Origin of the sequence: Bradyrhizobium yuanmingense, from assembly GCF_029167105.1 — a bacterium.
GTDB lineage: Bacteria > Pseudomonadota > Alphaproteobacteria > Rhizobiales > Xanthobacteraceae > Bradyrhizobium > Bradyrhizobium yuanmingense_A.
This window is the reverse complement of sequence record NZ_JARFML010000002.1, coordinates 226,390-284,060: the sequence shown is the minus strand read 5'-3', so window position 1 is coordinate 284,060 and position 57,671 is coordinate 226,390. Positions and strand designations below refer to the sequence as shown.

Here is a 57,671-nt window from a genome sequence, read left to right as displayed (position 1 = left end):
ACGCCGCAGGCGGCCTGTAACTACACGACCTACAAGAATCCCGACTTCGACAAGATCCTCGATGAGGCCGGCCAGACGGACGACATGGCCAAGCGCATCCAGTTGCTGCAGAAGGCCAATGCGCTGCTCTACGAGGAGGCCCCGGTCTGGTTCTTCAACTACAACAAGGCGGTCATGGCGGTGCAGCCCTGGCTCAAGGGAATTCAGCTCAACGCGACGGAGCTGACCCACCAGAACGTCGAGGACCTCTGGGTCGACGAGACCTCGCCCGCGAAGTGACACGCGCGCTCCCTCCGGCGCGACGGGCGAGGGAGGGAGCGGGGAAAAGTTTGAGATGCTCGCGTTCCTGATCCGCCGCGTCCTGCAGACCATTCCGACCGTGCTCGCCGTGGTGCTGCTGGTGTTCGTGCTGTTCAGCGTCGTTCCCGGCAGCATCGTCTCGAGCATGAGCGACGACAGCGATCCGCAGGTCGAGCTGCGCATGAAGAAGCAGCTCGGCCTCGATCAGCCCGTCTATATGCGTTTCGGCACCTACATCGCCGGGCTCGCGACCGGCGATTTCGGAACCTCGTTCCGGACCCGTGAGCCTGTCACGACCATGATCGCCAAGCGGGCCTGGCCGACGCTGCAGCTGATCTTCGCCTCCATGGCGTTTGCGATCCTGCTCGGCGTGCCGCTCGGCTTCGTCGCGGCCTTGCGGCCGGGCAGCCTCGTCGACACCGTCTCGATGATGCTGGCGGTGTCGGGCCTGTCGCTGGCCAAGTTCTGGCTCGGGCTGCTCTTGATGTACCTGTTTGCACTCAAGCTCGGCTGGCTGCCGAGTTTCGGCTACGGTGACGGCAGCCTCAAATACCTGATCCTGCCCGCCGTGACGCTCGGCGTCTCGCCGATGGCGCTGCTGGCGCGGACGACGCGCGCCGCGGTGCTCGAGATCATGACCGCGGATTTCGTCCGCACCGCGCGCTCGAAGGGCATGAGCGAGACCAGGGTCGTCAAGTGGCACGTGATGCGCAATGCGCTCGTCCTCATCCTGACGACCATGGGCCTGCAGTTCGGCGCGCTGATGGGGCAGGCGGTCGTGGTCGAGAAATTGTTCTCCTGGCCGGGCATCGGCTCGCTGCTGGTCGACAGCGTGCTCCAGCGCGACATTCCCGCCGTCCAGGGCTCCATCCTCGTCGTGGTGATGTTCTTTCTCGCGATCAATCTGTTGATCGACATGCTCTACGGCGTGATCGATCCCAGGATCAGATACGCATGAAGCTGCGCGCCAATCTCGTCATCGGCGGAGCGTTGTTCGCGCTGGCGATCGTGGTCGGTCTGCTCGCGCCGTGGCTGGCGCACACCGATCCCGTGATGGACGCCAACCTCATGAATGCGGAGGAGCCGCCGAGCTGGACCTGGTGGTTCGGCACCGACGCGCAGGGCCGCGACATCTATTCCCGCGTCCTCTACGGCGCGCGCGTCTCGCTGACGGTCGGCATCGTCTCGCAGCTCATCAACAGCGTCATCGGCGTGGCGCTCGGCCTGAGCGCCGGCTATTTCGGCGGCTGGTGGGACGATGTCGTCAACGCCCTGACCAATCTCATGCTCGCGATCCCCTCGCTGATCTTCGCGCTCGCCATCATGGCGGTGCTCGGTCCCGGCCTGACCAGCCTCCTGATCGCGCTCGGACTAACCAATTGGTCGTTCACCTGCCGCCTCGCACGGGCCTCGGCACTGTCGCTGCGGAGCCAGGGCTATGTGCAGGCGGCCACCGTGCTCGGCTACGGTGATATCCGCATCATGATCACGCAGCTCTTGCCGAACATGCTGGGGCCGATCGTCGTCATCGGCACGCTGGGCATGGGCAGCGCGGTCCTGTCGGAGGCCGCATTGTCGTTCCTGGGCCTCGGCGTCCGCCCGCCCTTTCCGAGCTGGGGCAGCATGCTGTCGGAAGCGCGGGAGCAGATCACGACGGCGCCGTGGCTTTCGATCTTCCCGGGCCTTGCCATCTTCCTCACCGTGCTCGGCCTCAATCTGCTCGGCGATGGTCTGCGCGACATCCTCGATCCGCAATCGCGGAGCCGGCGCACATGACAGGCAGCCCGCTGCTCGAGGTCGAGGATCTCCGCATCGATCTCGATGACGGAGCGAGGCGCGTTGCGGCGGCCGAAGGCATTTCATTCCGCATCGATGGCGGCGAGACGTTCGGCCTCGTCGGCGAGTCCGGTTGCGGCAAGAGTATCACGGCGCTCGCCTTGATCGGCCTGCTGCGGCCACCCTTGTCGATCGCCGGCGGCGTCATCCGGTTCCAGGGCCAGGAGATCCAGCACCTGTCCGCCGCCCGGCAACGGCAGCTGCGCGGCAATCGCATCGCCATGATCTTCCAGGAGCCGATGACGGCGCTGAACCCGGTCTCGCCGGTGGGGCGGCAGATCGCCGAGATGTTCGTGCTGCACAAGGGCAAGAGCTGGCGGGAGGCCAACCAGCTGGCTGTCGAGGCGCTCGCGAGCGTCCGCGTCCCCGCACCGGAGCGGCGCGTGAAGGACTATCCGCACCAGCTGTCCGGCGGCATGCGCCAGCGCGTGATGATTGCCATTGCGCTGGCCTGCGGTCCGGACCTGCTGATCGCCGACGAGCCGACGACGGCGCTCGACGTCACCGTGCAGGCGGAGATCATCGAGCTGATGCGCAATCTGTGCGCCGAGCGCGGAACGGCGATCCTGATGATCAGTCACGATCTTGGCCTGGTCGCCAATGTGTGCCGCCGCGTCGCCGTCATGTATGCCGGCCGCATCGTCGAGGAGCGCGGCTCGGCGGACATCTTCCGAGTGCCCTCCCATCCCTATACGCAGGGCCTCGTCGATTCCCTGCCGCGTCTCGGCAGCCGTGCTGCGCTCGGCCGCACCAGGCTGAAGGAGATCGCGGGCGTCGTGCCGGCGATTACGCGCTTCCCCGATGGCTGCCGGTTCAATCCGCGTTGCGCGCAGGCGACGGATATTTGCCGAACCACCGCGCCGCAGACGGATGGGCTGGAGGCGGGCGGTTTCGTCCGGTGTCACCATCATGCATGAACCGCAGGCGAGAGCGGACGACGATGTGATCCTCAGCGTGGAGGATCTCGCCGTTCACTTTCCGCTCGGCGGCGGCCTGCTGGGCCGTGGCCGTCGGCTGCTCCGCGCCGTCGACGGCGTCGACCTCAGGCTGAAGCGCGGCGAATGCCTCGGCCTCGTCGGCGAATCCGGCTCCGGCAAGTCGACGGTCGCATTGTCCATTCTGGGCCTGCTGACGCCGACGCGCGGCCGCATCGTGCTGGACGGGCAGGCCGTCACGAACCGGCAATCCGGAGACCGGAAAGCGCTCGCCCGCATCGTGCAGATCGTGTTTCAGGATCCCTACGCCTCGCTCAATCCGCGCCAGACCGTTCGCCGCACGTTAGAGGATCCCCTGCGCGTGCACGGCGTGACCGCGAAAAGCGAGATTGAGGACCGCGTCGCGACCATGCTGAGGCATGTCGGCCTGCGCCCCGAGCAGGCCGACCGTTACCCGCATGAATTCTCCGGCGGCCAGCGCCAACGCATCGGCATCGCCCGGGCGCTGATCCTCAACCCGAAGATCGTCATCTGCGACGAGCCGGTCTCGGCGCTCGACGTCTCGATCCGCGCCCAGATCATCAATCTGCTGCTGGAGCTGAAGGACACGCTCGGCCTGTCCTACATCATGATCAGCCATGACCTCGGCGTCGTCGAGCATATGAGCGACCGCGTCGCCGTGATGTATCTCGGCCGCATCGTCGAGAACGGCGACTGGCGCGAGATTTTTGAGCGGCCGGCGCATCCCTATACGCAGGCCCTGATCGCCGCCATCCCCGATCCGCTGCGCCACGCTCCGCTGGCAACGACGGGCGGCGACTTGCCCAATCCGCTCAACCCGCCGAATGGCTGCGCCTTCAGCCCGCGCTGCCGTCATGCGGAAGTGGTGTGCCGGAGCGAGCCGGGGCCAACGCTCGAGACGCGCGCAGATGGGCATTCTGTGAGGTGCTGGCGCAGCGAGGAGATTGCGGGGCGGACGGCGTTAGTCTCGACAGAGGGCTGATGCGCCGAAGGGGGAAAGCGCTTCTATTCCACTGGCGCGTGTACCCATGAGGCAATGCCAGCTGCAGGGCTCAGAGCATTGCCGCACGCAACCCCAAACAGACGTCCAATCGGCAATAGCTGTGTTAGGATCTGCTTGTTGTCAGCGGGGCAGAGCATGCGGCGGCGAGAGTTCATGGCACTCCTGGGCCGTGCAACGGCCGCTACGGCATGGCCTGTCGTCGTGGACGCGCAGGAGCCGGCAAGGGTTCGGCGGGTCGGGTATATTGCCGGCGCCGATGACGCTACGATGGGACATATCTTCGCGGCATTCCGGCAGCGGCTTACCGAACTGGGGTACGTCGAGGGTCGATCGATCGCGCTTGAGGTGCGCTGGGCCGAGGGACGTGTCGAGCGGCTTCCCGAGTTGGTGTCCGAGCTTATCCGTCTCAAATCGGATGTGCTGGTGGCAGGCAACAGCGTCGCTGCGATAGCGGCCAAGAAGGCTACTCAAACAATCCCCATTGTTATGGTTGCGGCCGATCCGGTTGGACTTAGTCTCGTGGAAAGTTTGGCGCGACCCGGAGAAAACGTGACGGGGCTGAGCTATTTCAATGAGGCAATGATTGCAAAACGCCTGCAATTGCTGAAGGAGATGGTACCAGGCTTGGTCCGGGTAGCGGTGATGAAGAACGCGGCAGTTGCCATCCACGCCATCTTCTGGCGGACCGCCGAGGCGGCGGCACGCACTCTGGGCGTAGAGCTGCAGCCTCTCGAAGTGGGAAAGCCGGAGGATTTTGATGCGGCGTTCGCCGCAGCCATGGGAGGCAACGCCCAAGCTCTCATCGTCTTCGATGACGTTCTGACCATTGTGCATAGACCCCGCATCATTGTTCTCGCTGCCGCTCACCGACTTCCGGCCGTGTACGGACTTCGCGAGTTTCCGAAGGATGGAGGCCTGATGTCGTTCGGTGCGAGCTTCGTCGTCTTGTTCCGACGCGCCGCCACCTACGTGGACAAGATCCTGAAGGGTGCCAAGCCTGCCGATCTTCCCGTCGAGCAACCAACCACGTTCGAGCTTGTCATTAATCGCAGGACTGCGAACGCCCTTGGCCTTACCGTGCCGCCCACCTTGCTCGCCCAAGCTGACGAGGTGATCGAATGATGTCGCTGTTGGCCCAACTTTGACGTCCCGCGAGGGCGGCTTCTGCGCGGCTATCAGGAGCATCGTGGACCGCAGCAGCGCTCGGCGCGGGTTTAGGGCACGCGGAATCTTGTGATCAATCAGATCATTATCGCACGTGACCCGGAGCGGACGCCTTGCGCACTAGCTGGCGACTACGCAGCCCCATTTGTGCCGAACATGCTATAGCGCCGTCTGCGGTTAGCTGACCGGATGTTTTCGTGCCACAGTTCGTCGTCTTTTGCGAAGAGCTGACGGAAACCAGTTGGCCTTTGACCGAGATCAAGCTACTCGTAGCTCATGAGGAAGGACAAGACTTTTCGGCTTGTTCTGATCAAGCCGTCACATTACGACGACGATGGCTATGTCATTCGATGGTGGCGCGGCGGCCTGCCTTCGAATTCGCTAGCCTGTCTTTACGGCATAGCGCTCGATTGTCGCGAACGCGGGGTTCTCGGGCCCGATTGCAACATCGAGATCGACGCCATCGATGAGACCAACTGGAAGGTGCGCGTCGCGGATCTGGCGCGCGCGATCAAGGCCGCGGATGCCGGCATGGTGATGCTGGTCGGGGTCCAGTCCAACCAGTTTCCCCGATCGCTCGATCTGGCGAGACAGTTTCGCAAGCTCGGCATCCACGTTGCGATCGGCGGCTTCCATGTGTCCGGCACCCTCTCGATGTTGCCGGAGCGCGATCCCGGCGTTCAGGAGATGATGGACCTCGGTGTTTCGGTCTTCGCAGGCGAAGCCGAGGGACGGCTCGAGGAGCTGTTGCAGGATGCGGTCGCCGGGCGATTGCAGCCTCTCTACAACTACATCGACGATCTGCCACACCTGGAGAGCCAGCCTTTGCCGATCATTCCCCGCCAGCAGATCGGACGGGTCATCGGCCACACCACGAGCTTCGACGCGGGGCGCGGCTGCCCGTTCCAGTGCTCGTTCTGTACCATCATTAACGTGCAGGGCCGCAAGTCGCGACGCCGCAGCGCCGACGATATCGAGGCCGTGATCCGCGCCAACGTCGCTCAGGGCATCTTCGCCTTCTTTCTCACCGACGACAATTTTGCGCGCAACAAGGATTGGGAAATTTTACTCGACCGCATCATCGCGTTGCGCGAGAAGGAGGGCTGGGACCTCCGTTTCACGATCCAGGTCGACACGCTCTGCCACAAGCTGCCTAACTTCATCGAGAAATGCGCCAAGGCCGGCGTCCGGCGATGCTTCATCGGCCTCGAAAACATCAACCCGGACAGTCTGCTCGGCGCCAAGAAGCGGCAGAACAAGATCACCGACTATCGCGAGATGATGATGGCCTGGAAGAAGGCCAGGATCATGACCGTCGGCGGCTACATTGTTGGCTTTCCCAACGACACACCGGAATCGGTCGTCCGCGACATCGAGATCATCAAGCATGAGCTGCCGATCGACATGCTGGAGTTCTTCTACCTGACGCCGCTGCCGGGCTCGGAAGACCACAAGACGCTCTACTTGAAGGGCGTCGCGATGGATTCGGATCTCAACAAATACGACCTGGACCACGTCACGACGGACCACCCCGCCATGTCCAAGGCGGACTGGGAGCGCGCCGTCGAGCTCGCCTGGAACACCTATTACAGCTGGGAGCACATCGAGACGCTGATGCGGCGTGCCGCGGCGATGGGCAATAATGTCGGCAAGATCGGCACCTACGCGCTCTATTTCAAAGGCTACCATCCCATTGAGCGCGTCCATCCGCTCGAAGGGGGTGTGCTGCGGCTGAAGAGCCGCGACGAGCGCCGTCCGCATCTGCCGGTCGAGCCGGCCTGGTCGTTTTATCCCCGCTATGCCGCCGACACCGTCGTAAAGGCCGTACAATGGGCTTCGCTCGCTCTGCGCCTCCAGCGGCTGGCGCGCAAGGTCAAGTCGGATCCGCACCGGCTCGCCTATGTCGATGCGGCGATCACACTGCAGGCCGACGAGACCGAGAATCTGGATTTGTACAAGACGCGGTCCAGCCAGGCGTTTCTCGATCAGCGGCGGCATATCGAAGAGGCACAGAAACACAAGTTAGCCGGGGGGTAGGATGCCTCGAGTTGAACGGCAGCCATGGGCCTCGGCCCGCAACCTTTGGCCCCGTCAACTCCCGACACCGCCAACCAGGCGCGGGCGGCGATTTGCGAGCGGTTTCGCCGCGGGCAGGGCGCGCAGCCACGCGCGAAAACTAACGATCTCCGGACAATCCGCCGTGCCTTCTGGCGCAACCAGCCAATCACCTGCGCCCGATCCGTCATCGATCCGCTCGCAGCGATAGCCCGGATGGCGGCTCACGCCGCGGGCGATCAAGAGGTCGACCTTGCCCTCGACGAGCTCGTGCAGGCCGGCGGGCTGCAGCACGCTCAAACCGATCTCCGCATGTTCGCTGCGAAACCCCGCAAGTTCGAGCCGGCGAAGGTCGTAACTGCCGTGGACGCCCAATTGCAGCAGCACGGCACCTGACGGCTTCAACTGCGAGGTTGCCTCGGCAATGTGGCGGAAACCTTCGGAGATCCCGGGCAGATAGGCCTGGCCGGCCTCGGTCAGGATGAGCTGCTTGTGCAGCCGCTCGAACAGCTGCACGCCGAGGCGTGCCTCCAACGCTTTCACCTGCTGCCCTACGGCCGCGGGCGTGACGTGCAATTCGTGCGCGGCCAGCTTGAAGCTGAGGTGTCGGGCGGCGGCTTCGAAGGCGCGGAGCGCGTTGAGCGGGGGAAGGGCGTAGGTCATCGAGTGCACTTTGACACCGACAGGCCGTGCCCTTGCAATAGATTTTCTTGCGCTGAACCGCAGCAATGATGCTTTGCGCAAGGGTGATGCCGCCGGATACGCTTGGCCCGCAAATCCGGAGAAACGCCATGCCCCCAGCTCACATCGTCAGCCACAATCCCGCAACGGTTCACCCGCCCGCCGGCGGCTACTGCATGGGACTCGAGCTGAAGCAGCACAGCCGCCTGCTGTTCATCAGCGGCCAGGTGCCTGAAAAGTCCGACGGCACCGTGCCTGATGGCTTCGAGGCGCAATGCGAGCAGGCCTGGCGCAATGTCAGGGAAGTGCTCGCCGCGGCAGGTCTTGGCATCGAGCACCTGGTCAAGGTCACCACCTTCCTGACCGACCGCAGTCAAGTCGTCGCCAATCGCGCCATTCGCCGCGCCATGCTCGGGGAGCACCAGCCGGCGCTGACCGTCGTGGTGGTCGAGACCGTCGACAGCAAATGGCTGCTCGAGATCGAGGCGATCGCCGCCGACTGAGGCGGCGTCGTCGATGTTGCAATGAGCCAATCATATCGGGTGTCCAATGGCTGAGATCCATCCGTTCTACCAGACGCATCGGCAAGCGATGGAGGCCGCCATGCGCGAGCGACTAGACCTTGCCGAAGCGATGCTCCGCGAGCGCCCGCATCTCTCCGACATCGACGCAATCAGGCAGGAGGTGATGGACGAATTTCAGATCGTCCTCACCCAGATGCCCTATGTCGGCGGCGCGGCAAGCCGCATGAGCGATTTCTTCATGCGCCTGACCGGCTTCATGGCCGTCAGTCGGGTGCTGCGGCGCCACGGCGTTCCGGTGCCGGTCATCGGCGAGATCGAGCGGGAAACCTACAAGGCGCAGCTGCTGTCGATTCCCGAAGCCGAGCGTCTCGCCGCGGGGCGTCAGTTCATGTCACGTGAGAACCAAGCCTTGATGCGCGAGCAGGCGGCAAGGAGCGTCACAGAGGCTCACCAAGCGGAGTTTCCGGAAGATTTCGTCTACGATTTCGTCGAGCCGGGTCCGCAGGATACTTTCGAATTCGGCATCGACTACAAGGCCTGCGGCTTCTGCAAGCTCGCGGCGCGCCGCGGCGACACGGAAATCCTGCCGAACATCTGCGGCCTCGACTTCGTCGCCTACGCCACGCGAGGCATCCGCCTGGAGCGGACCCAGACGCTGGCCGGCGGCGCCAGCCACTGCAATTTCCGCTTCTCGCGGTTAGACCGCACCCGCTGACCTGCGACAGGTGATCCCTACGTCGTCATTGCGAGCGTAGCGAAGCAATCCAGACTGTTTCCTCGGAAAGACTCTGGATTGCTTCGCTGCGCTCGCAAATGACGGGGGCACCGGCCTTTCGACGCCGGCTTCCGATGATGACAATCTACCCCTGTTTTGCCCGACGCCTCGCAGTTTTTTTTCGTGCGGTCACGCTCACACCATAGCGGGTTCGTCAGGCGCTCGAATTTCCCAACAGTTTCTACTGTGCATGGGGTTGTTTTCGAACTTTTTGTTTAAGCGGCCGTCTACTCCGCCGCTTTCTCCCTCAAGCGCTGCGCATAGACGTTGATGACCAGCGCCGCCAGGAGGATCAGGCCGCGGATCAGGATCTTCAGGAAGCTGTCGATGTTGACGTGGTCGAGGCCGTTGTTGAGCACGCCGAGCACGAAAAGCCCGACGATGGTGTTGCCGATGCCGCCGCGGCCGCCGAACAGGCTGGTGCCGCCGACCACGACGGCGGCGATGGAATCGAGCAGGTAGGTGTCGAACTCGTTCTGCTGCGCGCTGCCGAAATGGGCAACGCCGAGCATGCCGCCGAGGCCCGAGCACACCGCCGAGATCACCATGACCGCGCCGAGGATCAGCTTGACGTTGAGGCCCGAATATTCGGCCGCTTCGCGATTGCCGCCGACCATGTAGACGTAGCGGCCGAAGCGCGTGTAGGTCAGCACCAGATGGCCGCTGAGCAGCATGATGGCGGCGACGATGACGATCCAGGGGATGCCGCCGATCGAGCCCGAGCCGAGCGTCGTGATCAGGCTCGGCACCTTGTAGGCGATCTGGCCGCGTACCAGCAGCGCGGAGATGCCGGCGGCGATCTGCATCATCGCGAGCGTCATGATGAAGGAGGGGATGCCGATCACGGTCAGCCCCAGCGCGTTGACGAGACCGAGCAGGGCGCAGAGCAGGAGCGACAGGATGATCGCGACCGCGCCGGGCAGGGGAATGTTGGCGATGTTGACGTAGGATTCCTGCAGCGTGAAGTAGGCGACCGCAATGCCCGTGACGTTGGCAATGCTGGCGACCGACAGGTCGATCTCGGCGCAGAGGATCACGAAGGTGAGGCCGACGGCGATGATGCCCGTCACCGACACCTGGGTCAGGATGTTGCCGAGATTGTCGAGCGTTGCGAATGAGGGGCTGGCGAAGGCGAAGAAGGCGGTGAGGAAGATCAGCGTCAGGAACGGGGCGATGTTGCGCATCTGCGAGCGCAGGAAGGGCGCAAGGCCCCGTGCCCGTTGTCCTGTCGCCAAAGCCGTCTCGCTGCTCATGTGCTTCTCCGTCACGCCGCTTCCAGCAGGCGGTCCTTGCTGACCGGCTCGTTCTTGAATTCCCGCACCAATGCGCCGCGCTTGAGCACGAGGATGCGGTCGGCCAGCGACAGCACCGTTTCCGGCTCGGTCGACAGCACGATGATCGCGAGCCCCCTTGTTCTGAGGTCGCGCACGATGTTGATGACGTCGTTCTTGGCGCCGACATCCATGCCGCGGGTCGGCTCGCACAGCACCAGCAGCTTGGGCGGATAGGTCAGCCATTTCGCCAGCGCGACCTTCTGCTGGTTGCCGCCCGAGAGCATGCCGAGATCGAGGCCGACCACCGGCGGCCTGATCTGCAGCTGCTCGACCTGGCGTTTGGCGATGTCGCGCTCCTGCGCCGGCTTGAGCAGCAGCGAGGAGATGCGGTCGAGAATGCTGATCGAAATGTTCTTGTAGACCGGCTCCTGGTGGAACAGCATGTCGCGCCGGCTCTCCGGCACCAGCGCCACGCCGGCGCGCCGCGCCGCCGCCGTGCTGGCGAAGGTTTTCGGCACGCCTTCGACTGCAAGCGTGCCACCGTCCGGCTTCAGCTTGCCGAACAGGATGCGCGACAGCTCCTGCTGGCCGCAGCCCATGAAGCCGTAGATGCCGAGCACCTCGCCGGCGCGGGCCTCGAACGAGACGTCCTGAAGGCTGCGGGACAGCGACAGCTGGTCGACCTTGAGAACAACGTTGCTGTCGCTCGGCTGCGGCAGCATCAGGTCGTCGGTGTAGCTGTGCTCGAGCGCCTCGCCGCCGCGGCCGATCATAGCCTCGATCAGCGCGCCCTTGCTGGTCGCGGCGCTCGCCGTCTCCGCAACCTTGCGGCCGTTGCGGAACACGGTCACCGTGTCGGACACCAGCAGGATGTCCTCGATGAAATGCGAGATGAAGACAATGGCAGTGCCTTGTTCGCGCAGCCGCCGGAGCGTTGCGAACAGGCGCTCGACCTCGGGCGGGGAGAGGGCGGAGGTCGGCTCGTCCAGGATGACGATGCGCGCGCCGGAGAACAGCACGCGCGCGATCTCGATCAGCTGCTGCAGCCCGATCGGGAGGTCGCCGAGCCGCGCCATCGGATCGACGTCGATGCCGAAGCGGGCGAGCTGCTCACCCGCTTCGCGCGCCATCCGCCGCCATTGCACGAGGCCGAAGGCGTTGGTCGGCTGGTTTCCGAGGAAGACGTTCTCCGCAACCGTCAGATCGGGCGCGACGCTGAGCTCCTGGTGCACCATGGCGATGCCGGCGGCGTGCGCATCGCGCGCCGAGCGGAAATGCATCTCCTGGCCGTCGACCAGGAAGCGGCCGGAGAACTCGGTGTGCACGCCGGCGATGATCTTCATCAGCGTGCTCTTGCCGGCGCCGTTCTCGCCGACGAGACCGTGGATCTCGCCGGGATAAAGCGCGAAGTCGACACCACGAAGCGCTTCGACGCCGCCGAAGCTCTTCGTGATGCCCTGCAGTTCCAGGATGGGCTGTTGTCCCACGCTCATGAAAGATCTGGAGGCTCAGATCAGGAAGTGATCCTGCATCCACTGCATTCCGGCGGCGTTGGCCTTGGTCACGACCGGGCCGTCGGTGACGACGTTCTTCGGGATGCCCTGTCCGCTCTTCTCGCCGCCGATCACGGCGGAGACACCCGCGACGATCGCGCCGCCATGGATGCGGCAGGACGGATTGCGGACGGTCGCGAACATTCGGCCTTCGCTGACCGCCTGGATCGCCGGCGGCATGGCATCGACCCCGCCGATCAGGATGTTGGTGCGATTGCGCGCCTTCATGATGTTGGCGGCGGCCAGCGCCATGTCGTCATTGTGGAAGAAGGCCGCATCGATCTGCGGGTACTTGGTCAGATAGGTCTCCCAGAGACGGGCGGTCTTCGAAACGTCCCAATCGGCCGGCTGGGTGTCCAGCACTTCGATGCCCGGGAATTGCTTGACGACCGAGTTGAAGCCCTTGGCGCGGCCCTGCGCACCGGTGTGGCCGAGCGCGCCCTGCGTCATGATGATCTTGCCCTTGCCGCCCATGGCGTTGCACAGCGCCTGCGTCACCGAAGCGCCCATGAACTCGTTGTCGGGAGCGAGGAAGGAATGGACGTTGATCTGATCGAGGGGCGCGATCAGCGTGTCCATGTCGATCACGGGCGTGCCGGCGTCGATCATCTTCTGCACCGGCTGGGTGAGGGTGCCGATGCCGAAGGCCTGGATCGCGACGAAGTCCCATTTCTGCGAGGCCATGTTGTCGATCGCCGCGCGCTGCTTCACCGCATCGAGCTGCCCGTCGAACCAGGTCACCTCGACATTGAACAGCTTGCCCCAGAATTCCGCCGCCTGCTTGCCTTGCGCGCACCAGGTGGCCTGGAGGCCGGCGTTGGAGAACGCCGCCTTCAACGGCTTCTCGCTGCGTCCGACTGCGGCCAGTGCGGGGCTTATGCCCATGCTGCCGAGGATGGCAGCTCCGGCGCCGGCGGTCGCAGCCGCCTGAAGAAGATCGCGCCTCGTCGTCGAGAAATCTTTCGTCCCGGACATCGCTCGCTCCCATATATTTTGTCGTCGGCGCGTCATTGGTAGCGCTACCGATCTCCGAAAGTCTCTCACAAGAGTTGTTCGCACTCAATCTGCATTCAGCCGCAGCGTCGTCGCAGCCCGCGCGTTGGTGCAGCGCAAAGCATCAGGTGGCCGCGGCGGCGAATGCGTCGATCTCGGCGAGCAATGTATCCCAGGCCTGCGCGATCTCGGGCGTCCATTCATCGCCGAGCAGATCGCGGAGCGCATCCCTGATGACGACGAAGAACGCGATGAACAGCTCGCGCGGCGTGCCATAGGCATCGTGCGAGGCGACCTCGCACGCGATCAGCCGGAAATGCCCGCGGCGCTCGCCGGCGAAGTCGAGAATCGCCTCGATCGTCAGCGCCAGCATCGACCCTTTCACGAGATCAGCGCCGTCCGTGCGGAACATCGCCTGCGTTTCCGGATGCTGATCAAACAGACGTCGATAGACGAACGGCGTGAGATCGGCGCAGCGCGAGGCTGCACGTTCGAAGCTGTCTTGGATGGGATCAGAGGCCGCGTTCATCGGCAGTTCAGCCGCGCGGGCAAAAAAAGAGCGGGGCCCTGGCCCCGCTCAAAAATTGTGTCGACCCTATTATCCCCGATCTTAAGATTTGATCTTGATTGACGGGGCGACGCTGCGTTTTGCGCGCCAGGGGCTCCTCCCGAGACTTGGACCACCAGGCCTCGACCTCGCGGTCAGTGCCTGAGCAAGAGGGATGCTAGATCAACTTTTCTCACTTGTCATCATTTTCGGCAACGAATGTTCAAAATAGGAGCAGCTGACGAAACGATCGGGCTTTCGCTCCCCTAAATATATGACAGATATAAGAAATTTGTGGATGGTCGGGCGGGTTTCCCTGCCTCGGATACCGGCCGGGCTCGGGCGTAGGGCGGTCGGGCCACAGCTTTCGAGCAATTTGTGCGGGACCACGCGGGCGGCGGAACTGGCCTCGACTCGGCCCCGCCCGAGTGATTAGTTAGCGCACGAACGAATGGTCCGGCGGATGCGCGCACGCCTGCAAAAATTCCTGCCTCTGGTCCTGCTCGCCCTTGTGATGCAGGTGCTGGCGCCGATCGCCGCATGTCTCGCGGCCGGCCAGGCTGCGGCCGATCCGTTCTCTGCAGGCGCCATCTGCCACAGCGCAGGGGAGCAGGACGGCCCGGTCGACGAGACCGGGACACCGGCCGCGAAAGCCGGTGCATGTGCGCTTTGTTGCCTCGTGCACGCTGACGCTTCGCTTGACGCGCCGCCCCATGCGGCGTTCTCAACTCCCGTCCGCCCCATCGCCCGCATCGTCTGGCACATGGCGAACGCGCCCGTCCTCGCCGCCGACGATGGTTCGATCGCCCGGGCACGCGCTCCGCCTCGCATTTCCTGATCCGCGAAACCTTCAGCTCCGCGCCGGCTTCGGCCGTGCCGGGATCGCTATGCACCGGCTCTCTGCCGGCATCAGGAATGACCTCATGCCTCGTTCAGGCTTCTTTCGACTGCTTTCCGCACGTAAGATTCTGCTTGCCTCAGCTTCTGCCCTCGTTGTGCCGTCCAATGCAATCGCGCAGGAAAACCGACGCGAGCTTCCTCCCGTTACGGTCGACGCGCCGCGGGAGAAACGGGCCTCACCAGCCCGCGCACAGCGAACGCCCGCACGATTGACGCGGGCCCGCGCGCCTGCAACTGCGCCTGCCCGACCGACGGCAGCTTCCGAAGGGGCTCCTGGCCCTGGTTCCCTGACGGTTCTTACCGCCCAGCAGGCGCTGAACGAGATCAACCAGACGCCGGGCGGCGTAGCGCTGGTCACAGCGGAGGCTTACCGGAATTCGACACCCGCCAGCACGATCAAGGATGTCCTGGACTACGTGCCCGGCGTGTTTGTGCAGCCGAAATGGGGCGACGACACCCGGCTTTCGATCCGCGGATCCGGCCTGTCGCGCAATTTCCATCTGCGCGGCGTGCAGCTTTACATGGACGGCATCCCGATCAACACGGCGGACGGCTATGGCGATTTCCAGGAGATCGACCCGACCGCCTACAAATATGTCGAGGTGTACAAGGGCGCGAACGCGCTGCAGTTCGGAGCCAATTCGCTGGGAGGCGCCGTCAACTTCGTGACGCCATCGGGACGCGACGGATTTCCGAATGGCGTCTCGCTCGACGTGGGAGCCTTCGGCCTCAGGCGACTGCAGGCCAATGCAGGAGGCGCCAACGGGCCGTGGGATGGTTTCGTCACCGCATCGACGCAGGCCACGGACGGCTTCCGCGATCACAGCTTCGGCTCGGGCAACCGCGTGAGCGGCAATGTTGGCTACCAGTTCTCGCCGGATTTCGAGACGCGATTCTATCTCAACGCCAACGAGGTGCGGCAACGCATTCCAGGAACCGTCACCAAGGCGCCTGCCTTGACCAATCCGGAGGCCGCGGCTCCGGCGAACGTTGCGCTGGACCAGCAGCGCAACATCGACACGGTCAGGCTGGCAAACAAGACGACGATCCGATTCGACGACACCAGGCTGGAGTTCGGCGCTTTCGGCGTCGACCGGCACCTCATGCATCCGATCTTCCAGTGGCTCGATTATCGCTACAAGGATTATGGCGGCTTCGCGAAGGTTACGGACGACCGCATTATCGGCGGTTATCGCAACAGGCTGGTCGCGGGCGTCAACCTGTTGAATGGCAGCATCGACAACCAGCAGTTCGCCAACATTGCCGGACAGAAGGGGGCATTGCTGTCGTCGTCGTACGATCGCTCGGAGAACACCTCGGTTTACGTGGAGGACAGCTTCTATTTTCTGCCGAACGTCGCCGCGATTGCCGGCACGCAATTTCTGCATGCGACCCGCAATCGGCGGGACCGGTTTCTTAGCGACGGCGATCAGTCGGGAGCAACCCGCTTTGATCTTTGGTCGCCGAAGGCGGGCCTGCTGTGGCAGATCGACCCGACGTGGCAGGCCTTCGCCAATGTTTCGCGGAGCGCCGAAGTGCCGAGCTTCGGCGAGAGCGCGCGCGGTCCTGGCATTCCGACGATTCCGTTCACCAGCATCCGCCCGCAGATTGCGACGACCTACGAGATCGGGACGCGCATGAGACTGCCCGACTACACCTGGGAGCTGACCGCCTATCGCGCCGATATCCGCGATGAGCTGCTGTGCCTCTACAGCGCCTTCGGCAATTGCAACGTGACCAATGCCGACCGAACCGTCCATCAGGGCGTCGAGGCTGGGGCAGGGGCAGCAATCTTCCGCGACATCTTCGGGACAGTCGGCGCGCCCGACAAGGTGTGGCTCAACTTCGCCTATACTTACAGCGATTTTCGCTTCGATAGCGCCCCGACATTCGGCAACAACCAGCTGCCCGGTGCGCCGCGTCACTATTTGCGCGCCGAATTGCTCTACAAGCATCCGACCGGGTTCTATGCCGGTTCGAACGTCGAATGGGTGCCGCAAGCCTATTTTGTCGACAGCGTGAACACGTTGGCGACGGAGCCGTATGCACTGCTCGGATTGAAAGCGGGCTTCGACAATGGCGGGCCGTTCTCCGCCTATATCGAGGGTCGAAACCTCACCAACAGAACCTACATTGCAAGCGCCAGTATCATCGATCGCGCCAGCGCGACGTCGGCGTTGTTCGAACCAGGCACCGGCCGGGCGGTCTACAGCGGAATGAGGTATCGATGGTAAGCGCACTGAGGCTGCCGAGACCACCACGACCGACCGTGCTCGATCAGAATGAAAACAGAGGGAACCTAATGAACAGGATCATGCCATCACTGCTCGCCGTCGCCATGCTGCTCGGCACCAGCGCGGGAGTCGCAGCCGAGGACGTCAAGACCGGCGATCTCGTCATCTCGCAGGCCTGGAGCCGGGCGACGCCGGGCGGCGCCAAGGTCGCCGGCGGCTACCTGACCATCGAAAACAAGGGGAGCGCCGCCGACAGGCTGGTCAGCGTGTCCGCCGATATCGCAGGCAAGGCCGAGATTCACGAGATGGCGATGGATAATGGCGTGATGAAGATGCGCGCGCTCGACAAGGGATTGGCGATCGAGCCCGGCAAGACCGTGAAGCTCGCGCCCGGCGGCAATCATTTGATGCTTCAGGAGCTGAAGGGGCCATTCAAGCAAGGCGACAAGGTGCCGGTGACGCTTCAGTTCGAGAAGGCAGGAAAGGTCACTGTCGCCCTCGCCGTCCAGGGCGTCGGCGCGCAGGCGCCGGGCGATGGCGGACACTCGGGCCACATGGACATGAAGAAAATGCCGGATCATTCGGGAATGAAGATGAAATGAGACTGTTCTGGACTCTCGGGAGACCGAATATGTCGAAGCGATCCTGCCTGATCCTGATTGCCGCGCTCGCCGCATCACCAGTGGCGGCGCATGTCTCGCTCGAGACCAAGCAAGCCACAATTGGTGCGTCCTACAAGGCGGTCTTCACCGTGCCGCATGGCTGCGCGGGCTCACCGACGGTGAAGCTCCGCGTGCAGATTCCGGAAGGGGTCATCGCGGTGAAGCCGATGCCGAAGGCCGGCTGGACCATCGATATCGTGGAGGGCAAATATGCCGGGGAATACGACTATCACGGCAACAAGCTCTCGTCCGGCGTCAAGGAGGTGGCGTGGTCCGGCGGCAAGCTGCAGGACAAGAACTATGACGAGTTCATCATGCAGACGGTGCTGACCGACAAGCTCAAGGCGAACACGACCTTGTACTTCCCAGTGGTTCAGGAATGCGAGACCGGCGTTCGTCGCTGGATCGAGATCCCAACCGAGGGGGCAAGCCATTCGCATGAGGGCAAGTCGCCGGCGCCTGGCGTCAAGCTCCTGCCGAAACCCTGATGCGCCTCCTCGCCGCGTTCGCAACGCTGCTCTTCGCTGCCAGCTTCGCGAGCGGTGCGCTCGCGCATGCGGCGCTGATCTCGGTCGAGCCGGCGAGCGGCAGCACGCTCGCGACCGCGCCGAAGGTGGTGGAGCTGCGGTTCAACGAACCGGTAACGCCGGGCGCGATCCGGCTGATCGACGGGACGGGCAGGGCGCGGGACGATCCGCGTGTCGGCGCGTCGGGCGACACGATTTCGATCCTGATGCCAGCGGATCTGCCTGAGGGGACCGCGGTCGTCAGCTATCGCGTGGTCTCGCAGGATGGCCATCCGATCGTGGGATCAGTGATGTTTTCAGTCGGCATGCCGTCGGAGACGAAGCCGTCCGCGAGTACGGACCATTGGTTGGCCGCGCTGATCTGGCTGGCGCGCGTTGGCCTCTATCTCGGTCTGTTCGTAGGCGTCGGCGGTGTGTGGTTTGCGCGCTGGATATCATGGTCTCTGGCCGGCATGACCGTGCCGCGCGTGGCGCTCGCGGTCGGCCTTTCGAGCGCGGTGGTGTCGCTAGGTGCGCTGGGTCTCGATCTCCTTGGCCTGCCGCCGGCGGCGCTCGCGACGGCCGCACCTTGGAAGGTCGCGGTGGCAACCAGTGCCGGCCGCGCGTTTTTAGTTGCTGCCGCCGCGATGCTGTTCGCTCTGCTGGCGCTGCGCAGCGCATGGTCCTCGCGGGCTCTTGCGATCATTGCCATGGTCGGCGTGGGCCTGTCGCTCGCCATGAGCGGGCATGCCGCAACGGCGCCGCCTCGAATGATGATGCGCCCGGCGATGTTTCTTCACGGCCTGTGCGTTGCGCTGTGGATCGGCGCTCTTGCTCCGCTGGCGGCATTGCTGTCGAAGCCGACGCCAGCAGCACTCGCCGTCGTGAAGCGCTTCTCGGGCATCGCCATGCCGGCGGTCGGCGTGCTGGCATTGACGGGCCTCGCCCTTGCGATTGTTCAGCTCGAAAAAGTTTCGGCGTTGGTCGAGACCCGCTATGGCTTCATCCTCTCGATCAAGCTCGGCCTGGTTCTCATGCTGCTCGCCCTTGCGGCGCTCAACCGCTTCCGCCTCACTCCGGCACTCGCCCGCGATCGTGGAGCCCAAGCCATCCTCAAGCGCTCGATCCTCCTCGAATGCGTGATCGCCCTCGCCATCTTCGCCGTCGTCGCCGGCTGGCGCTTCACGCCGCCGCCGCGAACGATCATTCCGGAGATCCCTTTGGCGATCCACATCCACGGCGACAAGGCGATGTTCCAGGTGCTGGTGTCGCCCGGAAAGGTCGGCAAGGACGATTTCGTGCTCCAGCTCATGACCGGCGATGGGACGCCCTTGGCGGCCAAAGAGGTGACGTTGACGCTCAGCCTGCCCGAGCGCGGCATCGAGCCGATGGAACGGGACGCCTTGCTCGGGCCGGATGGCTACTGGCACGTGCGCAAGGTCGAGCTGCCCTTCGCCGGCCGCTGGCGTGTGCGCATCGAGGCGCTCGTGAGCGATTTCGAGATGATCACGCTCGCGGATGAATTCGAGGTGCCGCCACCCTAGGCTCACCGGCTTTGCTGAGCACGGTGCTCCTGAAGTCAAACCTGAAGGCAACGGAAAAATGACAGGTATTTCGCCGCGTTAGCGGCTTTTCCTCATTCCCGTCTTGTGTTTTCGCTCCCAATCCGGTTTCACTGCAGGCGATCACTGATTCCCAGAGTATTACCATGCGGTTGTCGCGGTTCTTTCTGCCCATCCTGAAGGAAAATCCGAAAGAGGCGGAGATCGTCTCGCATCGGCTGATGCTGCGTGCCGGCATGATCAGGCAGGAGGCGGCCGGCATCTATGCCTGGCTGCCGCTCGGCTTCCGCGTGCTGAAGAAGATCGAGCAGATTGTGCGCGAGGAGCAGAATCGCTCCGGCGCGATCGAGGTCTTGATGCCGACGCTCCAGCTCGCCGACCTCTGGCGCGAGAGCGGCCGCTACGACGCCTACGGCCCGGAGATGCTGCGCATCGCCGACCGCCACAAGCGCGAGCTGCTGTACGGGCCGACCAACGAGGAAATGATCACCGAGATCTTCCGCGCCTATGTGAAGTCCTACAAGAACCTGCCGCTCAATCTCTATCATATCCAATGGAAATTCCGCGACGAGCAGCGTCCGCGCTTCGGCGTGATGCGCGGCCGCGAGTTCCTGATGAAGGACGCCTATTCCTTCGACCTCAACGAGGCCGCGGCGCGCGTCGCCTACAACAAGATGTTCGTCGCATACTTGCGCACCTTCGCACGGATGGGGCTGAAGGCGATCCCGATGCGTGCCGAGACCGGCCCGATCGGCGGCGATCTCAGCCACGAGTTCATCGTGCTCGCCGAGACCGGCGAATCCGGCGTGTTCATCAATCGCGACGTGCTGGACCTGCCGGTGCCGGGCGAGGACGTCGACTATGAGAGCGACCTGACGCCGATCATCAAGCAATGGACCTCGCTCTATGCGGCGACCGAGGACGTCCACGACGCCTCGCGCTTCGAGCAGGAAGTGCCGGTCGATAAGCGAGTCAACACCCGCGGCATCGAGGTTGGCCAGATCTTCTATTTCGGCACCAAATATTCCGAGCCGATGAAGGCGCTCGTGGCGGGGCCTGATGGTGTCGACGTGCCGATCCATGGCGGCTCGTACGGCGTCGGCGTCTCGCGCCTGCTAGGTGCCATCATCGAGGCTTGCCATGACGATGCCGGCATCAAATGGCCGGAGGCGGTGGCACCGTTCCGCGTCTCGATCCTCAACCTGAAGCAGGGCGATGCGGCCGTCGATGCGGCCTGCGAGAAGCTCTATGCCGAGCTCACGGCCAAGGGCGTCGACGTGCTCTATGACGACACCGATCAGCGCGCTGGCGCCAAATTCGCCGCCGCCGACCTGATCGGCATCCCCTGGCAGATCATGATCGGGCCGAAGGGGCTCGCCGACGGCAAGGTCGAGATCAAGCGGCGCAGCGACGGCGCGCGCGAGACCATGTCGCCTGCGGACGCGGTCGCAAGACTTGTGGGCTGATAAGGCTGGTCAGCTGAATATTGTTCATCGCGCGATATCGCGGCCGCCAATCCGGCCACAATTGACCCCGAATCATGGGATTATCGAGCGATGGATGAGACCATGACCGAAACCGTGCAAACCGCGCCTTTCGCGCCATTCGAGTGGATGCTGTCGGCGCGCTATTTGCGGGCGCGCCGGAAGGAGGGATTCATCTCGGTCATTGCCGGGTTCTCCTTCCTCGGCATCATGCTCGGCGTCGCGACGCTGATCATCGTCATGGCCGTGATGAACGGTTTCCGTAAAGAACTGCTCGACAAGATCCTGGGCCTCAACGGCCACATCCTGGTCCAGCCGCTGGAATCGCCGCTGACCGACTGGAAGGACGTTGCCGACCGCCTCAGCCAGGTCGAGGGCATCCGGCTTGCGGCGCCGGTGGTTGACGGTCAGGCGCTGGCGTCATCGCCTTGGAACGCCTCGGGCGTCCTGGTGCGCGGTATCCGCTCCGACGATCTCAACAACCTCACCTCGATCGCCAAGAACATCAAGCAGGGCTCGCTCGAGGGGTTTGACGAAGGGCAGGGCGTTGCGATCGGCCGGCGCCTCGCCGACCAGCTTTCGCTGCATGCCGGCGACAGCATCACGCTGGTGGCGCCGAAGGGCGCGGTCACGCCGATGGGCACGACGCCGCGCATAAAACCGTACAAGATCGTCGCGGTGTTCGAGATCGGCATGTCCGAGTACGATCTCGGCTTCGTGTTCATGCCGCTCGCCGAAGCGCAGGCCTATTTCAACCGCAGCAACGACGTCACCTCGATCGAGGTGTTCACCACCAACCCCGACAGGATCGACGCCTTCCGCAAGGCGGTGACGGAGGCGGCGGGCCGGCCGATCTTTCTGGTGGACTGGCGGCAGCGCAACTCGACCTTCTTCAACGCGCTCCAGGTCGAGCGCAACGTGATGTTCCTCATCCTGACCATGATCGTGCTGGTCGCCGCGCTCAACATCGTCTCCGGCCTGATCATGCTGGTGAAGGACAAGGGCAGCGACATCGCGATCCTGCGCACCATGGGCGCTTCGCAAGGATCGATCATGCGGATCTTCCTGATCACGGGCGCCTCCATCGGCGTGGTCGGCACGCTGGTCGGCTTCTGCGTCGGCCTCGTGATCTGCGTCAACATCGAATCGATCCGGCAATTCCTGTCCTGGCTGACTTCGACCGAGCTGTTCTCGCCGGAGCTCTACTTCCTGTCGAAGCTGCCTGCCGAGATCGACGTCGGCGAGACCACGGCCGTCGTCATCATGGCGCTGACGCTGTCGTTCCTGGCGACGCTCTATCCGTCGTGGCGCGCCGCGCGCCTCGATCCCGTCGAAGCGCTCCGGTACGAGTGAGGGACTGATGGAGCAGCAGCAGGGGGCAGAAGATGTACCGGTCATTTATCTCCACGAGATAAAGCGGCAGTACTTGCAGGGCGAGGTGCCGCTGACGATCCTCGACGGCGCCAAGCTGGCGCTGTGGGCCGGCCAGTCCGTCGCCCTGGTGGCGCCATCGGGCTCGGGCAAGTCGACGCTGCTGCACATCGCGGGGCTGCTGGAAGCCCCCGATTCCGGCGAGGTCTATGTCTCGGGCGCGCCGACCTCGCAGCTGCCCGACATCGAGCGCACCCAGTTGCGCCGCACCGATATCGGCTTCGTCTACCAGTCGCACCGGCTGCTGCCGGAGTTCTCGGCGCTCGAGAACGTCATGCTGCCGCAGATGATCCGCGGCCTGAAGAAGTCCGAGACCGTCAAGCGCGCCAAGGAGATCCTCGGCTATCTCGGCCTCGGCGACCGCATCACCCACCGCCCCGCCGAGCTGTCCGGCGGCGAGCAGCAGCGTGTCGCCATCGCCCGTGCGGTGGCCAACGCGCCGCGCGTGCTGTTTGCGGACGAGCCCACCGGCAATCTCGACCCCGGCACCGCCGAGCACGTGTTCCAGGCGCTGATGCAGCTGGTCAAGGCGACGCACGTGTCGATGCTGATCGCGACCCACAATATGGAGCTCGCCGGCCGCATGGACCGGCGCGTGTCGCTGTCGCACGGCCAGGTGGTCGAGCTCGACTAAACGCGCGAAAACAACCCCACGCACAGTAGCCAAGTGCTTGGTGGAACTTCCGAAAAATCGGCGACGGCGCTCTGCCGCCCTCGCAGCGCTCAGGGCCTGATCACCGTCAGTTTGAACGGCCCTCCGTTGGCCGCGGCATGCGCCACGGCTTCGTTGGCGTGGTCGAGGTCGAAGGCGGTGGTCTCGTACGCGTCGAGCCGCAGCAATCCGGCGCGGACCAGCGCGATCAGGCGGGTCGCCGCATCCGGCGGATACATCCAGACGCCGTGGATGTTGATGCAGTTGCGCATGATCCAGGGGTAGGGCAGCTCGAGGCCCGGCCCGCCCGCCATGCCGACGCCACCCATCAGCACGACGCGTCCGTAGGCGCGCACCGTCATGACGGCGGCCCGCACCACAATCGGGCTCACCGATGGCGGCATGATGTCGAACACGCAGTCGATCGGCCCAGGCGCGGCGCGCTTCATCGCTTCGCGGTCGTCGTCCTCATGGCCGGTGAGCCTGACCGGCTTCACGCGGCCGCCAAAGCGGCGGACAAGGTCGGAGAGGATCTTCTCGTTGCGGCCCGGCGCGACCACGCAGGCTGCACCCATCGCCAGCGCGACAGAGACGGCGGCGCTGCCGAAATTGCCGGTGGCGCCGCTCACCAGCACGGTCTCGCCCGGGCGAAGGTTTGCCGCGAGGAAGCCGCCATAGGGCACCAGCAGCGTGCCCAGCGCGCACCATTGCGTTGCCTGCTCGGACGTGATCGGGCCGAGGGGTTTGACGTTCTCGGTCGGCACCCGCATCCGCTCGGCGAAAGAGCCGTGGCGAAAGTGCCGTTGCAGGCGCATGCCGCCGGGCCCCGCGGCGGTCAGGCCCTGCAGGGCGATGTCAGGCGCCACGGCATCATCGCGCGAGCGCACCGTCGGATCGCAGAACACCCAGTCGCCGACGGCAAGCTTGGTCGCGTCCGGGCCGATCGCGCGCACGCGGCCGATGCCGCCCGGGCCCGGGACGATCGGCAGGTCGAGCGCATAATTGCGCGTCCCGTCGAAGACCTCGTTCATGTAGGACAGCACGCGCGTCGCGACGACGTCGACGATGACCTCGCCGGTGCCGAGCACCGGTTCGGGGACAGCCTCGATCGCCAGCGGCGAGCCGAAGGATTTGAGCACGGCAGCTTTCATGATGTTCACCTCGAAGTCGGGTGAGGTCGGTATGCGCCGCCTTGGCCGGAGGCAGGAAGGCCTGGTATTATCCTAGTATTCTATAGGCCCTCCATCGCAGGGACATCCGTCATGGCCGATCCACGCCGCGTCGAATTCGGGGACTTCCTGAGGTCTCGTCGCGAAAAGCTGTCGCCGAAGGCGGTCGGGCTTCCGGCGGGCAGGCGCCGGCGCACCGCGGGGCTGCGCCGCGAGGAGGTCGCGCAGCTCGCCGGCATCGGCGTCGACTGGTACATCCGCCTCGAACAGGGCCGCACGGTGAGCCCGTCCGTCACCACCGTGGATGCCCTGGCCCGGGCGCTCCGTCTCAGCAAGGCCGAGCATGCACACCTCAGGGCGCTGGCGCGCGACCGCGCAAGAAGCCCGTTCACCCGCGAGATCGTGCCGCCGCCCATTCGTCGGATGATCGAGAGCCTGCACCAGCCGGCCTACATCACCGGCCGGCGCTGGGACGTGCTGGCCTGGAACGATGCGGCTGAGGAGGTCTTCGGCTTCGGGCGCTTGCCGGAGCAGGATCGCAACACGCTGCTCCTGATGATGACCAACAAGCAGACACGAAAATCCTACGGCGCCGGCTGGGCGGACGTTGCCAAGGCGATGGTGGCGATGTTTCGCGCCACCCACGATGTCTGGGCCGGCGATCCCGCCTTCGTGGAGCTGCTGACACGACTGCGCGAGGGCAGTCCGGAATTCGTCGAATGGTGGGAGGCGCACGACATCCGCAGCACCATCTCGGGCCGCAAGACCATGAACCATCCGACCAAGGGCGTGCTGCACTTCGAACACACCAGTTTCCAGGCCAACGACGATCCCGCGCTGAAGCTCGTGATCTATACGCCGGTCTAAACCCGCTTTGGGGGAGCACGCCTCCCGCCGTATTACGCCGAGCAGGACCGCGAGGTGCTGCCTCGCGCCGGGAACCTAAGGCTCCCCCTTCGGTTACTGTTTCATCGGTGTGCAGGTGGAGCGAGGGACGTGTTCGGGGTTGACCGATGACGACAGCGACCGGGGGACCCTCGGCCGACCGCAACGCCGTCTTAGCCGCCCTCGGCGACCATATTCGGGAGATCGGTGACCCCGACGATCTCGCCTATTCGGCGGCGGAGCTGCTGGGCCGCAGCCTCAATGTCAGCCGGGCAGGTTACGGCACCGTCGATACCTCTGCCGAGACCATCACCATCGCACGCGACTGGAACGCTCCGGGGATCTCGAGCCTGGCCGGCGTGCTGCGCTTTCGCGACTATGGCAGCTATATCGAAGACTTGAAGCGGGGTGAGACGGTCGTCTGCGCCGACGCTGAAAAGGACCCTCGCGTCGGCGACCGCGCCCGAGCTCTCGAGGCGATCTCGGCCCGCGCATTGGTCAACATGCCGATCTCCGAGCCCGATGGGGTCGTGGCGCTGCTCTACCTCAACAATGCCACGCCGCGTGAATGGAGCCCGGCGGAGCTGGAGCTCATCCGCGAGGTTGCCGAACGCACCCGCACCGCCGTCGAACGTCGCCGTGCCGAGAGCGCGGTGCGCGAGAACGAAGCGCGGCTGCTCTTCCTGGACGCTCTCAACAAGGAAACGGCCAAGACGCGCGATGCCGACGGCGTCATGGCAGTGACGACGAAAATGGTCGGCGAGTATCTCGGCGTCTCAAACTGCGCCTATGCCGACATGGATCCGGATCAGGACGGCTTCACCATCCGCGGGGATTGGGCGGCCCCCGGTGCGATGCACATAGTGGGGCACTACAGCCTTGCCGACTTCGGCGAGAAGGCGGTGCGAGAGCTGGGCGCCGGGCGGCCCCTCATCATCAACGACAATCTGAAGGAGATCGCCCCCGAGGAAGCCGCCACTTTCCAGCGCATCGGGATCGGTTCGACGATCTGCATGCCCTTGGTGAAGGAAGGGCGCCTGACCGCCTTGATGGCGATTCATCACCGCGGCCCGCATCTGTGGACGCCGCGCGAACTTGCCTTGCTCACCGAGGTAACGGAGCGATCGTGGGCCCACATCGAGCGCGTCCGATCGGAGCAGGCGGCGCGCGACGCCGCCGAGCGACTGGTCCTCGCCAACAAGGCTGCCGGAATCGGCACCTGGGACTACGATCCGGTCAACGACATTCTTCGATGGGATGGCCGCTGCAAGGAGGTGTTCGGTCTCTCATGGGATGCCGAGGTCAGCTATGAGGGCTCATTCCTGAAGGGCATCCATCCCGATGACAGGCAGCGCGCCCATCAGGCCGTCTCGAGCGCGTTACAGCCCAATTCTCCAGGAAGCTACAACATCGAATACCGGACCGTCGGCATCGAGGATGGCGTCGAGCGCTGGATCGCCGCAACGGGTCACACGATCTTTTCCAACGGCCAGGCCACCCGCTTTATCGGGACCGTGCTGGATATCTCCGCGCAAAAGAAGACTGAACGTCATCTGAGGATACTCAACGACACGGGAGCATCGGTTGCCCGCGAACGCGATCTCGACAGGATCGTCCAGATCGTGACGGATGCCGGCGTCGAGCTGACGGGCGCGCAGTTCGGAGCCTTCTTCTACAACGTCCTGGCCGCGGACGGCGGCAGCTACATGCTGTATTCGCTGTCCGGCGTGCCGCGATCCGCCTTCGAAAACTTCCCGATGCCGCGCGCCACCGCCGTGTTCGAGCCGACCTTCAAGGGCACGGGCGTGGTGAGGTCGGATGACATCCTGCAAGACCCGCGCTATGGCAAGAATGCGCCGCGGAAAGGCATGCCCGAGGGCCATCTCCCGGTCCGGTCATACCTTGCGGTCCCCGTGATCTCGCGCAGCGGCGAGGTGCTCGGTGGGCTTTTCTTCGGTCATGCGGAGGTCGGTCGATTCCACGAGGAGCACGAGGCCGCATTGCTCGGCATCGCCGGCCACGCCGCGACCGCGATCGACAATGCCCGGCTGCTGACCAGGCTCGAAGTGCTCAATGCCGAGCTGGAGCAACGTGTCGCCGACGAGATCGCCGAGCGCATGAAGGCCGAGGAGCAATTGCGGCAATCGCAGAAGATGGAAGCCGTCGGGCAATTGACCGGAGGGATCGCCCACGACTTCAACAATATGCTGGCCGTCATCCTCGGCAGCTTGAATCTCGCCAAGCGGCGGCTCGGCAAGGGCGAGCTCAACATTGACCGCTTCCTCGATAGCGCCACGGACGGCGCGAATCGTGCCGCCACCTTGACGCAAAGATTGCTGGCGTTCTCGCGGCAGCAGCCTCTTGCGCCCGAGGTCGTGGACATCAACAAGATGGTCGGTGAGATGAGTGAGCTGCTCGAGCGCTCGCTCGGCGAGCTCGTCCGTCTCGAGACGGTGCTGGCGGCTGGCCTATGGCGCGTCAAGGCAGACCCTGCCCAGCTCGAGAGCGCTCTCGTCAATCTTGCTGTCAATGCGCGCGATGCCATGCCGAAGGGTGGCAGGCTGACGATCGAAACCGCCAACGCCTCGATAGATCGAAAATTCGCCCGCGAATACGCGCTGCAGGCCGGGCAGTACGTGCTCATTGCGGTGACAGACAACGGCATGGGCATTGCGCCCGACGTGCTTGGAAAGGTCTTCGATCCGTTCTTCACGACCAAGGTCGTCGGCAAGGGGACTGGACTTGGCCTCAGCCAGGTCTACGGCTTCGTGCGGCAGTCGGGCGGCCATGTCAAAATCTATTCGGAGGTGGATGTCGGTACGACCGTGAAGATCTATCTTCCATGCTTCGCGGGCCAGGAGCCTGTCTCAACTCCGTCGCACGGCGTGCCGCATCCCGGTGCAAGTCTGCAGAGCGAGACCATCCTCGTCGTCGAGGACGATGAGCGGGTCCGCGGCATCTCCTCCGAAAGCCTGCGCGAGCTCGGCTATACCGTGGTCGAGGCCGCGAGCGCGAGGGAGGCGATCGGCAAAATCGAAGGCGGTTTCGTTCCGGATCTGCTGTTCACCGACGTCGTCATGCCCGACATGACCGGTGCCGAACTCGCAGCCGAGCTGTCGAGACGATACCCGGATCTGAAAGTGCTGTTCACCACCGGCTACACGCGCAACGCGATCGTCCACAATGGCGTGCTCGATGCCGGCAAGCATTTGCTGTCCAAGCCCTTTGCGATCGAAGACCTGGCCGCCAAGGTCCGCTCCCTGCTCGACGAGGGGTGAATGAATGTTTGCTGCGTTGAATCGCCCCCGGGGCAATGTCCGACGTCATTTCAAGGCGAAGGAGCGGGCCGAGGGTTTGTGCTGACGGTCAGTTGGGGGGCGGGCGTCCACGGGCTCTCGGGCCAATGAGCTGCCTGCCAGGGAGCGGCTTGCCCAGGCGTCGCCGGCCAGGAGCTTGTCGGGCCCGGCGTCGGCAATGCGCAGGATGCCTTGAGCCGAGCCCATTGTGACGGCAGGCCCGCCAGGTCGAGCTCGAATGTCATGATGTTCGTCTTGTCGTCCGCGATCGGCGTGGTTTCGCGGACATGCACGGAGCGGGAGGCCAGTATCGCCTTGACCATGTCGGGGTCGATGTTGCTGCGCCAGACCTCGTGCTTGCCGGTCCGCAGCGGAGATCCTCCGGCCGTCTTCTCCTTGTCGGCATCCGCCGTGATCAGGATCGTGCTCTTGCCGGTGGCCGTTTCGTCGACCTCGGCCGCAAATGTCAGCGGTGCGCCCTTGCTGCTTTCGCAAGACAGGCGCAGCTCCATCGTTCGGAACGTGGAGGCGTTCTCCTTCTTGGCGGTCGCGATCTTGCGGACAAACGGCCGGGCCTCTTTCTCCAGGGTCCAGTTCGTTTCGGCGAGCGGTCGCGTGTCGATGCCGAAACCGTACAGCTCGGATCGCGTCAACACGTGCAGGCTTTCGAACTTCACCGTCCGGATGAGGGAATCCAGCTCGCGACTAATTCCCATCGCTGCGATGAACGCCGCGCGATCGCGATCGGCCGCCAAGAGCCGGCGGCGCCTGTATTCCGCGACTGCCGCCGGATCGGGCCGCCCGTCGAAGGCGAGCACCAGCCTGGAATTATGGACCGCCATTGCGGCGTCGGGGGCGACCTCGCGCGACGTCGCCCCGAGAAACAGGTATCCGCAGGCCGAGTTGCACATGGCACGGGCCGTGGTGAGTTCGGCCTCGACCTCACTGCTTGCGTTCTTGAGCTTCAGGCAGGCGGCGTCCACCTGCGTGCCCGCGGCGCAAGCGGTCGCGATCGTCCGGCCAACCCTGGCAACCGCCTTGCGGCTGCGCAGCAACCGCGCGATCGCGTAAGACTGCTCGACGTTGCCGCCTGGCGAATGGAGATAGATCGGACGCTGCAGGTCCTTGACGGCGGCCAGGAAGCGGCGAATGCGCAGCGCAGCCTCCCGATCGATCTCGCCCTCGATGGCGATCCAGCGATCGCAGCCCGGGCCGCATGCGTCGGCTGGTCCCTTGGCGAGATAGATCGTCAGCCTGGAGGCGAAGCCGGCTTTCTCGGCCGGCATTGCTTCGGCACGCAAAGTGCCGGGAAGCAGGAGCGAGGCGAGCAGCAGGATACGGGCGAGCATGGAAGGATCGACTGCGCGAAGGAAGGCCTGACGGGACGCTATACGATGACTGGCGCGGTCACAACTTGCGCTCGCCTTGCGCATTTGCTCGGACAGGCGGCCGGCAATCCTGCGTCCGAGAACGTTCCGGTTCTGGCGGCGGGGCCCGGGCGGCGACGCGCATGCAGATCGGTTCGCTCAGATCAAAGGTTCGCGCACGAAGCTCCGCTTGTCGGGAGAACGCCGGTGGGGCGAGCATGAGCGAGGCGCGGTGCTCTCAGTGCGGCAGCAGAAGGGATGATCGTTCGAACGCGCGCGGGCGAGCTTGCGAGTGATGCCAGGATGAATGTGATGAAAGCGAGCGAAAGTATGGCGACAATGGGATGAAGAGCGCGACCGCGCATTTGCGATTCTCAATCACGCTAATGTGCGCGCGGCAACGTTGCGCGCGCGTGCAATCGATCTCGCCTCGTCGACATTGAAATTGCTGAAAGCCCTTGTTTCAAAGAGTTTCCATGCACGTGACGATTAACATTCGTTAATGAGCAAAATCCTTTCGATCGCACTGTGGCGTCGCGGTTACAGCAATTCCGTCGATCGCTGTTATGACCAACGCCACGGCCCGGGGGCCTCTGAAGAAACTGGAACGGGAATCAAATGAAGAAGAAGTTGTTGCTCGCCGCTGTCAGCCTTGTCGCGCTCAGCGCGGCTGCGCCGGCGCTGGCTGCCGATCTCGCGGCGCGGCCTTACACCAAGGCTCCGCCGGCGGCGATCGCCGCCGTTTACGACTGGAGCGGCTTCTACATCGGCGTCAACGGCGGCGGCGGTTCCGCCGACACCTCGTGGGATCTTGTCGGCTTCGGCTCCGAAGGTTCGCACAATTCGACCGGCGGCACGGTCGGTGGTCAGCTCGGCTACCGCTGGCAGACCGGCCAGTTCGTGTTCGGCGTCGAAGGCCAGGGCAACTGGGCCGACTTCTCGGGTGACAACATCAGCGGCATCACCGGGCTCCGCAACCGCACGCGTGTCGACGCGTTCGGTCTGATCACGGGTCAGGTCGGCTATGCCTGGAACAACGTCCTAGTCTACGCGAAGGGCGGCGCCGCCGTCGTCAGCAACAAGTACGACGTCTACAGCACCGTGACCGGTGCGAACCTCGACCGGGCCGACGAGACCCGCTGGGGCGCGACGGTTGGTGCAGGCCTGGAGTACGGTTTCGCGCCGAACTGGACGGTCGGTGTCGAGTACAACCACATCTTCCTCGGCGACCACAACGTCACCTTTGCCAGCGGCGCTGTCGAACGCATCGACCAGGACGTCGACATCGGTCTCGTCCGCCTGAACTACAAGTTCGGCGGCCCGATGCTCGGCCGTTACTGATCCTTATCGCTCCCACTGGAGCGGTCGTCGAAAGCCCCGGCCTTGGCCGGGGCTTTTTTATTACGTGAATTCAGCGAGTTAACCATTATGCTGTGAGGTCACCCGCTGCGCTTGACTCCCGAGAACAGAAAGAGAACAATGTTCTTCATACGTTCTAATGAAGGAGCGAGACATGTTCAGGGTTTTCGTCGAAGAGGCTGCCGCATTGGCGTCCATCACGCTGTTCGTCGGGATGATCGCGATTTGGGCCCAGGTCATTCCGCAGCTCTAGGCCGGCTTCCTCTGACCTCTTGGGGAAAAGCGGGACGACGCGGCGAAGCGGCCGCTCCGGCGTGGACTCTGAAGCTGCGAGACCCCACCATTGAGAGGCGAGTCGGCCGCGAGTGCATGATGCCTTGAGGCGCCGGCGACCGCTTCATCTCATCTGCAAGAGGCCGACACGCGACCATGCCGAGCGCCGGATTTGTCCACCTTCACGTTCACTCGGCCTATTCGCTGCTCAAGGGTTCGATCAAGATCGCCAAGCTCGCCGAGCTTGCCAAGAAAGACCACCAGCCGGCGCTGGCGCTGACCGACACCGACAATCTGTTCGGCGCGCTGGAGTTCTCCGACAAGATGGCGGGCTCGGGCATCCAGCCGATCGTCGGCTGCGAGCTCGCCATCGATTTCGGCGATCAGGATCCCAACGCGCGCAACGCAATGGGACCCTCGCGCGTGGTGCTGCTCGCCGCACAGGAGCGCGGTTATCGCAGCCTGATGCGGCTGAACTCGCGCGCGTTCCTGGAATCGCCGGACAGCCATGCTCCGTTCATCAAGCTCGACTGGCTCGAGGGCGAGACCGAGGGCCTGATCGCGCTTACGGGCGGGCCGGACGGGCCGATCTCGCTGGCGCTCGCCGGCGGCATGGCCGAGCTCGCCGGGGCGCGATGCGAGCGTTTGGCTGCTCTGTTCGGCGACCGTCTCTACGTCGAATTGCAGCGCCATAACGCCGAGAAGGAGCGGCGCGTCGAAGGCGGCCTGATCGACATCGCCTACGCCAAGGGGCTGCCGCTGGTTGCGACCAACGAGCCGTATTTCGCGACCACCGACGATTACGAAGCTCATGATGCGCTGCTCTGCATCGCCGGCGGCCGGCTGATCGCCGAGACCGACCGTGTGCAGCTGACGCCGGATCATCGCTTCAAGACGCGCGCCGAGATGGCGGTGCTGTTCGCCGACATTCCGGAGGCGCTGGCCTCGACGGTGGAGATCGCCGAGCGCTGCTCGTTCCGGCCAATGACGCGCAAGCCCATCCTGCCGTTCTTCACCGTCGGCGCCGCGGCGAGCTCGGACGCCGCCGCGGTCGAGGCGGCCGAGCTGAAGCGGCAGGCGGAGGAGGGGCTCGCCAACCGTCTGCGCGTGCACGGCCTCTCTCAGGGCACGACGGAAGAAGACTATAACAAGCGCCTGGCGTTCGAGCTCGACGTCATCATGCGCATGAAGTACGCGGGCTACTTCCTGATCGTGTCCGACTTCATCAAATGGGCCAAGGCTCACGGCATTCCGGTCGGGCCGGGCCGCGGCTCCGGCGCAGGCTCGCTGGTGGCGTGGGCGCTCACGATCACCGACCTCGACCCGATCAGGTTCGGTCTGCTGTTCGAGCGCTTCCTCAATCCGGAACGCGTCTCGATGCCGGACTTCGACATCGACTTCTGCCAGGACCGCCGCGGCGAGGTGATCAGTTACGTGCAGCAGCGCTACGGCCGCGACCAGGTCGCGCAGATCATCACCTTCGGTACGCTGCAGGCGCGTGGCGTGCTGCGCGACGTCGGCCGCGTGCTGCAGATGCCCTATGGCCAGGTCGACAAGCTGACCAAGCTGGTGCCGCAGAATCCGGCGGCGCCGGTGACGCTGGCCGCCGCGATCGAGAGCGAGCCGAAGCTGCAGGCGTTCCGCGACGAGGATCCCGTGGTGGCGCGCGCCTTCGACATCGCCCAGCGTCTCGAAGGCCTGACCCGCCACGCCTCGACCCACGCGGCCGGCATCGTGATCGGCGATCGCCCCTTGAGCGAGCTCGTGCCACTCTACCGCGATCCCAAATCCGACATGCCGGTGACCCAGTTCAACATGAAATGGGTCGAGCCGGCGGGCCTCGTGAAGTTCGACTTCCTCGGCCTGAAGACGCTCACCGTGCTCGACGTCGCCTGCAAGCTGCTCAAGCCGCGCGGCATCGATGTCGATCTCGCCACGCTGCCGATCGACGATGCCGAGAGCTATCAGATGCTGGCGCGCGGCGACGTGGTCGGTGTGTTCCAGGTTGAAAGCCAGGGCATGCGGCGGGCGCTGATCGACATGCGCCCCGACCGTTTCGAGGACATCATCGCGCTGGTCGCGCTCTATCGGCCGGGCCCGATGGCCAACATCCCGACCTATTGCGCGCGCAAGCACGGCGACGAGGAGCCGGAATATCTGCACCCCGTGCTGGAGCCGATCCTGAAGGAGACCTTCGGCGTCATCATCTACCAGGAGCAGGTGATGCAGATCGCGCAGGTGATGTCGGGCTATTCGCTCGGCGACGCCGACCTGTTGCGCCGCGCCATGGGCAAGAAGATCCGCGCCGAGATGGACAAGCAGCGCGACATCTTCGTCGCGGGTGCGGTGAAGAACGGCGTGCCGAAGGGGCAGGCCGAGACCATCTTCGAGCTGCTCGCGAAGTTCGCCGACTACGGCTTCAACAAGAGTCACGCGGCGGCCTATGCGCTGGTGTCCTACCACACCGCCTACATGAAGGCGCATTATCCGGTGGAGTTCATCGCCGCGTCCATGACGCTCGATCTGAACAACACCGACAAGCTCTCCGAATTCCGCTCCGAGGCGCAGCGGCTCGGCATCAAGGTCGAGCCGCCGAACATCAACCGGTCGGGCGCGACCTTCGAGGTCGGCGAGAACACGATCTACTACGCGCTCGCCGCGCTCAAGGGCGTCGGCATCCAGGCGATCGAGCAGATCATTGCCGAGCGCACCCGGGGCGGCCTGTTCACTTCGCTCGCCGATTTCGCCGCGCGCGTCTCGCCGCGCGCGATCAACAAGCGCATCATCGAAAGTCTCGCCGCCGCCGGCGCCTTCGACACGCTGGAGCCGAACCGGGCGCGCGTGTTTGCCGGTGCGGACGCGATCCTCGCCGCCTGCCAGCGCGCGCATGAAGCTGCGACCATAGGCCAGAACGACATGTTCGGCATGTCGGCGGATGCGCCGACCATCATGCTGCCGCAGGTCGAGCCATGGCTGCCGGCCGAGCGGCTGCGCCGCGAATATGACGCGATCGGCTTCTTCCTGTCGGGACATCCGCTCGACGATTACGCGACCGTGCTGAAGCGGCTGCGGGTGCAGAGCTGGGCCGAGTTCTCGCGCGCGGTGAAGACCGGCGCCACCGCCGGCAAGGTCGCGGCGACCGTGGTCTCGCGCATGGAGCGGCGCACCAAGACCGGCAACAAGATGGGCATCATGGGGCTGTCCGATCCCACCGGCCATTTCGAGGCGGTGCTGTTCTCCGAAGGCCTTGCGCAATACCGCGACGTGCTGGAGCCGGGCGCGGCCGTGCTGCTGCAGTTGGGGGCCGAGCTCCAGGGCGAGGACGTCCGCGCTCGCGTGCTGCATGCCGAGCCGCTGGATGATGCCGCGGCGAAGACGCAGAAGGGGCTGCGCATCTTCCTGCGCGACACCAAGCCGCTGGACTCGATCGCCAAGCGTCTCGCCGGGCCCGAGATGGCGGCCGCCAACGGCGGCGCGCCGAAGGTCGGCGGCCCCGGCATCGCACCGCGCGGAAGCGGCGACGGCGAGGTCTCGCTGGTGCTGATGCTCGACCTCGAGACCGAGGTGGAGATGAAGCTGCCCGGCCGCTTCAAGGTCTCGCCGCAGATCGCCGGCGCGATCAAGGCGGTGGCAGGCGTTGTCGACGTGCAGCAGCTTTAGCGTCTCCGCCACGCGTTCCGGTTTTTGCAAAGTCGTCATACTGCATCGGTTGCAACCCTGCGCTGATTCCGACTAGCATGTCCCCGGGGAATGGAATGGGGCGTGTGATGCTGCGACAGGTTGCGTTGTCGTTGGCCGTTTGTGCCATGCTGATGGGGTGCGTCAGCAATCAGGTCGGAACGGACTTTGCGTCGGTGTCGAAAAAGGCTGGTCCTGCGCGCGCGGGGTACGCGCGTGTGGTGTTCCTGCAGGACAAGAGGAGCGGCCTGAGCATGGCTATTTGCGGCTGCGAGGTGAAGCTCGACGGTGCGCCGCTCGGAAAAATCGCGGCCGGGAAATATGCCTATGCCGACCGGCCCGCCGGACGTCACGACGTGCTGCTCACCGAGCCGATGTTTCCGGGCGAGACCAAGCGCGAGATCGTCATGGAGACAGGGCGGACGCATTTCTACCTGATCAAGAGCAGCCCCCGGCACGATGCGGCCATGGGCGGCGCCGTGCTCGGCGGTTTGGCCGGACTTGCGGTCGTGTCCGTCGCGACGGCGGGCGAGGCCAATCTCGGGCCGGGCGAGCTCGTCGCGCTGGATGAGGCAACCGCGCGGACGAAGCTCGCGGAGCTGGAAGCCGTCGAATAGGGCGCGCGGTACGACGATGTGCCTCTGATCGCGCCGGGCGCAGGGGGTGTGGACGTGCAGCAGCTCTGGAGCGCAATGAGATCTGGACCAATCATCGCCGTGATCTGGATCGTTGCTCGATCACGATCCGCGCGTGAATGCGTGCCGCATTCGTCGCGAAAAGCAAATTGTCGCAATTTTTTCGGATCACGCTTTGGCGGGCTGATCTCGAATGCATGCAGGCGGACGCATGTTCGTGCAATCATCGGGCGCGGAATGGCCGGCCTTTCGGCTTGCAGCATAGCGCGCGGTGCAGCAATCATCGGTTGCATCAACCAACATTTGTTATTTCTTCATATCGGCGCACCTATCTTCGCGACGCTTCATTCGTCCACTGACCCGAGGAGACGTCACATGTGCGACAAGTGTTCTGACACTCTGCATCACCAAGCTCTGCGCCAAGACATCGCGCCGTCGCGGCGATCTGCGATGCTGTTTGGCGCCGCCGCGTTCGGCATGGCCTTCGCCGGTGGAGCTTTCGCCAGTGGCGCCTTGGCCAAGGACGCCAAGCAGCCGCCGAAGCCGCAGAACGTGCTGTCGCCCGACGCGTCGCTGAAGCGGCTGATGGAGGGCAATGGGCGCTACGTCGCCGGCATGTCGCGACGTCACGATTTCAAGCACGAGCGCGAGGCGCTGGCCGGCGGTCAGAATCCGTTCGCGGCCGTGCTGAGCTGCGCCGACTCGCGCATCGCGCCGGAATATGCGTTCGACGCGGGGCGCGGCGATCTGTTCGTCTGTCGCGTCGCCGGAAATTTTGCCGGCGCCGAGACCATCGCAAGCATGGAATATGCGGTGGCGGTGCTGAACACGCCGCTGATCCTCGTGCTCGGTCATGATTCCTGCGGCGCGGTCGACGCGACGCTGAAGGCGATCAAGGACAATACGTCGCCGCCGGGGCACATTCCCTCGCTGGTCGATGCGATCGCGCCCGCCGCAAAGGCGGCGATGCAGCAGGGCGGGGACGTGCTCAACAAGGCGATCCGGCAGAACGTGGTCGACAACATCGCCAAGCTGAAGACGGCTGCGCCGATCCTCAATGCGGCCGCGGAGCAGGGCAAGCTGAAGGTCGTCGGCGGCATCTACCGGCTAACCACGGGCACGGTCGATCTGATCGCCCAGGGCTGAACGGGCCGAGGAGCCTTGTGCCGCAGTGCGGTCGCGAGGCTTGCGCAGGCCTGACGTGGAGGTTTGAGTTGGGCGGCGGCGCCATGCCGCCGCCTCAATCCGCGCTTCTCGTTCAAGTGCCATTCAGCTGGCCGCGCGCCTGATATGCGGTGGCCACCTCAACGACAAAAGCAGGCACAAGCCATGCGTGGGACGCTCAAAGTCTTCCTCTGCCTTCTCCTGCCGATGGCGGTCCTTGCCGCAGGCGCGCCGCATCAGGCGCGTGCCCAGCAGCAGGAAAAGCGTATCGCGCTCGTGGTCGGCAATGGCGCCTATGCCAAATCGCCGCTGGCGACCACCGCGAACGATGCCGGCCTGATCGCGCAGACGCTCCAGGCGGCGGGCTTCGATGTGGTCGGCGCGCGCGATCTCGACGGCGACACGCTGCGCAAGAGCTTGCGCGACTTCATCCAGAAGGCCCAGGCGTCGGGCCCGGGCACCGTCGCGATGATCTATCTTGCCGGCTACGGCGTGCAGCTCGCCGGCGAGAACTATTTCATCCCGGTCGATTCCAACATCAGCCGCGACACCGACATACCGACCGAGGCCCTGCGCATCAGCGACTATGCGCGCCAGCTCGCATCGATTCCGCTCAAGGCCAATATCGTCGTGCTCGACGCAGCCCGTGCGCAGCCCTTCATCGAGGGCGGTCAGCCGATCGCGAGCGGTCTGGCGCTGGTCGAGCCCGAGGCGAACATGCTGATCGCCTTCAATGCCGCGCCCGGCACGGTGGCGCCGGAGGAGCCGGGGCCCTACGGCATCTATGCGCAGTCGCTCGCCGAGATGATCCGCACCGGCGGCCTGCCGCTGCCCGAGGTATTCGACCGCGTCCGCCTGCGCGTCAACGAGGCCTCCAGGGGTGCGCAGGTGCCCTGGAACGAGCAGAAGATCTCAGCGCCATTCTCCTTCTTCGAGCGCGCGCCCGATGCGCCGCCGGCGGCTGCGCCCGACCAGGTCGCCGCAATCCGGAGCAAGCCGATCCGCGATCTCGGCGTGCAGGACGCCTATGCCGCCGCGCTCGAGCGCGACACGCTGCCGGCCTATGAGGAGTTTCTCGCGGCCTATCCGAACGACCTCCTCGCCAAGCGCGTGATGGCGATCGTTGCCGCGCGCCGCGAAGCCATCACCTGGAGGCGGACCTACCGGACCGACACCCCCGAGGCCTATTGGTCGTATCTGCGCCGCTATCCGCGCGGGCCGCATGCGGCGGACGCGCGGCGCCGCCTTGCGATCCTCACCGCGCCGCCCGAGCCGCCGCCGACCTTCGCGATGATCGACTACGACGTGCCGCCACCGCCGCCGGAGGAGGTGGTCTATGTCGATCGCCCGGTGCTGTATTTCAGCGATCCCGATTTCGGCTTCGCGCCGCCACCGCCGCCGCCGGTCTATTATCTGCCGCCGCCGCCGCCTGATTTCGTCGTGTTGCCGCCGCCGCTGCCCGTTGTCGGCCTGTTCGTGCTGCCGCAGCCGGTGTTCGTGCCGATCCCGGTGTTCGTGAGGCCGCCGGTCTATGTCGCGCCACCGCCGAACAACATCATCTATCAGAACATCCATAACACCACGGTCATCAACACCGTCATCAACCGCCCGCCGGCCCCGCCGCCGGCGGCGGGGCCGGCGCCCGGACCGGTCAATCTGGCGCCGGCCGTTGCCGGCCGCGCCACGCCGGCAGGACCGGCCGTGCCGCAGGCGGTCGTTCAGCGCGCCGCCCTGATCCAGCAGGGCAAGGCGCCGATGCCGCCGAGCGCGACCATCCAGCCGGCGGCAAGGCCAGGTATCCCGACACCAGCTCCTGCCAATGTCGCCCCTGGCACGACAGCGCCGCCGCCCGCCGGCGCGAAGTTGCCGCAAGCCAATACTGTGCCGCCGCCGGGAGCTGCCGGCAGCCCGCCGGCCGGAGCGCCGCCCGCGACGGGCAACCCCGGCGGCACACCAAGTCCGACCGCGAACGCTCCCGCCGGCAGCGCCGCTACAACCCCGCAAGCGCTGGCCCCGACCAAGCCGCCGCCGGCCAATACGCTGCCGGTGCCGGGATCTCCGAGCAGCCCGCCGGCCGGAGCGCCGCCCGCGACGGGGACGCCCGGCGGCACGCCCAGTCCGAGCGCGAACGCTCCAGCCGGCAACGCCGCAGCAACCCCGCAAGCGCTGGCCCCGACCAAGCTGCCGCCGGCCAATACGCTGCCCGTGCCCGGCACCCCCGGCGGGCCGCCGCCGGCCAGGGCAGGGGCTGCGCCCGGGACCGTCCCATCCCCTGGCAAGCCCGCCGCCACCGCCACGGCGCCGAGCGGCAACGTTCCGCCGGCGCAGCCGAACGCGGCAACGACGCCCAATCACACGCCGGCTTCCGGAACCGCGGCGAGCCCGTCCGCGGCCCTGCCCAGGCCGCCGGGGACAACGACCCCACCTGTGCCTGACCGGCGCGGCAGGCCGGGCGGGCCCCAGCCGGGCGCTTTGCCGCCGCCGAGCGCGGCCACCGGCAAGCCCGCGGCGCCGACTGCGGTCAAACCCGCGACACCTCCGCCGCCGCCTGTAGCGGCGCGGACACCGTCCGGAGTTCAGGATCATCGGCCCGCGCCAGCGCCGCCGCAGGCCGCCAGGCCCGCCGCTCCGCCGCCTCCTCAGGCCCTGGCAAGGCCGACGCCGCCGCCTCCGCCGCGCGTTGCGCCACCTCCGCCGCCGCGAGCGGCGCCTCCGCCCGTGGCTGTGGCGCGGCCGGCGCCACCGCCACCTGTTGCCCGGCCGGCGCCGCCTCCGCCAGCGATGGCGCGGCCGGCACCACCGCCGCCGCCGCCGGTTGCGCGGCCAGCGCCGCCGCCGCCACCACCTCCGGTCGCCCGACCGGCGCCGCCGCCGATGGCTGCCGCGCGGCATCCGGCGCCGCAGGCACCGCCGCAGCCGGCCGGCCCGCCACCGAAGAGCTGCCCCCCGGGGCAGCCCAGGTGTTAGGAGGCGCCAGGGGCAGGGGATGCCAGGATGCGACAGCAGCCTAGAGGCGTCCCCAAAGGCCGTTATTTCCTTGCTTCTGGCCGAAATGGCGCTATATAGCGCGCCATCTCACACGGAAACATGGCTCACAAGGCCGTCCGGTGGCAACCGGGGCGAGACCGCTCCGTTTTGCTCACACGTTTCCGGAGGAACCAACCGGAGAATTAGAACGATGGCACTGCCCGATTTCACTATGCGTCAGCTGCTCGAAGCTGGCGTGCACTTTGGTCACCAGTCTCACCGCTGGAATCCGAAAATGGCTCCGTTCATTTTCGGCACCCGCAACAACATCCACATCGTCGACCTCGCCCAGACCGTGCCGATGCTGCACCAGGCCCTCCAGGCCGTCAGCGACACGGTGGCCAAGGGCGGCCGCATCCTGTTCGTCGGCACCAAGCGCCAGGCGCAGGACGGCGTTGCCGACGCGGCCAAGCGCTGCGCGCAGTATTTCGTCAATTCGCGCTGGCTCGGCGGCACGCTGACCAACTGGAAGACGATCTCGGCCTCGATCAAGCGCCTGCGTCACCTCGACGACGTGCTCTCGGGCGGCGAAGCCAATTCCTACACGAAGAAGGAGCGCCTGACGCTGCAGCGCGAGCGCGACAAGCTCGACCGCTCGCTCGGCGGCATCAAGGACATGGGCGGTCTGCCCGACCTGATCTTCGTGATCGACACCAACAAGGAAGACATCGCGATCCAGGAAGCCCAGCGGCTCAACATCCCGGTCGCTGCGATCGTCGACACCAATTCGGACCCGAAGGGCATCACCTATGTGGTGCCGGGCAATGACGACGCCGGCCGCGCCATCTCGCTGTACTGCGATCTCGTCGCGCGTGCGGCGATCGACGGCATCTCGCGTGCGCAGGGCGATTCGGGCATCGACATCGGCGCCTCGGCCCAGCCGGTCGCCGAAGAGCTGCCGGCGGCGTCCTCGAGCGGCTTCCAGGGCCTTGCGGGTCCTCGCGGCACTGCCGACGACCTCAAGAAGCTCCCGGGCGTGTCGGGTGCGATCGAGAAGAAGTTCAACGATCTTGGCATCTTCCACTATTGGCAGCTTGCCGAGCTCGACCACGACACCGCGCACACGATCGGCGAGGAAGTCGGTCTGCCGAGCCGCGCGGATGCCTGGGTGGCCAAGGCCAAGGCGCTGACCGCGGAAGCGGAATAGTCAAAAAGAGCGATGGGTTGGCCGGATAGGGTCCGGCCACCATTTCAGTTGACGCGAATTCCTGAGATGGACCGCGGCGGGGGATTCGATGCCGCGCCGCGGCAAACCGGCAGGCACAAAGGATTTTCAACGATGGCAACGATCACAGCTGCGATGGTCAAGGACCTGCGCGAATCGACCGGCGCGGGCATGATGGACTGCAAGGCCGCGCTCACCGAAAACGACGGCAACATGGAAGCGGCGCAGGACTGGCTGCGCAAGAAGGGCCTGTCCAAGGCCGCCAAGAAGTCGGGCCGCGTCGCCGCCGAGGGCCTGATCGGCGCGCTCACCAACGGCACCAAGGGCGTCGTGGTCGAGGTCAACTCCGAGACCGACTTCGTGGCGCGCAACGGCCAGTTCCAGGGCCTGGTCAAGATGATCGCGCAGGTCGCGTTCGACGTCGGAGCGGACGTCGAGAAGATCAAGGCCGCCAAGGTCGGCGACGTCACGATCGAAACCGCCATCAATGATGCGATCGCCACCATCGGCGAGAACATGACGCTCCGCCGCGCCGCCCAGCTCGAGGTGAGCCAGGGCGTGGTCTCGCACTACGTCCATGGTGCCGTCATTGACGGCGCCGGCAAGATGGGCGTGATCGTGGCGCTGGAATCGCCGGGCAAGGCCGATGAGCTCGCAGCGCTCGGCCGTCAGATCGCGATGCACGTTGCGGCCGCCAACCCGCTGGCGCTCGATCCGTCCGGCCTCGATCCGGCCGTGGTCAAGCGCGAGAAGGACGTGCTGGCCGACAAGTACCGTCAGCAGGGCAAGCCCGAGAACGTGATCGAGAAGATCGTCGAGTCCGGCCTCAAGACCTACTACAAGGAAGTCTGCCTGCTCGAGCAGGCCTTCATCCACGACACCGGCAAGTCGGTGGCGCAGGCGGTGAAGGAGGCCGAGGGCAAGGTCGGCGGGGCTGTGAAAATCGCGGGCTTTGTGCGCTATGCTCTCGGCGAGGGAATCGAGAAGCAGGAAAGCGACTTCGCGGCCGAGGTCGCCGCGGCCAGCGGCAAGAAGTAAGCGCCGGAAGTTCCTTCCGGCGTGCCGCCGGAAGCGGCGCCCGGACAAGGAAAGTGCTCATGACTGATCCGGTCTATCGTCGCGTCGTGATCAAGCTGTCCGGCGAATATCTCGCGGGACAGCAAGGCTTTGGCATCGATCAGCCGACCGTCGACCGGGTTGCGGACGATCTGATCGCGGCCCGCCATCTCGGCACCGAGGTCGCGGTCGTGATCGGCGGCGGCAACATGGTCCGCGGCGTCGAGGTCTCATCCCGCGGGGTGTCGCGCACCACCGGCGACACCATGGGCATGCTCGCCACCATGATGAATTGCCTCGCGCTGGAAGCGGCGATCGAGCGCAAGGGAACGCCGGCCCGGACGCTGTCGGCCTTCGTCATGCCCGAGATTTCCGAGCTGTTCACCCGCACCGCGGCACACAAATACCTGGCCGAAGGCCGGATCGTGCTGCTCGGCGGCGGGACCGGCAACCCGTTCTTCACCACCGACACGACCGCGGTACTGCGGGCCGCCGAGATCGGCGCGCAGGCCGTCCTGAAGGCGACGAATGTCGACGGGGTCTACTCGGCCGATCCGAAGCAGGATCCGACCGCGACGCGGTTCGACCGCCTGACGCATTCGCAGGCGATCGAGGGCGGTTACAAGGTGATGGATGCGACCGCCTTCGCGCTTGCCCGCGAGACGTCGCTGCCTATCATCGTATTCTCGATCGCGGAGCCGGGCTCGATCGGCGCGATTCTGCGTGGCGTCGGCCACGGAACCATCGTCGCCGGCTGACGGCTCATCTGACGCGCCGAAAGGACGGTGCGGAGCGGTCGCCGGGATTTTGAAGGAGAAACGTGATGGCCACGGGTAATTTCGATCTCAACGAAGTGAAGCGCCGCATGCAGGGCGCCGTCGCCTCGCTCAAGCACGAGCTCGGCGGCCTGCGCACGGGACGCGCCTCCGCCTCGATGCTCGATCCGGTGCAGGTCGAGGCCTATGGCAGCCACATGCCGCTCAATCAGCTCGCCACCGTCAGCGTGCCGGAGCCGCGGCTGATCTCGGTGCAGGTCTGGGACAAGTCGATGGTCAAGGCCGTCGAGAAGGCGATCGTGGATTCCAATCTCGGCCTGTCGCCCGCGACCGAGGGCCAGGTGCTGCGCCTGCGCATTCCCGAGCTCAACGAGGAGCGCCGCAAGGAGCTGGTGAAGGTCGCGCACAAATATGCCGAAGCCGCCAAGGTCGCCGCGCGCCATGTCCGCCGCGACGGTCTCGACGTGCTCAAGAAGCTCGAGAAGAATCACGAGATGTCGGAGGACGACCAGAAGCGACACGCCGACGAGGTGCAGAAGGCGACCGACGGCACCATCGCCGAGATCGACCAGTTGCTGGCCGCCAAGGAAAAAGAAATCCTCACCGTTTAAGGCATCGCCTTCATGTCCAACGCCGCCGCGCCCGCAACGGAAGGACCTGACAGGTCCGAGGCGCCTGCGCATGTCGCCATCATCATGGACGGCAACGGGCGTTGGGCGGCCGCGCGCGGTCTGCCGCGTGCGGAAGGGCATCGCCGCGGCGTCGACGCGCTGCGCCGTGTGGTGCGCGCCTCGCACGAGCTCGGCATCCGCTATCTCACCATCTTCTCGTTCTCTTCGGAGAACTGGTCGCGCCCGGCGAGCGAGATCGGCGACCTGTTCGGCCTGCTGCGGCGCTTCATCCGCAACGACCTGGCGAGCCTGCACCGCGACGGCGTCAAGGTCCGCATCATCGGCGAGCGCGAGGGGCTCGAGAGCGACATCTGCGCCTTGCTGAACGAGGCCGAGGAGCTGACGCGCGACAATACGCGCTTGACGCTGGTCGTCGCCTTCAACTACGGCTCGCGGCAGGAGATCGCGAAGGCGGCGCAGAAGCTGGCCCGCGAGGTCGCTGAGGGCAGGCGGGATCCTGCCACGATCGATGCCGAGACGCTTGGCGCGCATCTCGACGCGCCCGACATCCCAGACCCCGATCTCATCATCCGCACCAGCGGCGAGCAGCGTCTGTCCAACTTCCTGATGTGGCAGGCCGCCTATAGCGAGCTCGTGTTCGTGCCGATCCATTGGCCCGACTTCGACAAGGCGGCGCTGGAAAGCGCGATCGCCGAATTTGCCAGGCGCGAGCGCCGTTTCGGCGGCCTGGTTGCGAAGACCGCCTCGTGAACGAACCCGATCCTGCATCGGCGGGCGCCAAGCCTGCCCCGAGCAATCTGGTGATGCGGGTCCTCGCAGCGCTGGTGCTGGCGCCGCTGGCCATCGCGATCGCCTATGCCGGCGGCTGGCTGTGGGCGCTTCTCGTCACCCTGGTCTCGATCGGGCTGTTCGCGGAATGGTTGATGGTGGTGGGCGCAGCATCGGCCGCGCTGACCGGGGCAGGGACTGTCGTGATCGCCATGATGGGAGCCTCCGTCGCTTTCGGCGCGCTCAAGACCTCCGTCGTCACCGGCCTCATCGGCGGTGCCATCGTGACGCTGATCGCCCGGGGCAAGTTCTTGTGGGCGGCGAGCGGGTTTGCCTATGCGGCGGCGGCGCTGCTGGCCTCGATCCTGGTGCGCAAGGATCTCGTCAACGGCTTCTCCGCGCTGATGTTCGTGCTGCTCGTGGTGTGGGCGACCGACATCGGTGGCTATTTCGCCGGACGCAGCATCGGCGGCCCGAAATTATGGCCGCGCGTGAGCCCGAAAAAGACCTGGGCCGGCGCGCTCGGCGGCTTTGCGGCGAGCCTTGCGGTCGCGGCCGGCTTCACCGCCTGCGGGATCGGAAAGCTGGTTCCGCTGCTGCTCGTCGGCGCCGTCCTGTCGGTGGTGTCGCAGCTCGGCGATCTCTTCGAATCCGCCGTGAAGCGGCGCTTCGGTGTCAAGGATTCCAGTCACTTAATTCCCGGCCATGGCGGGCTTATGGACCGCCTGGACGGTTTTGTCGCCGCCATCCTGGCGGCCTGGTTTATCGGCTTTTTCCGCCATGGTGTGCATAGCGCCGGAAGCGGTCTTATGGTTTGGTGAAGATATGAGCGCCGTTCCCTTGCGTAACAACAGGCTTGCTGCGTCCGACATTCGCAGCGTCACGGTCCTCGGTGCCACCGGCTCGATCGGCGACAGCACGATGGATCTCTTGCGCGCCTCGCGCGAGCGCTACCGTGTCGAGGCGCTGACGGCGAACGGCAATGTCGCCGCGCTCGCCAAGCTCGCCAAGGAATTCAACGCGCGCTATGTCGCGATCGCCGACACCTCCAAGCTCGCCGAGCTCAAGGCTGCGCTCGCGGGCACCAGCACCGAATGCGGCGCCGGCGAAAGCGCCGTGATCGAGGCCGGCGCGCGTCCGGCCGACTGGGTGATGGCGGCGGTGAGCGGCGCTGCCGGGCTGAAGCCGGCGCTCGCCGCGGTCGATCGCGGCGCGCATGTCGCGCTCGCCAACAAGGAGTGCCTGGTCTGCGCCGGCGACTTCTTCATGCAGCGCGCGGCAAAAGCCGGCGCCTGCATCCTGCCGGCCGATTCCGAGCACAACGCGCTGTTCCAGGCGCTGAGCTCAGGCAATCGCGACGAGCTCGTCCGCGTCATCATCACGGCCTCCGGCGGCCCGTTCCGGACCTGGAAGCCCTCAGACATCGAGCAGGCGACGCTCGAGCAGGCCCTGAAGCATCCGAACTGGAGCATGGGCCAGAAGATCACGATCGATTCGGCCTCCATGATGAACAAGGGGCTCGAGGTGATCGAGGCGTCCTATCTGTTCGCGCTCTCGCCGGACGAGATCGACGTGCTGGTTCATCCGCAGTCGATCATCCACGGCATGGTCGAGTTTTCCGACCGCTCGGTGGTGGCCCAGCTCGGTGCGCCCGACATGAGGACGCCGATCGCCCATTGCCTCGGCTGGCCCGATCGAATCAAGGGCCCGGCGGCCAAGCTCGACCTTGCCAAGATCGGCCAGCTGACCTTCGAAGCGCCGGACTTCGAGCGCTTCCCCGGACTGCGGCTGGCCTACGAATCGCTCCGGACCGGGAAGGGCGCGACCACCGTCTACAATGCCGCCAACGAGGTCGCGGTGGCCGCCTTCATCGGCGGCAAGATCCGGTTCGGTGCGATTGCCCGGCTGGTCGAGGCGACCCTCGAGGATTGGGTCAAAGGCGGCAACCAGGCGCCTCTGACCTCCGCAGATGATGCAATCTCTGTTGACCATGTTGCGCGAAATAGGGCTGCCGCCCTATTGCCTCAAATTGCCTTAAAGGCATCCTAGTTGGTTCGGGACCAGGGCCTTGCGGCGCTGGGTGAGGGAATTCGATGATCGACTTTTTCGTCCATAGTTTCAATACGTTGAGCCATGGGCTCCTCGGCTACGCGGTTCCCTTCCTGTTCGTCCTGACCATCGTCGTGTTCTTCCACGAGCTCGGCCATTTCCTGGTCGCGCGCTGGGCGGGCGTACGCGTGTTAACCTTTTCGCTCGGCTTCGGCCCCGAGCTGGCCGGCTTCAACGACCGCCATGGCACCCGCTGGAAGATCTCGGCGATCCCGCTCGGCGGCTACGTCAAGTTCTTCGGCGACGAGAGCGAGGCCTCGACCCCGTCGGCCCAGACGCTGGCGGCCATGTCGGCCGAGGAGCGCGCCGGCAGCTTCCACCACAAGAAGGTTGGTCCCCGGGCGGCGATCGTCGCGGCCGGACCGATCGCCAATTTCATCCTGGGCGCGCTGATCTTCGCCGGAATGGCGCTCTATTACGGCAAGCCGAGCACGATCGCCCGGGTCGACGGTGTCGTCGCCAACGGCGCGGCGGCTGCCGCCGGATTCAAGGTGGGCGACGTCGTTGTCCAGATCGACGGCAAGCCGATCGAGAGCTTTGCCGACATGCAGCGAATCGTTGCGATGAACGCCGGTTCGGCTCTTGCCTTCCAGGTGAAGCGCGACGGCGCCATCGTCTCGCTGACCGCGACCCCGGCGCTGCTGGAGCGCAAGGACCCGTTCGGCAACAGCCACCGTCTCGGCGTTCTCGGCATCGAGCACAAGTCGCAGGCCGGGGAGGCCTCGACCACCCCGGTCGGCGTCGGCGAAGCGCTCAAGATCGGCGTCGAGCAGGTCTGGTTCATCATCACCAGCACTTTCAAGTTCCTGGGCTCGTTGTTTGTCGGCCAGGGCAATCCGAACGAGGTCAGCGGCGTCCTGGGAATCGCGAAAATGTCGGGGCAGGCGGCCAGCGCCGGGTTCCAATTCGTGATCAATCTCTGCGCGGTGCTGTCGGTGTCGATCGGTCTTTTGAACCTGTTCCCGATCCCGCTGCTCGATGGCGGCCACCTGATGTTCTATGCGGCCGAGGTGGTCCGGGGCCGGCCTTTGTCCGAGCGGACCCAGGAAATGGGGTTCCGAATCGGGCTTGGCCTGGTGCTGATGCTGATGGTGTTTGCGACCTACAACGACATCCTGCGGATGGCAGCTTCCTGATAGGGGCTTTTTTGTGGCGTTGCTGTTGAGCAACGTCTTGGAATGAAATTGAAATTACGGCGCTTTCGGCCGTTTGCGGCGTCGGCGAAATTGGCTACAAGCGGCCTGAACTTGGGGAATCTCCGGACCGGCGTTGGGGTTGGGTCTGGCAGGGAATGATAAGGGCGCGTTGCGCGATGAAGTTTGGACTGCGACTCCGGGGGGGCTTGCTCGCAACCCTGATCTTGTTCGGCGCGCCGGTGGTTGCCCCGGTTGGGGCTGTTTTCGTGTCTTCGTCTGCGCTCGCCCAGACCGTTCAGTCGATTTCCGTCGAAGGGAATCGCCGCGTCGAGGTGGAGACGATCCGCTCCTATTTCAAGCCGGGTCCCGGCGGCCGGCTGGATCAGGCCGCCATCGACGACGGCCTCAAGGCGTTGATCGAGACCGGCCTGTTCCAGGACGTCAGGATCAACCGCGGTTCCGGCGGCCAGCTCATCGTCTCCGTGGTGGAAAACCCGGTGATCGGCCGCATCGCCTTCGAGGGCAACAAGAAGATCAAGGACGAGCAGCTCACCGCTGAAGTCCAGTCCAAGGCCCGCGGCACCTTCTCCCGCGCCATGGTGCAGTCGGACACGCTCCGTATCGCCGAAATCTATCGCCGCTCCGGCCGCTACGACGTGCGCGTCACGCCCGAGATCATCGAGCAGCCGAACAACCGCGTCGACCTGATCTTCACGGTCGAGGAGGGCGTCAAGACCGGCGTCCGGTCGATCGAGTTCGTCGGCAACAATGCCTTCTCGTCCTACCGTCTCCGCGACGTGATCAAGACGCGCGAGACGAATCTGCTGAGCTTCCTCGGCAGCGGTGACGTCTACGATCCCGACCGCGTCGAAGCCGATCGCGACCTGATCCGCCGATTCTACCTCAAGAACGGCTTCGCCGACGTGCAGGTCGTCGCGGCGCTCACCGAGTACGATCCGGAGAAGAAGGGCTTCAACGTCACCTTCAAGATCGAGGAAGGTCAGCAATACCGTGTCGGCGCGGTGGATTTCCGCACCAGCATTCCGAACTTCGATCCGAACTCGATGCGCGCCTATTCGCGCCTCAATGTCGGCTCGCTCTACAACGTCGAATTGGTCGAGAAGTCGGTCGAGGAGATGCAGATCGAAGCCTCCCGCCGCGGCTATGCCTTCGCCGTGGTCCGGCCCGGCGGCGACCGCAACTTCGAAGCGCACACCGTGTCCGTCGTGTTCAACGTCGACGAGGGCCCGCGCACCTATATCGAGCGCATCAACCTGCGCGGCAACACCCGCACGCGCGACTACGTGATCCGCCGCGAGTTCGACATCTCGGAAGGCGACGCCTACAACCGCGCGCTGGTCGACCGTGCCGAGCGGCGCCTGAAGAACCTCGACTATTTCAAGAGCGTGAAGATCACGACCGAGCCGGGCTCGTCGAGCGACCGCGTCATCCTGATCGTCGACATGGAAGAAAAATCGACCGGCGACTTCTCGGTCTCGGGCGGTTACTCCACCACCGACGGCGCGCTGGCCGAAGTCTCGATCTCCGAGCGCAACCTGCTCGGTCGCGGCCTGTTCGCCAAGGCTGCGGTGACCTATGGCCAGTATGCGCGCGGCTACTCGCTGTCGTTCGTCGAGCCGTACCTGCTCGACTACCGCGTCGCGCTCGGCCTCGACCTCTATCAGCGTGAGCAGAAGTCCAACAGCTACATCTCCTACGGCACCAAGACGCTCGGCTTCTCGCCGCGCCTAGGCTTCTCCTTGCGTGAAGATCTCTCGCTCCAGGTGCGCTACTCGATCTATCAGCAGGAAATCACCCTGCCGTCGTATCTGGCGAACTGTAACAACGTCCTTGGTTCGTCTGCCTTCAACCCCAGCCCAGCCTTCGCCGCGTCTCAGACGCCGCCGATTGATCTGTCGTCGACCAGCGGGCTCGGTTGCTACAACGATGGCGAAGCCTCGCTGCCGGTGCGCAAGGAGCTCGCCGGCGGCAAGACGCTGACCTCGGCGCTCGGCTACACGCTGACCTACAACACCCTGGACAACAACAAGAACCCGACCGACGGTCTGCTCGTCGACTTCCGGCAGGACTTCGCCGGCGTCGGCGGCGACGTCTCCTATCTGAAGTCGGTCGTCGACGCGAAGTACTACACTCCGCTGGTGTCCGACATCGTCGGCCTCGTCCGCCTGCAAGGCGGCATGCTGAACAAGATCGGCAGCGATCTGCGCATGCTCGACCACTTCCAGATGGGCCCGAACCTCGTCCGCGGCTTTTCCCCGAACGGCATCGGTCCGCGCGACTTGAACCCGTTCGGTACGCAGGATGCGCTCGGCGGCACCAAGTATTGGGGTGCTTCGTTCGAATTGCAGATGCCGTTCTGGTTCCTGCCGAAGGAAGTGGGTCTGAAGGGTGCGGTCTATGCCGATGCCGGCGGCCTCTACGACTACAGGGGACCGACGAGCTGGACCACCACCAACGAAATCAACGCGCCGGGCTGTATCCCGTCGACCATCAATCCCTCGAGCACGGGGACCTGCACCGGTCTCGTCTATGACGACAGCAAGGTCGTCCGCTCGTCGGTCGGTGTCGGCGTGATCTGGCAGTCGCCGTTCGGACCGCTGCGCTTCGACTACGCCGTGCCGCTCAGCAAGGGCAGGTATGACCGCACGCAGGAGTTCCGGTTCGGCGGCGGCACCACGTTCTAATTCGATCATCACGGCACGATCCGGATTACCGGAGCCGGTTTCGGAAAGGGATCGTGCCGATCCAAGACATGAGGCATGATGCGGCCTGACCGCTTCATGCCGAAGCCGGACCGCGACGGGGTGGAATGGCGCAGCCGACCTTCTTCACAAAGCCGCCTGCCGCAGCGTTGGCCGACATTGCCATGCTGACCAAGGCGCAGCTGGTCGATCCCGCGAGGGGCGGCCACGTCATCACGGGCCTTGCTTCGCTCGACGAAGCGGGCCCGATGCATCTGGCGTTCTTCGACAACCTCAAATACGCCGATCAGCTCAGGGCGACCAAGGCGGGGGCCTGTCTCGTCAGTCCGCGCTTCGAGGCCGAGGTGCCCGAACATGTGGCCGTGCTGCGGGTGGCGCAGCCGTTCCGCGCCTTCGTCCGGATCGCGCGGGAATGGCACGCCGACGCGCTGCGGCCGCAATCCTGGGTCGGCAACGACGGTATCGCGCCATCGGCCATCATCGATCCCACGGCCCGGCTCGAGGACGGCGTGGTCGTCGACCCCCTGGCGGTGATCGGCCCGGACGTCGAGATCGGCAGCGGCACTGTGATTGGCGTCGGGGCGGTGATCGGCCCCGGCGTCAAGATCGGCCGTGATTGCAATGTCGGGGCCCGGACCGCGATCCAGTGCGCCCTGATCGGCAACAACGTGCTGATCCATCCCGGCTGCTCGATCGGCCAGGACGGTTACGGCTTCATCTTCTTCGGCCCCGAGGGCCATCTGAAGGTGCCGCAGACCGGGCGCGTGCTGATCCAGAACGATGTCGAGGTCGGGGCCAACACCACGATCGATCGGGGCTCCTTGCGTGACACCGTGATCGGCGAGGGGACCAAAATCGACAATCAGGTCCAGATCGGCCACAATGTGACGATCGGCCGGCACTGCCTGCTCGCGGCCCAGATCGGGCTCGCCGGCAGCCTGACCATCGGCGACAACGTGGCGCTCGGAGCGAAGGTTGGCATCAACAATCACCTCAAGATTGGCGACGGGGCGCAGGTGACGGCGATGAGCGCGGTCAAGGACGACATCCCGCCGGGCGGCCGCTGGGGCGGGCACTTCGCCAAGCCGACCAAGCAATGGTTCAAGGAGATCATCGCGGTGGAGCGGCTGGTACGCGACAGCAAGGCCGATCCGAAGGACGAGGGACGGGAATGACGGCGGAATCACCTGTTAAGTTCGAGCTGGTGGACATCAACGCGATCCTCCAGACACTGCCGCACCGCTTTCCGATGCTGCTGATCGACCGCGTGATCAACATCCGCGCCGATTACAGCGGCATCGGCATCAAGAACGTCACCTTCAACGAGCCGGCGTTCCAGGGGCATTTCCCCGAGCGTCCGGTCTATCCCGGCGTCATGATGATCGAAGCGATGGCGCAGACCGCGGGCGTGATCGGCATCAAGTCGGTCGAGGGCACCGAGAAGCCGCGGGCGGTCTATTTCCTCACCATCGACAAGTGCAAGTTTCGCAAGCCCGTGCTGCCCGGCGACACGATCGAGTATCACATGCGCTCGCTCGGCCGCCGCAAGTCCATGTGGTGGTTTCACGGCGATGCAAAGGTCAACGGTCAGGTCGTCGCCGAAGCCGACGTCGGCGCCATGCTGACCGATTGAGCGGCGCCGGGCGGCGGGCTCAGGTGCAATCGTAGCGGCTGCCCGTCGTCTCCCGCCTGATAGTCCGGTTGAAGAACTGGCCCATGGAGGGCGCGCCGAGGAGGCGTTCGACCGTATCGGCCGTCACGCCGCAATAGCGGTGATAGGCGCCGTTGCTCGCGACGATCAGCTCCTGCTGCGCGCGATCGTAACAGACCCGCTGAAGCACGGTGCTGCGGGTGATGTCCCGGCACTCGAATGTCCGGAGATCGACCTGGCGGTGTTCGCCGATCTCGACCGCCTCCGACACGATCGGAGTATCCGCGAGCTGCGCCAGCAGAAGGATCAGGGCCCTGACCACGATCGTTGAAGCTCCGCATGAACCTGGCGGGGACGGGAAGACCGCCTCATCCAGCACTTGAAACACGGCGAGATGATACGTCACTGGACAGATCGGGCATAGTCGCGCTAACCAGCCGAAAACCGAGCGACTTCAATACATAACCCGACCTTCTTGACGAGTAAGATTGGCTTGATGAGCAAGATTGATCCCACCGCGCGGATCGCGGACGGCGCCGTGATCGGCGAGGGCACCGAGATCGGACCCTATTGCATCATCGGCCCGAACGTCGTCATCGGCGCGAACTGCAAGCTGATCGGGCAGGTGACAATCATCGGCCACACTTCGGTCGGCGACGGCTGCGTGATTTCACCGTTCGTGGTGCTCGGCGGTGCGCCTCAGGACCTCAGCTACAAGGGCGAGCCGACAACGCTCGAGATCGGCTCCGGCTGCGTCATTCGCGAAGGCGCGACGATGAACGTCGGCACCGTCAAGGGCGGTGGGAAAACGCGCGTCGGCAACGGCGGTTATTTCATGAACAATAGCCATGTCGGCCACGACTGCATGGTCGGCGACAACGTGATCTTCGCGACCTCGGCAACGCTCGGCGGTCATTGCGAGATCGGCGATGCCGTTTACATCGGTGGCCTGTCCGCGGTGCACCAGTTCACGCGCATCGGGCCCTATGTCATGGTCGGTGGCGTTTGCGGCGTGCGCGACGACGTCATTCCGTATGGATTGGTCAACGGCCAATACGCGGTATTGGAGAGCCTCAACCTGATCGGCATGAAGCGGCGCAAATTCACCAAGCAGCGCCTCGCCGCCGTGCGCGGCTTCTATCAGAAGCTATTCCATGGCGCCGGCACCTTTGCCGAGCGGCTGGAAGCGGCGCGGCCGCTCGCGGGCGCGGACCCCGCCATCGCCGAAATCCTCGACTTCATCGGCAAGGGCAAGCGTCCGCTCTGTCTTCCCGCCATCGCGAAGTGATCTTGGAGTGATCTTGGGATGGCCGCGGGCACGACATCGGCGGCTTTGCAGGTTTCGTCACCGGTCGGCATCGTCGCCGGGGGCGGAGCCATGCCGTTCGCGGTCGCCGAGTCGCTCGCCGCGCACGGCATCACGCCGGTGCTGTTTCCGCTGCGCGGGGCCTGCGATCCCCAGCGGGTGGAGAAGTTCCGCCATCGCTGGATCTCGGTCGGCCAGCTCGGCCGCGCGATGCGGCTGTTCCGCGAGGAGGGCTGCCGCGACCTGATCTTCATCGGCACATTGGTGCGGCCTTCGCTGTCCGAGATCCGGTTCGACTTCACGACGCTGCGCCTGCTCGGCAATGTCATCCGCGCCTTCCGCGGCGGCGACGATCATCTGCTGTCGGGGGTCGGGCGCATCCTCGAGCAGGACGGCTTCCGCATGGTCGGCATCAAGGACGTTGCGCCGGATCTCCTGATGCCCGAGGGCTGCATCAGCCGCGCCTGGCCGAGCGATGCCAGCAAGGCGGACATCGCGCGCGGCCGGGCGGTGCTGACCGCGCTCGGTCCGTTCGACATCGGCCAGGCTGTGGTCGTGATCGATGGCCACGTGGTGGCGGTCGAGGACATCGAGGGCACCGACGCGCTGCTCGCCCGCGTCGCGCGGCTGCGCGAGGAGGGCCGCATCCGCGCCGCCACCGGACGCGGCGTGCTGGTGAAGGCGCCGAAGAGCGGCCAGGACCTGCGCTTCGACCTGCCGACGATCGGTCCGCGCACCATCGAGGGCGTCGCGGCCGCCGGCCTTGCCGGCATCGCCGTCACCGCCGGCAACACCATCGCCGCCGAGCCGCAGGCGATGATCGCGCTTGCCGATGCCAAATATCTCTTCGTCATCGGCCTGCCCGCGTGATGTTGCGTGATCCCCAGCGCAAGATCTTCCTGATCGCGACGGAGGAATCCGGCGACAGGCTCGGCAGCGCCTTGATGAAGGTGCTGCGCCAGCGCCTCGGCGACGGCGTGCAGTTCGTCGGCGTCGGCGGCCGCACCATGGCGCGCGAGGGCCTGGAATCGCTGTTTCCGATCGAGGAGCTCTCGATCGTCGGGTTTGCCGCGGTGGTGCAGCAATTGCCGAAGATCCTGCGGCTGATCCGGCAGACCGCCGACGCAGTGACCGAGGCCGCGCCCGACGTGCTCGTCATCATCGACAGCCCCGACTTCACCCATCGCGTCGCCCGCCGCGTGCGCGCGCGCAATCCCGCGATCCCGATCGTCGACTACGTCTCGCCGCAGCTCTGGGCATGGCGGCCAGGACGGGCGCGGACCATGCTCGGCTATGTCGACCACGTGCTCGGCCTGCTGCCGTTCGAGCCCGAGGAATACCGCAAGCTCGGCGGGCCGCCCTGCAGCTATGTCGGCCATCCCCTAATCGAGCAATTGAGTTCGCTGCGGCCGAGCGCGGAGGAGCAGACGCGCCGCGACAGTGAGCCGCCGGTGCTGCTGGTGCTGCCCGGCAGCCGCCGCAGCGAGGTCAGGCATCATCTCGACGTGTTCGGCGCAACGCTCGGCCGCTTAAGGGGTGAGGGCTGTGCGTTCGAACTGATGCTGCCGACCATGCCGCATCTCGAAGCCACCATCCGCGAAGGCCTCGCGAGCTGGCCGGTCAAGCCTCAAATCGTGATCGGGGAGAACGAGCGGCGTGCGGCCTTCCGCATCGCTCACGCCGCGCTGGCGAAATCCGGCACGGTGACGCTGGAGCTCGCGCTGTCAGGCATTCCGATGGTGACGGCCTATCGCGTCGGCGCGATCGAGGCGTTCATCCTGCGACGCGCGATCCGTGTCTCCTCGGTGATCCTTGCCAATCTCGTGATCGGCAAGGATGTCATTCCCGAGTATTTGCAGGAGGAATGCACGCCGGAGAAGCTGGCGCCTGCACTCTCCGCGTTGCTAACGGATTCGCCGCTCCGCCGCGCGCAGGTCGAGGCCTTTGCTCGGCTCGATCAGATCATGTCGACCGGCAACAAGTCGCCGAGCGTGCTCGCCGCCGACATCGTGCTCGCGACGATGCGGAAGAGTAGGCGAACGAGCTAAGAAACTGTTCAGCGCACGAACCTGGTTTGTACGGTTTGCTGGTCCAGTTTTTCCGGTTTTGACAGTGGTGCGGTCCGATGCGGATTTTCGCGGATCTCGATCATCTTGATCAGTCTGGCATTCTCGAGATCTTGAGGCTGAAAGCCGATCCCGCCGGTGCCCGCGAGTGCGAAGCAGTCCTCGAACTTCGTCACGCCATAGTCGGGCAGCCGATAAAGGTCGGTCGCATGCAAAACGGTGGGCCGCTCCGTGACCCACTCCGCCGTACGGCCTCGCGCCGGAAACTCGATGGGGAATCCGATCGGGTAGGGATTCGGAATCGTCGGCGCAAGGAGATCGACCGAAAGCGACTTTCCGCCTTGCGTTTCATTCTTGATGAAAAAGCGGACGTGGTCTTGCGATAAAACGGTGAGAACACACCTGACTCGGTCTTCCGGTAGGACCGGAAAGTTGCGGAGTATCCACGGGCCAGTGTCGCGGTCACCGCGAAACCACCATTGAACCCATGCTTCCGCGGACGGCGGGCCAACGCTGCCGTCAGCGGCAACCACGATCTTTTGCGTCGTCCCGATCTGCGGCAGCGAAGTATCGAAGCGCCGATGACCATCGATCCCGATCCAGGTCGAACAGCGATAATCGCCCGGCGCGGCTGAGGGGGCCATTGCCTTGGGGACTTGCCAGGCCCCCCACACCTGTGTGAACTGGGCGCCCTCCGTCGCCGCGATACATGCGCCCGACCAGTTGAAGCTGGTTTCGTGTCGGCCGGGATAGCCCGCGCCCAAACGGCCGCGGTTGACACGAAAGTCGGGAGCGGAGCCCGGATAGATCATAGGCAGAACTTCGAGAGGCTTGGAAAGAAGCTTGGCCCATAACGCCTCCGCCGTGCGTCCCGCGCCCGGGGGCGGCTTGGGCGGAAGCCGGTAGAATTCGAGCTCCCGCGCATCGGCATTCAGCGCGTCGAAGTCCTTGGACGGCGGTGGCGGTGGCAACAATATCTGCCGACCCAGACTCGCGTCCAATTCGTCCCGCGTCGGAAGTTTGCTCAGCTCGGCACCACTCGCGCGCGCGCTCATGGCCACTCCCCCTTGGCAGCTGTGACCAAGTCATCGAAACTTGGCACGGATGTTTTGTCGTCCAGGATATTGTAGAGATCACTGGCCAATCGAACGCCGGCGTCCGTGTCGTTCTGGTAGTGGAGACCGGCGATCTGGCGGTTTCGCGCGATCCGGCCGGCGAGAATGGTGAGATCGTTCGCCATCGGCTGCACCGACGCTGGTAGCACCGATTCCAGGCAGAGCGCGACCAAATGCGCCTGAGTCGCGTGCCCGCTGGGATAGGACGCGTGACCGGGAACCTGGATCGGCGGCAACAGCGCGGGGCAGATTTGCGGCGGTCGTGGCCGCTTGTAGTAGGCTTTCCAATACATCGCGACCTGGAGCGCGATCAGGCTTGCCGTCGTCATCACGCGACAGGTGTTTGGATGCGAGTTTGGCGTGACGTTGAGAAGCGCCATGAAGTAGCTCAGAAACTCGTCGTTCTGCGCAAAAATCTCGCCGAGCGCGTCCGCCCGCTCGTCTTTGGCCATTGTCACGAGCGCGTCGATCTCAGCTCCGGTGTTCGCATAGTTTGGCTGGGCAACCGTGATCGTGCTCCACCCGCCGTGAATGGCGAATTCGGCCAGCAGCCGCCAGGCGTACCAGTCCGGGGTCCAGCTCCGGTCCGGGAACTCGGTGACGGTGGTGCGGTTGGTGCTGACGCCCGTTTCCGTAATGAACGGCAGGTCTATGCGATCCGGAAAGATCCAACCGCCGCCGCCCGAGCCTGCATTTGCGACGTTTCCAGCATTCCCAGCGTTGCCTGCGTTTCCCGCATTCCCGGCGTTGCCTGCCATCGCAGCCTCCCAATGATTTGCCGCCTATCTCTTGCTAAAAACTCAGTCTGGAAATCCTGCCGCCTTGAGTCGTTGTCGAAGATTGTCGCGGGTGGCCGCGTTGAGCGGCGTGCGGTCCGCCCAGGCCTGCAAATGGAAATTCGGATCAACCAGCATATGGCGTTGCGCGATCTGGCGCGCGTCTACAAACTTTCCGATGGCCACCAGGCTGGCTGCGAGGATGCGGAAATTCGAGGTGAAGCGCTCATTGTGCTTCGCCGCTCGCCAACCCCAGGCGGCCGCTTCATCGAAATTGCCGTTGATGTAGTGCGCCTGGGAAAGCAGGTGTTCGTGCCAGAACACGTGTGAATCCAGCGGCGACAAGCGCAAGCCATGTTCGGCGCGCAAGACGGCGGTCGAGCCTTCGCCGAGATAGCCGCAGGTCGCACTGCTCATCGTCCATGCCATGGCCGAATTGGGACCGAC

At 65.1% G+C, this 57,671-nt stretch carries 49 protein-coding genes (2 of these 49 only partly in view); 38 read left to right on the top strand and 11 right to left on the bottom strand.

Going from position 1 to position 57,671, the window contains the following annotated elements; genetic code table 11:
* The 7 genes from P0R31_RS04110 to P0R31_RS04080 all read left to right on the top strand — a co-directional run.
* Positions 1–279: the 3' end of an ABC transporter substrate-binding protein gene (locus P0R31_RS04110; RefSeq protein ID WP_430516795.1), read on the top strand. 1,311 nt of this gene lie to the left of the window's left edge; the window shows 279 of its 1,590 coding nt (coding positions 1,312–1,590); the start codon falls outside the window, past its left edge; its stop codon occupies positions 277–279.
* 55 nt (positions 280–334) lie between these two features.
* Positions 335–1,258 carry an ABC transporter permease gene (locus P0R31_RS04105; protein ID WP_128265629.1) on the top strand — a complete coding sequence of 308 codons (924 nt, stop codon included), beginning with the start codon at positions 335–337 and terminating at the stop codon, positions 1,256–1,258.
* Positions 1,255–2,076 (top strand): ABC transporter permease, encoded by an 822-nt coding sequence (locus P0R31_RS04100; protein ID WP_128265630.1) that lies wholly within the window; start codon positions 1,255–1,257, stop codon positions 2,074–2,076. Before P0R31_RS04105 ends, P0R31_RS04100 begins: the two co-directional genes overlap by 4 nt.
* Positions 2,073–3,053, top strand: coding sequence for an ABC transporter ATP-binding protein (locus P0R31_RS04095; RefSeq protein ID WP_275512975.1), 981 nt, complete (start codon positions 2,073–2,075; stop codon positions 3,051–3,053). Before P0R31_RS04100 ends, P0R31_RS04095 begins: the two co-directional genes overlap by 4 nt.
* Positions 3,046–4,074, top strand: a complete 1,029-nt coding sequence (locus P0R31_RS04090; RefSeq protein WP_275512974.1) for an ABC transporter ATP-binding protein — start codon at positions 3,046–3,048, stop codon at positions 4,072–4,074. Before P0R31_RS04095 ends, P0R31_RS04090 begins: the two co-directional genes overlap by 8 nt.
* A 174-nt stretch (positions 4,075–4,248) precedes the next feature.
* Complete coding sequence (locus P0R31_RS04085) at positions 4,249–5,217, top strand: ABC transporter substrate-binding protein (RefSeq protein ID WP_275512973.1); 969 nt, start codon at positions 4,249–4,251, stop codon at positions 5,215–5,217.
* A 318-nt stretch (positions 5,218–5,535) separates the two neighbouring features.
* Positions 5,536–7,296: a B12-binding domain-containing radical SAM protein gene (locus P0R31_RS04080; protein ID WP_275512972.1), complete on the top strand. Its 1,761-nt coding sequence runs from the start codon at positions 5,536–5,538 to the stop codon at positions 7,294–7,296.
* 54 nt (positions 7,297–7,350) lie between these two features.
* Here the strand turns inward: P0R31_RS04080 and P0R31_RS04075 are convergent, their stop codons facing one another.
* Positions 7,351–7,977 (bottom strand): LysR family transcriptional regulator, encoded by a 627-nt coding sequence (locus P0R31_RS04075; RefSeq protein ID WP_275512971.1) that lies wholly within the window; start codon positions 7,975–7,977, stop codon positions 7,351–7,353.
* Positions 7,978–8,105: 128 nt separating this feature from the next.
* On the opposite strand from P0R31_RS04075, the gene P0R31_RS04070 reads away from it, so the two are divergent.
* The gene (locus P0R31_RS04070; protein WP_275512970.1) at positions 8,106–8,498 is read left to right on the top strand and encodes a RidA family protein; all 393 of its coding nucleotides are present in this window, start codon (positions 8,106–8,108) and stop codon (positions 8,496–8,498) included.
* Between the two features lie 46 nt (positions 8,499–8,544).
* Positions 8,545–9,234, top strand: a complete 690-nt coding sequence (locus P0R31_RS04065) for an L-2-amino-thiazoline-4-carboxylic acid hydrolase (protein WP_275512969.1) — start codon at positions 8,545–8,547, stop codon at positions 9,232–9,234.
* A gap of 287 nt (positions 9,235–9,521) precedes the next feature.
* On the opposite strand, the gene P0R31_RS04060 is transcribed toward P0R31_RS04065, so the two are convergent.
* The 4 genes from P0R31_RS04060 to P0R31_RS04045 form a co-directional block, all read right to left on the bottom strand.
* Positions 9,522–10,547 carry an ABC transporter permease gene (locus P0R31_RS04060; RefSeq protein WP_275512968.1) on the bottom strand — a complete coding sequence of 342 codons (1,026 nt, stop codon included), beginning with the start codon at positions 10,545–10,547 and terminating at the stop codon, positions 9,522–9,524.
* An 11-nt stretch (positions 10,548–10,558) separates the two neighbouring features.
* Entirely contained in the window at positions 10,559–12,061 is a 1,503-nt protein-coding gene (locus P0R31_RS04055; protein ID WP_275512967.1) for a sugar ABC transporter ATP-binding protein, read from the bottom strand.
* Between the two features lie 15 nt (positions 12,062–12,076).
* A complete protein-coding gene (locus P0R31_RS04050; protein ID WP_275512966.1) occupies positions 12,077–13,096 on the bottom strand; it encodes a sugar ABC transporter substrate-binding protein in 1,020 nt (339 codons plus the stop codon).
* 142 nt (positions 13,097–13,238) lie between these two features.
* A complete protein-coding gene (locus tag P0R31_RS04045; RefSeq protein ID WP_275512965.1) occupies positions 13,239–13,643 on the bottom strand; it encodes a globin in 405 nt (134 codons plus the stop codon).
* Between the two features lie 481 nt (positions 13,644–14,124).
* Between P0R31_RS04045 and P0R31_RS04040 the strand changes: the two genes are divergently transcribed.
* The 8 genes from P0R31_RS04040 (at position 14,125) to P0R31_RS04005 (ending at position 23,074) form a co-directional block, all read left to right on the top strand.
* A complete protein-coding gene (locus P0R31_RS04040; RefSeq protein WP_275512964.1) occupies positions 14,125–14,499 on the top strand; it encodes a DUF2946 family protein in 375 nt (124 codons plus the stop codon).
* A gap of 85 nt (positions 14,500–14,584) precedes the next feature.
* Positions 14,585–16,795 carry a TonB-dependent receptor family protein gene (locus P0R31_RS04035; RefSeq protein ID WP_275512963.1) on the top strand — a complete coding sequence of 737 codons (2,211 nt, stop codon included), beginning with the start codon at positions 14,585–14,587 and terminating at the stop codon, positions 16,793–16,795.
* Between the two features lie 68 nt (positions 16,796–16,863).
* A complete protein-coding gene (locus P0R31_RS04030; protein ID WP_430516794.1) occupies positions 16,864–17,397 on the top strand; it encodes a copper chaperone PCu(A)C in 534 nt (177 codons plus the stop codon).
* A 29-nt stretch (positions 17,398–17,426) separates the two neighbouring features.
* Positions 17,427–17,945 carry a YcnI family protein gene (locus P0R31_RS04025; RefSeq protein WP_275512962.1) on the top strand — a complete coding sequence of 173 codons (519 nt, stop codon included), beginning with the start codon at positions 17,427–17,429 and terminating at the stop codon, positions 17,943–17,945.
* Positions 17,945–19,507 (top strand): copper resistance CopC/CopD family protein, encoded by a 1,563-nt coding sequence (locus P0R31_RS04020; RefSeq protein ID WP_275512961.1) that lies wholly within the window; start codon positions 17,945–17,947, stop codon positions 19,505–19,507. Before P0R31_RS04025 ends, P0R31_RS04020 begins: the two co-directional genes overlap by 1 nt.
* Before the next feature lie 164 nt (positions 19,508–19,671).
* Complete coding sequence (gene proS, locus P0R31_RS04015) at positions 19,672–20,991, top strand: proline--tRNA ligase (protein ID WP_275512960.1); 1,320 nt, start codon at positions 19,672–19,674, stop codon at positions 20,989–20,991.
* Positions 20,992–21,081: 90 nt separating this feature from the next.
* Entirely contained in the window at positions 21,082–22,362 is a 1,281-nt protein-coding gene (locus tag P0R31_RS04010) for a lipoprotein-releasing ABC transporter permease subunit (protein ID WP_036010095.1), read from the top strand.
* Between the two features lie 7 nt (positions 22,363–22,369).
* A complete protein-coding gene (locus P0R31_RS04005) occupies positions 22,370–23,074 on the top strand; it encodes an ABC transporter ATP-binding protein (RefSeq protein ID WP_036025279.1) in 705 nt (234 codons plus the stop codon).
* An 89-nt stretch (positions 23,075–23,163) separates the two neighbouring features.
* On the opposite strand, the gene P0R31_RS04000 is transcribed toward P0R31_RS04005, so the two are convergent.
* Complete coding sequence (locus tag P0R31_RS04000; protein ID WP_275512959.1) at positions 23,164–24,243, bottom strand: zinc-binding alcohol dehydrogenase family protein; 1,080 nt, start codon at positions 24,241–24,243, stop codon at positions 23,164–23,166.
* A gap of 111 nt (positions 24,244–24,354) precedes the next feature.
* On the opposite strand from P0R31_RS04000, the gene P0R31_RS03995 reads away from it, so the two are divergent.
* Positions 24,355–25,128, top strand: coding sequence for a helix-turn-helix transcriptional regulator (locus tag P0R31_RS03995; RefSeq protein WP_275512958.1), 774 nt, complete (start codon positions 24,355–24,357; stop codon positions 25,126–25,128).
* Between the two features lie 146 nt (positions 25,129–25,274).
* Entirely contained in the window at positions 25,275–28,424 is a 3,150-nt protein-coding gene (locus P0R31_RS03990) for a GAF domain-containing protein (protein WP_275512957.1), read from the top strand.
* A gap of 50 nt (positions 28,425–28,474) precedes the next feature.
* Here the strand turns inward: P0R31_RS03990 and P0R31_RS03985 are convergent, their stop codons facing one another.
* Positions 28,475–29,791 (bottom strand): hypothetical protein, encoded by a 1,317-nt coding sequence (locus tag P0R31_RS03985; RefSeq protein ID WP_275512956.1) that lies wholly within the window; start codon positions 29,789–29,791, stop codon positions 28,475–28,477.
* Positions 29,792–30,427: 636 nt separating this feature from the next.
* Between P0R31_RS03985 and P0R31_RS03980 the strand changes: the two genes are divergently transcribed.
* The 16 genes from P0R31_RS03980 to fabZ all read left to right on the top strand — a co-directional run bounded on the left by P0R31_RS03980 (position 30,428) and on the right by fabZ (position 51,943).
* Entirely contained in the window at positions 30,428–31,150 is a 723-nt protein-coding gene (locus tag P0R31_RS03980; protein ID WP_275512955.1) for an outer membrane protein, read from the top strand.
* Between the two features lie 447 nt (positions 31,151–31,597).
* Positions 31,598–35,101, top strand: a complete 3,504-nt coding sequence (gene dnaE, locus P0R31_RS03975; protein ID WP_275512954.1) for a DNA polymerase III subunit alpha — start codon at positions 31,598–31,600, stop codon at positions 35,099–35,101.
* Positions 35,102–35,208: 107 nt separating this feature from the next.
* Complete coding sequence (locus tag P0R31_RS03970) at positions 35,209–35,736, top strand: DUF2846 domain-containing protein (protein ID WP_275512953.1); 528 nt, start codon at positions 35,209–35,211, stop codon at positions 35,734–35,736.
* Between the two features lie 393 nt (positions 35,737–36,129).
* A complete protein-coding gene (locus tag P0R31_RS03965) occupies positions 36,130–36,900 on the top strand; it encodes a carbonic anhydrase (RefSeq protein ID WP_275512952.1) in 771 nt (256 codons plus the stop codon).
* A gap of 183 nt (positions 36,901–37,083) precedes the next feature.
* Complete coding sequence (locus P0R31_RS03960) at positions 37,084–39,885, top strand: caspase family protein (protein WP_275512951.1); 2,802 nt, start codon at positions 37,084–37,086, stop codon at positions 39,883–39,885.
* Between the two features lie 211 nt (positions 39,886–40,096).
* Positions 40,097–41,092, top strand: coding sequence for a 30S ribosomal protein S2 (locus tag P0R31_RS03955; protein WP_157283591.1), 996 nt, complete (start codon positions 40,097–40,099; stop codon positions 41,090–41,092).
* A gap of 132 nt (positions 41,093–41,224) precedes the next feature.
* Entirely contained in the window at positions 41,225–42,148 is a 924-nt protein-coding gene (gene tsf / locus P0R31_RS03950; protein WP_275512950.1) for a translation elongation factor Ts, read from the top strand.
* A 59-nt stretch (positions 42,149–42,207) separates the two neighbouring features.
* A complete protein-coding gene (pyrH, locus tag P0R31_RS03945) occupies positions 42,208–42,924 on the top strand; it encodes a UMP kinase (protein ID WP_275512949.1) in 717 nt (238 codons plus the stop codon).
* A 65-nt stretch (positions 42,925–42,989) separates the two neighbouring features.
* Complete coding sequence (gene frr, locus P0R31_RS03940; RefSeq protein WP_025036556.1) at positions 42,990–43,553, top strand: ribosome recycling factor; 564 nt, start codon at positions 42,990–42,992, stop codon at positions 43,551–43,553.
* A gap of 12 nt (positions 43,554–43,565) precedes the next feature.
* Positions 43,566–44,324, top strand: coding sequence for an isoprenyl transferase (locus tag P0R31_RS03935; RefSeq protein ID WP_036010029.1), 759 nt, complete (start codon positions 43,566–43,568; stop codon positions 44,322–44,324).
* Positions 44,321–45,163, top strand: a complete 843-nt coding sequence (locus P0R31_RS03930) for a phosphatidate cytidylyltransferase (protein ID WP_275512948.1) — start codon at positions 44,321–44,323, stop codon at positions 45,161–45,163. The genes P0R31_RS03935 and P0R31_RS03930 overlap by 4 nt, the downstream gene beginning before the upstream one ends.
* 4 nt (positions 45,164–45,167) lie before the next feature.
* Complete coding sequence (gene dxr / locus P0R31_RS03925; RefSeq protein WP_275512947.1) at positions 45,168–46,391, top strand: 1-deoxy-D-xylulose-5-phosphate reductoisomerase; 1,224 nt, start codon at positions 45,168–45,170, stop codon at positions 46,389–46,391.
* A 44-nt stretch (positions 46,392–46,435) separates the two neighbouring features.
* Entirely contained in the window at positions 46,436–47,587 is a 1,152-nt protein-coding gene (gene rseP / locus P0R31_RS03920; protein WP_275512946.1) for an RIP metalloprotease RseP, read from the top strand.
* A 176-nt stretch (positions 47,588–47,763) separates the two neighbouring features.
* Positions 47,764–50,292 carry an outer membrane protein assembly factor BamA gene (bamA, locus tag P0R31_RS03915; protein WP_275512945.1) on the top strand — a complete coding sequence of 843 codons (2,529 nt, stop codon included), beginning with the start codon at positions 47,764–47,766 and terminating at the stop codon, positions 50,290–50,292.
* Positions 50,293–50,417: 125 nt separating this feature from the next.
* Positions 50,418–51,485, top strand: coding sequence for a UDP-3-O-(3-hydroxymyristoyl)glucosamine N-acyltransferase (lpxD, locus tag P0R31_RS03910; RefSeq protein WP_275512944.1), 1,068 nt, complete (start codon positions 50,418–50,420; stop codon positions 51,483–51,485).
* A complete protein-coding gene (fabZ, locus tag P0R31_RS03905) occupies positions 51,482–51,943 on the top strand; it encodes a 3-hydroxyacyl-ACP dehydratase FabZ (protein WP_100230768.1) in 462 nt (153 codons plus the stop codon). Before lpxD ends, fabZ begins: the two co-directional genes overlap by 4 nt.
* A 19-nt stretch (positions 51,944–51,962) precedes the next feature.
* Here fabZ and P0R31_RS03900 read toward each other — a convergent pair whose 3' ends face one another.
* On the bottom strand, positions 51,963–52,283 hold the full coding sequence (locus tag P0R31_RS03900; protein WP_275512943.1) for a KTSC domain-containing protein: 321 nt from the start codon (positions 52,281–52,283) through the stop codon (positions 51,963–51,965).
* 174 nt (positions 52,284–52,457) lie between these two features.
* On the opposite strand from P0R31_RS03900, the gene lpxA reads away from it, so the two are divergent.
* Genes lpxA through lpxB form a run of 3 tightly spaced genes read left to right on the top strand, consistent with a single transcriptional unit; the run spans position 52,458 to position 55,315 of the window.
* A complete protein-coding gene (gene lpxA, locus P0R31_RS03895) occupies positions 52,458–53,249 on the top strand; it encodes an acyl-ACP--UDP-N-acetylglucosamine O-acyltransferase (protein ID WP_275512942.1) in 792 nt (263 codons plus the stop codon).
* Between the two features lie 18 nt (positions 53,250–53,267).
* Complete coding sequence (locus P0R31_RS03890; protein ID WP_275512941.1) at positions 53,268–54,137, top strand: LpxI family protein; 870 nt, start codon at positions 53,268–53,270, stop codon at positions 54,135–54,137.
* On the top strand, positions 54,137–55,315 hold the full coding sequence (gene lpxB, locus P0R31_RS03885) for a lipid-A-disaccharide synthase (RefSeq protein WP_275512940.1): 1,179 nt from the start codon (positions 54,137–54,139) through the stop codon (positions 55,313–55,315). The genes P0R31_RS03890 and lpxB overlap by 1 nt, the downstream gene beginning before the upstream one ends.
* Positions 55,316–55,323: 8 nt before the next feature.
* Here the strand turns inward: lpxB and P0R31_RS03880 are convergent, their stop codons facing one another.
* The 3 genes in view from P0R31_RS03880 to P0R31_RS03870 are tightly spaced (at most 42 nt apart) and all read right to left on the bottom strand, a layout consistent with a single transcriptional unit that may run on beyond the window.
* On the bottom strand, positions 55,324–56,388 hold the full coding sequence (locus tag P0R31_RS03880) for a G1 family glutamic endopeptidase (protein ID WP_275512939.1): 1,065 nt from the start codon (positions 56,386–56,388) through the stop codon (positions 55,324–55,326).
* Positions 56,385–57,206: a phosphatase PAP2 family protein gene (locus P0R31_RS03875; protein WP_275512938.1), complete on the bottom strand. Its 822-nt coding sequence runs from the start codon at positions 57,204–57,206 to the stop codon at positions 56,385–56,387. Before P0R31_RS03875 ends, P0R31_RS03880 begins: the two co-directional genes overlap by 4 nt.
* A gap of 42 nt (positions 57,207–57,248) precedes the next feature.
* A protein-coding gene (locus P0R31_RS03870; protein ID WP_275512937.1) for an adenylate/guanylate cyclase domain-containing protein crosses the window boundary here: on the bottom strand, positions 57,249–57,671 show its final stretch. The gene runs 1,401 nt beyond the window's last position; 423 of the gene's 1,824 nt are visible here — the last part of the coding sequence; its start codon lies off the right edge, out of view — the gene reads right to left on this strand; the stop codon is at positions 57,249–57,251.

Excerpts from the sequence above, each read along its gene's own strand:
- P0R31_RS04040 (WP_275512964.1), top strand. The coding sequence starts at position 14,125 with ATGCGCGCACGCCTGCAAAAATTCCTGCCTCTGGTCCTGCTCGCCCTT.
- P0R31_RS04100 (WP_128265630.1), top strand. The coding sequence starts at position 1,255 with ATGAAGCTGCGCGCCAATCTCGTCATCGGCGGAGCGTTGTTCGCGCTG.
- P0R31_RS03955 (WP_157283591.1), top strand. The coding sequence starts at position 40,097 with ATGGCACTGCCCGATTTCACTATGCGTCAGCTGCTCGAAGCTGGCGTG.
- P0R31_RS04030 (WP_430516794.1), top strand. The coding sequence starts at position 16,864 with ATGAACAGGATCATGCCATCACTGCTCGCCGTCGCCATGCTGCTCGGC.
- P0R31_RS04050 (WP_275512966.1), bottom strand. The coding sequence starts at position 13,096 with ATGTCCGGGACGAAAGATTTCTCGACGACGAGGCGCGATCTTCTTCAG.
- lpxA (WP_275512942.1), top strand. The coding sequence starts at position 52,458 with ATGAGCAAGATTGATCCCACCGCGCGGATCGCGGACGGCGCCGTGATC.
- P0R31_RS03880 (WP_275512939.1), bottom strand. The coding sequence starts at position 56,388 with ATGAGCGCGCGCGCGAGTGGTGCCGAGCTGAGCAAACTTCCGACGCGG.
- P0R31_RS04095 (WP_275512975.1), top strand. The coding sequence starts at position 2,073 with ATGACAGGCAGCCCGCTGCTCGAGGTCGAGGATCTCCGCATCGATCTC.
- tsf (WP_275512950.1), top strand. The coding sequence starts at position 41,225 with ATGGCAACGATCACAGCTGCGATGGTCAAGGACCTGCGCGAATCGACC.
- P0R31_RS03990 (WP_275512957.1), top strand. The coding sequence starts at position 25,275 with ATGACGACAGCGACCGGGGGACCCTCGGCCGACCGCAACGCCGTCTTA.
- P0R31_RS03995 (WP_275512958.1), top strand. The coding sequence starts at position 24,355 with ATGGCCGATCCACGCCGCGTCGAATTCGGGGACTTCCTGAGGTCTCGT.
- P0R31_RS04000 (WP_275512959.1), bottom strand. The coding sequence starts at position 24,243 with ATGAAAGCTGCCGTGCTCAAATCCTTCGGCTCGCCGCTGGCGATCGAG.
- P0R31_RS03875 (WP_275512938.1), bottom strand. The coding sequence starts at position 57,206 with ATGGCAGGCAACGCCGGGAATGCGGGAAACGCAGGCAACGCTGGGAAT.
- P0R31_RS04025 (WP_275512962.1), top strand. The coding sequence starts at position 17,427 with ATGTCGAAGCGATCCTGCCTGATCCTGATTGCCGCGCTCGCCGCATCA.
- P0R31_RS04060 (WP_275512968.1), bottom strand. The coding sequence starts at position 10,547 with ATGAGCAGCGAGACGGCTTTGGCGACAGGACAACGGGCACGGGGCCTT.
- bamA (WP_275512945.1), top strand. The coding sequence starts at position 47,764 with ATGAAGTTTGGACTGCGACTCCGGGGGGGCTTGCTCGCAACCCTGATC.
- P0R31_RS04035 (WP_275512963.1), top strand. The coding sequence starts at position 14,585 with ATGCCTCGTTCAGGCTTCTTTCGACTGCTTTCCGCACGTAAGATTCTG.
- P0R31_RS04055 (WP_275512967.1), bottom strand. The coding sequence starts at position 12,061 with ATGAGCGTGGGACAACAGCCCATCCTGGAACTGCAGGGCATCACGAAG.
- P0R31_RS04075 (WP_275512971.1), bottom strand. The coding sequence starts at position 7,977 with ATGACCTACGCCCTTCCCCCGCTCAACGCGCTCCGCGCCTTCGAAGCC.
- dxr (WP_275512947.1), top strand. The coding sequence starts at position 45,168 with ATGAGCGCCGTTCCCTTGCGTAACAACAGGCTTGCTGCGTCCGACATT.
- lpxD (WP_275512944.1), top strand. The coding sequence starts at position 50,418 with ATGGCGCAGCCGACCTTCTTCACAAAGCCGCCTGCCGCAGCGTTGGCC.
- P0R31_RS04065 (WP_275512969.1), top strand. The coding sequence starts at position 8,545 with ATGGCTGAGATCCATCCGTTCTACCAGACGCATCGGCAAGCGATGGAG.
- P0R31_RS03980 (WP_275512955.1), top strand. The coding sequence starts at position 30,428 with ATGAAGAAGAAGTTGTTGCTCGCCGCTGTCAGCCTTGTCGCGCTCAGC.
- P0R31_RS04010 (WP_036010095.1), top strand. The coding sequence starts at position 21,082 with ATGGATGAGACCATGACCGAAACCGTGCAAACCGCGCCTTTCGCGCCA.
- fabZ (WP_100230768.1), top strand. The coding sequence starts at position 51,482 with ATGACGGCGGAATCACCTGTTAAGTTCGAGCTGGTGGACATCAACGCG.
- P0R31_RS04005 (WP_036025279.1), top strand. The coding sequence starts at position 22,370 with ATGGAGCAGCAGCAGGGGGCAGAAGATGTACCGGTCATTTATCTCCAC.
- lpxB (WP_275512940.1), top strand. The coding sequence starts at position 54,137 with ATGTTGCGTGATCCCCAGCGCAAGATCTTCCTGATCGCGACGGAGGAA.
- P0R31_RS04080 (WP_275512972.1), top strand. The coding sequence starts at position 5,536 with ATGAGGAAGGACAAGACTTTTCGGCTTGTTCTGATCAAGCCGTCACAT.
- P0R31_RS03965 (WP_275512952.1), top strand. The coding sequence starts at position 36,130 with ATGTGCGACAAGTGTTCTGACACTCTGCATCACCAAGCTCTGCGCCAA.
- P0R31_RS04020 (WP_275512961.1), top strand. The coding sequence starts at position 17,945 with ATGCGCCTCCTCGCCGCGTTCGCAACGCTGCTCTTCGCTGCCAGCTTC.
- P0R31_RS04045 (WP_275512965.1), bottom strand. The coding sequence starts at position 13,643 with ATGAACGCGGCCTCTGATCCCATCCAAGACAGCTTCGAACGTGCAGCC.
- rseP (WP_275512946.1), top strand. The coding sequence starts at position 46,436 with ATGATCGACTTTTTCGTCCATAGTTTCAATACGTTGAGCCATGGGCTC.
- P0R31_RS04090 (WP_275512974.1), top strand. The coding sequence starts at position 3,046 with ATGCATGAACCGCAGGCGAGAGCGGACGACGATGTGATCCTCAGCGTG.
- pyrH (WP_275512949.1), top strand. The coding sequence starts at position 42,208 with ATGACTGATCCGGTCTATCGTCGCGTCGTGATCAAGCTGTCCGGCGAA.
- P0R31_RS04070 (WP_275512970.1), top strand. The coding sequence starts at position 8,106 with ATGCCCCCAGCTCACATCGTCAGCCACAATCCCGCAACGGTTCACCCG.
- proS (WP_275512960.1), top strand. The coding sequence starts at position 19,672 with ATGCGGTTGTCGCGGTTCTTTCTGCCCATCCTGAAGGAAAATCCGAAA.
- P0R31_RS04105 (WP_128265629.1), top strand. The coding sequence starts at position 335 with ATGCTCGCGTTCCTGATCCGCCGCGTCCTGCAGACCATTCCGACCGTG.
- P0R31_RS03970 (WP_275512953.1), top strand. The coding sequence starts at position 35,209 with ATGCTGCGACAGGTTGCGTTGTCGTTGGCCGTTTGTGCCATGCTGATG.
- P0R31_RS03960 (WP_275512951.1), top strand. The coding sequence starts at position 37,084 with ATGCGTGGGACGCTCAAAGTCTTCCTCTGCCTTCTCCTGCCGATGGCG.
- frr (WP_025036556.1), top strand. The coding sequence starts at position 42,990 with ATGGCCACGGGTAATTTCGATCTCAACGAAGTGAAGCGCCGCATGCAG.
- P0R31_RS03935 (WP_036010029.1), top strand. The coding sequence starts at position 43,566 with ATGTCCAACGCCGCCGCGCCCGCAACGGAAGGACCTGACAGGTCCGAG.
- P0R31_RS03985 (WP_275512956.1), bottom strand. The coding sequence starts at position 29,791 with ATGCTCGCCCGTATCCTGCTGCTCGCCTCGCTCCTGCTTCCCGGCACT.
- dnaE (WP_275512954.1), top strand. The coding sequence starts at position 31,598 with ATGCCGAGCGCCGGATTTGTCCACCTTCACGTTCACTCGGCCTATTCG.
- P0R31_RS04085 (WP_275512973.1), top strand. The coding sequence starts at position 4,249 with ATGGCACTCCTGGGCCGTGCAACGGCCGCTACGGCATGGCCTGTCGTC.
- P0R31_RS03890 (WP_275512941.1), top strand. The coding sequence starts at position 53,268 with ATGGCCGCGGGCACGACATCGGCGGCTTTGCAGGTTTCGTCACCGGTC.